The organism is Anaerocolumna aminovalerica, from assembly GCF_900115365.1.
Classification (GTDB): Bacteria; Bacillota; Clostridia; order Lachnospirales; family Lachnospiraceae; genus Anaerocolumna; species Anaerocolumna aminovalerica.
In genome coordinates, this window is record NZ_FOWD01000009.1 from 1 (window position 1) to 57,671 (window position 57,671).

The 57,671-nt window shown below is 33.8% G+C and carries 39 protein-coding genes (1 of these 39 running past the window's edge); 20 read left to right on the forward strand and 19 right to left on the reverse strand.

From position 1 onward, the window contains the following. A partial coding sequence (locus BM183_RS20680; protein ID WP_170847911.1) for a restriction endonuclease subunit S occupies positions 1 to 1,144 on the forward strand: 1,144 nt, incomplete at its 5' end. Positions 1,145 to 1,183: 39 nt separating this feature from the next. Here BM183_RS20680 and BM183_RS06795 read toward each other — a convergent pair. Continuing rightward, positions 1,184 to 2,110, reverse strand: a complete 927-nt coding sequence (locus BM183_RS06795; protein ID WP_091685542.1) for a site-specific integrase — start codon at positions 2,108 to 2,110, stop codon at positions 1,184 to 1,186. An 80-nt stretch (positions 2,111 to 2,190) separates the two neighbouring features. Continuing rightward, a complete protein-coding gene (locus BM183_RS06800; protein ID WP_207650135.1) occupies positions 2,191 to 3,144 on the reverse strand; it encodes a restriction endonuclease subunit S in 954 nt (317 codons plus the stop codon). Between the two features lie 441 nt (positions 3,145 to 3,585). Here BM183_RS06800 and BM183_RS06805 point away from each other — a divergent pair, with 441 nt between their 5' ends. The 15 genes from BM183_RS06805 (at position 3,586) to BM183_RS06870 (ending at position 31,590) form a co-directional block, all read left to right on the forward strand. Beyond that, a complete protein-coding gene (locus tag BM183_RS06805) occupies positions 3,586 to 6,756 on the forward strand; it encodes a type I restriction endonuclease subunit R (protein ID WP_091685669.1) in 3,171 nt (1,056 codons plus the stop codon). 291 nt (positions 6,757 to 7,047) lie between these two features. Beyond that, positions 7,048 to 7,269 (forward strand): MBL fold metallo-hydrolase, encoded by a 222-nt coding sequence (locus BM183_RS20950; RefSeq protein WP_242960897.1) that lies wholly within the window; start codon positions 7,048 to 7,050, stop codon positions 7,267 to 7,269. A gap of 24 nt (positions 7,270 to 7,293) precedes the next feature. Continuing rightward, a complete protein-coding gene (locus tag BM183_RS20955; protein ID WP_242960899.1) occupies positions 7,294 to 8,793 on the forward strand; it encodes an MBL fold metallo-hydrolase in 1,500 nt (499 codons plus the stop codon). After that, positions 8,769 to 9,539, forward strand: coding sequence for a hypothetical protein (locus tag BM183_RS20960; RefSeq protein WP_242960901.1), 771 nt, complete (start codon positions 8,769 to 8,771; stop codon positions 9,537 to 9,539). The genes BM183_RS20955 and BM183_RS20960 overlap by 25 nt, the downstream gene beginning before the upstream one ends. 488 nt (positions 9,540 to 10,027) lie before the next feature. After that, entirely contained in the window at positions 10,028 to 10,771 is a 744-nt protein-coding gene (locus BM183_RS06820) for a DeoR/GlpR family DNA-binding transcription regulator (RefSeq protein WP_091685545.1), read from the forward strand. A 13-nt stretch (positions 10,772 to 10,784) separates the two neighbouring features. After that, positions 10,785 to 12,083 carry a four-carbon acid sugar kinase family protein gene (locus BM183_RS06825; protein WP_091685547.1) on the forward strand — a complete coding sequence of 433 codons (1,299 nt, stop codon included), beginning with the start codon at positions 10,785 to 10,787 and terminating at the stop codon, positions 12,081 to 12,083. Between the two features lie 59 nt (positions 12,084 to 12,142). After that, positions 12,143 to 13,141 carry a 4-hydroxythreonine-4-phosphate dehydrogenase PdxA gene (gene pdxA, locus BM183_RS06830; protein ID WP_091685548.1) on the forward strand — a complete coding sequence of 333 codons (999 nt, stop codon included), beginning with the start codon at positions 12,143 to 12,145 and terminating at the stop codon, positions 13,139 to 13,141. Positions 13,142 to 13,201: 60 nt separating this feature from the next. Then, complete coding sequence (locus tag BM183_RS06835; protein ID WP_091685550.1) at positions 13,202 to 14,575, forward strand: GntP family permease; 1,374 nt, start codon at positions 13,202 to 13,204, stop codon at positions 14,573 to 14,575. A 292-nt stretch (positions 14,576 to 14,867) separates the two neighbouring features. Further along, positions 14,868 to 18,647, forward strand: a complete 3,780-nt coding sequence (locus BM183_RS21370) for a flagellin N-terminal helical domain-containing protein (RefSeq protein ID WP_091685551.1) — start codon at positions 14,868 to 14,870, stop codon at positions 18,645 to 18,647. Between the two features lie 5 nt (positions 18,648 to 18,652). Continuing rightward, positions 18,653 to 19,063 carry an alkaline phosphatase family protein gene (locus BM183_RS06845; RefSeq protein ID WP_330392357.1) on the forward strand — a complete coding sequence of 137 codons (411 nt, stop codon included), beginning with the start codon at positions 18,653 to 18,655 and terminating at the stop codon, positions 19,061 to 19,063. 273 nt (positions 19,064 to 19,336) lie between these two features. After that, entirely contained in the window at positions 19,337 to 20,590 is a 1,254-nt protein-coding gene (gene dgt, locus BM183_RS06850) for a dGTP triphosphohydrolase (protein ID WP_091685555.1), read from the forward strand. A 44-nt stretch (positions 20,591 to 20,634) separates the two neighbouring features. Beyond that, positions 20,635 to 21,219, forward strand: a complete 585-nt coding sequence (locus tag BM183_RS06855) for a hypothetical protein (RefSeq protein ID WP_091685556.1) — start codon at positions 20,635 to 20,637, stop codon at positions 21,217 to 21,219. A gap of 33 nt (positions 21,220 to 21,252) precedes the next feature. Then, complete coding sequence (locus BM183_RS06860; RefSeq protein WP_091685558.1) at positions 21,253 to 23,199, forward strand: bifunctional metallophosphatase/5'-nucleotidase; 1,947 nt, start codon at positions 21,253 to 21,255, stop codon at positions 23,197 to 23,199. Positions 23,200 to 24,316: 1,117 nt separating this feature from the next. Further along, positions 24,317 to 30,322 (forward strand): CehA/McbA family metallohydrolase, encoded by a 6,006-nt coding sequence (locus tag BM183_RS06865; protein WP_091685559.1) that lies wholly within the window; start codon positions 24,317 to 24,319, stop codon positions 30,320 to 30,322. A 110-nt stretch (positions 30,323 to 30,432) separates the two neighbouring features. Continuing rightward, positions 30,433 to 31,590, forward strand: a complete 1,158-nt coding sequence (locus tag BM183_RS06870; protein ID WP_091685562.1) for a YibE/F family protein — start codon at positions 30,433 to 30,435, stop codon at positions 31,588 to 31,590. Between the two features lie 509 nt (positions 31,591 to 32,099). On the opposite strand, the gene BM183_RS06875 is transcribed toward BM183_RS06870, so the two are convergent. The 9 genes from BM183_RS06875 to BM183_RS06915 form a co-directional block, all read right to left on the reverse strand. Next, on the reverse strand, positions 32,100 to 33,737 hold the full coding sequence (locus tag BM183_RS06875) for a type I restriction-modification system subunit M (RefSeq protein ID WP_091685563.1): 1,638 nt from the start codon (positions 33,735 to 33,737) through the stop codon (positions 32,100 to 32,102). 827 nt (positions 33,738 to 34,564) lie between these two features. Beyond that, complete coding sequence (locus tag BM183_RS06880) at positions 34,565 to 34,978, reverse strand: hypothetical protein (protein WP_242960902.1); 414 nt, start codon at positions 34,976 to 34,978, stop codon at positions 34,565 to 34,567. Between the two features lie 183 nt (positions 34,979 to 35,161). Beyond that, positions 35,162 to 36,262: an AAA family ATPase gene (locus BM183_RS06885; protein ID WP_170847912.1), complete on the reverse strand. Its 1,101-nt coding sequence runs from the start codon at positions 36,260 to 36,262 to the stop codon at positions 35,162 to 35,164. A 170-nt stretch (positions 36,263 to 36,432) separates the two neighbouring features. Next, on the reverse strand, positions 36,433 to 37,260 hold the full coding sequence (locus BM183_RS06890; protein WP_170847913.1) for an energy-coupling factor transporter transmembrane component T family protein: 828 nt from the start codon (positions 37,258 to 37,260) through the stop codon (positions 36,433 to 36,435). Then, positions 37,253 to 38,971 carry an ABC transporter ATP-binding protein gene (locus BM183_RS06895; RefSeq protein ID WP_091685566.1) on the reverse strand — a complete coding sequence of 573 codons (1,719 nt, stop codon included), beginning with the start codon at positions 38,969 to 38,971 and terminating at the stop codon, positions 37,253 to 37,255. Before BM183_RS06895 ends, BM183_RS06890 begins: the two co-directional genes overlap by 8 nt. A gap of 91 nt (positions 38,972 to 39,062) precedes the next feature. Further along, complete coding sequence (locus BM183_RS06900) at positions 39,063 to 39,620, reverse strand: ECF-type riboflavin transporter substrate-binding protein (protein ID WP_207650137.1); 558 nt, start codon at positions 39,618 to 39,620, stop codon at positions 39,063 to 39,065. Between the two features lie 13 nt (positions 39,621 to 39,633). Then, complete coding sequence (locus tag BM183_RS06905; RefSeq protein ID WP_330392351.1) at positions 39,634 to 40,644, reverse strand: SAM hydrolase/SAM-dependent halogenase family protein; 1,011 nt, start codon at positions 40,642 to 40,644, stop codon at positions 39,634 to 39,636. A gap of 46 nt (positions 40,645 to 40,690) precedes the next feature. After that, positions 40,691 to 42,574 carry a polysaccharide biosynthesis protein gene (locus tag BM183_RS06910; RefSeq protein WP_330392352.1) on the reverse strand — a complete coding sequence of 628 codons (1,884 nt, stop codon included), beginning with the start codon at positions 42,572 to 42,574 and terminating at the stop codon, positions 40,691 to 40,693. Positions 42,575 to 42,753: 179 nt separating this feature from the next. Then, positions 42,754 to 43,623, reverse strand: a complete 870-nt coding sequence (locus BM183_RS06915; protein ID WP_091685568.1) for an ROK family protein — start codon at positions 43,621 to 43,623, stop codon at positions 42,754 to 42,756. A 440-nt stretch (positions 43,624 to 44,063) separates the two neighbouring features. On the opposite strand from BM183_RS06915, the gene manA reads away from it, so the two are divergent. The 4 genes from manA to BM183_RS06935 all read left to right on the forward strand — a co-directional run bounded on the left by manA (position 44,064) and on the right by BM183_RS06935 (position 48,205). Continuing rightward, on the forward strand, positions 44,064 to 44,996 hold the full coding sequence (gene manA / locus BM183_RS06920) for a mannose-6-phosphate isomerase, class I (RefSeq protein WP_091685569.1): 933 nt from the start codon (positions 44,064 to 44,066) through the stop codon (positions 44,994 to 44,996). A 90-nt stretch (positions 44,997 to 45,086) separates the two neighbouring features. Further along, complete coding sequence (locus BM183_RS06925) at positions 45,087 to 46,157, forward strand: mannose-1-phosphate guanylyltransferase (RefSeq protein ID WP_091685571.1); 1,071 nt, start codon at positions 45,087 to 45,089, stop codon at positions 46,155 to 46,157. Positions 46,158 to 46,188: 31 nt separating this feature from the next. Then, the gene (gene gmd / locus BM183_RS06930) at positions 46,189 to 47,223 is read left to right on the forward strand and encodes a GDP-mannose 4,6-dehydratase (protein ID WP_091685573.1); all 1,035 of its coding nucleotides are present in this window, start codon (positions 46,189 to 46,191) and stop codon (positions 47,221 to 47,223) included. Positions 47,224 to 47,263: 40 nt separating this feature from the next. After that, the gene (locus BM183_RS06935; protein WP_091685575.1) at positions 47,264 to 48,205 is read left to right on the forward strand and encodes a GDP-mannose 4,6-dehydratase; all 942 of its coding nucleotides are present in this window, start codon (positions 47,264 to 47,266) and stop codon (positions 48,203 to 48,205) included. 261 nt (positions 48,206 to 48,466) lie between these two features. On the opposite strand, the gene BM183_RS06940 is transcribed toward BM183_RS06935, so the two are convergent. The 8 genes from BM183_RS06940 to BM183_RS06975 all read right to left on the reverse strand — a co-directional run. Then, positions 48,467 to 48,901 carry a GtrA family protein gene (locus tag BM183_RS06940; RefSeq protein WP_091685577.1) on the reverse strand — a complete coding sequence of 145 codons (435 nt, stop codon included), beginning with the start codon at positions 48,899 to 48,901 and terminating at the stop codon, positions 48,467 to 48,469. A 1-nt stretch (position 48,902) separates the two neighbouring features. Further along, positions 48,903 to 49,853, reverse strand: coding sequence for a glycosyltransferase family 2 protein (locus tag BM183_RS06945; RefSeq protein ID WP_091685578.1), 951 nt, complete (start codon positions 49,851 to 49,853; stop codon positions 48,903 to 48,905). Positions 49,854 to 49,906: 53 nt separating this feature from the next. Then, complete coding sequence (locus tag BM183_RS06950; protein ID WP_091685580.1) at positions 49,907 to 51,982, reverse strand: DUF6311 domain-containing protein; 2,076 nt, start codon at positions 51,980 to 51,982, stop codon at positions 49,907 to 49,909. 722 nt (positions 51,983 to 52,704) lie between these two features. After that, entirely contained in the window at positions 52,705 to 53,859 is a 1,155-nt protein-coding gene (locus tag BM183_RS06955) for a glycosyltransferase (RefSeq protein WP_170847914.1), read from the reverse strand. 10 nt (positions 53,860 to 53,869) lie between these two features. Further along, positions 53,870 to 54,913: a glycosyltransferase family 4 protein gene (locus BM183_RS06960; protein WP_170847915.1), complete on the reverse strand. Its 1,044-nt coding sequence runs from the start codon at positions 54,911 to 54,913 to the stop codon at positions 53,870 to 53,872. Further along, positions 54,910 to 56,001: a glycosyltransferase family 4 protein gene (locus tag BM183_RS06965; protein ID WP_091685583.1), complete on the reverse strand. Its 1,092-nt coding sequence runs from the start codon at positions 55,999 to 56,001 to the stop codon at positions 54,910 to 54,912. Before BM183_RS06965 ends, BM183_RS06960 begins: the two co-directional genes overlap by 4 nt. Continuing rightward, on the reverse strand, positions 56,001 to 57,542 hold the full coding sequence (locus tag BM183_RS06970) for a methyltransferase domain-containing protein (protein ID WP_170847916.1): 1,542 nt from the start codon (positions 57,540 to 57,542) through the stop codon (positions 56,001 to 56,003). The genes BM183_RS06965 and BM183_RS06970 overlap by 1 nt, the downstream gene beginning before the upstream one ends. Positions 57,543 to 57,553: 11 nt before the next feature. Then, a protein-coding gene (locus tag BM183_RS06975) for an ABC transporter ATP-binding protein (RefSeq protein ID WP_091685586.1) crosses the window boundary here: on the reverse strand, positions 57,554 to 57,671 show its 3' portion. It continues 1,151 nt past the right edge of the window; 118 of the gene's 1,269 nt are visible here — the last part of the coding sequence; its start codon lies off the right edge, out of view; it ends in the stop codon at positions 57,554 to 57,556.

Sequence of the window (57,671 nt, forward strand, 5' to 3'; positions counted from 1 at the left end):
TTGGGAACAGCGTAAGGTTAAAGATGTATGTTCTATATCTACTGGCAAAAGCAACACTCAAGACCGAATTGATGGTGGAATATACCCACTTTATGTGAGATCTCCAATCATTGAGCATAGTAACAAGTACCTCTATGATGAAGAGGCAGTTTTAACAGTTGGAGATGGTGTCGGAACAGGTAAAGTATTTCATTATGTAAATGGAAAATATGACTTACATCAGCGTGTTTACAGGATGTTTGACTTTACAAAAGATATTACTGGTAAATACTTTTACTATTATTTTTCTAATCATTTTTATAACCGAGTTATGTCAATGACTGCAAAAACTTCCGTAGATTCTGTTAGATTTGAGATGATATCTGGAATGGATATTTTATTGCCTAGTAAAAAAGAGCAAATGGTAATAACAAGCTTTTTCGATAGCTTAAACAACCTTATCACCCTTCACCAGCGAAAATTGGATAGGTTAAAACAGCTGAAGCAAGGTTATTTGCAGCAAATGTTTCCGAGAGATGGGGAAAGTGTGCCTAGATTGCGTTTCGCTAATTTTCATGGTAAATGGGAACAGCGTAAGTTGGGGGAATTGGTTGATACCGTAAAATCATATCCACTTTCCCGTGAAGCAGAAGTAGGTGAACCGACTGGGTATCGATATATTCATTATGGAGATATTCATAAGAAAGTTGCGGATTTGATAGAGTCTGACAAACAACTTCCCATTATTCAAGGTGGATATTATGAATTTCTTCAACAAGGCGATATAGTGGTAGCAGATGCTTCAGAAGATTATGTTGGGATTGCCGAACCAAGCATTCTACTAAAACAACCAACAGATAAAGTAGTAGCTGGTCTCCATACAATAGCAATGAGGCCCCAAGAAATTTGCTCTTTATTTTTGTATTATCTACTTCATACAGTAGAATTTAAGCAATTTGGAAGCAGAATAGGAACAGGTATGAAAGTGTTTGGGATTACAACTAAAAATCTATATAAATTCCCAACTTTTTTTCCCAAAAAAGAGGAGCAAGTTAAAATTGGTAACTTTTTTAAACAGCTTGACAATACTATTGTTCTTCATCAATCAAAGTTAGATAGACTAAAATCACTCAAAAAGGGCTATTTACAGAAAATGTTTATATAATACGAAAAAGGCACAAACTAAGTGCCTTTTTTGTATAAACTACATTAACGCAGACAAATGTCGCATAATCTTATCATTATCTTGATTTTCAAGTTCACGAATAATATGTAAATACGTTTCTTGTGTTGTGGACATACTGGAATGTCCTAATCTTCTAGCAACACTGGCAATGGAAACACCTGCAAAAAGAAGTAGAGAAGCGTGGGTATGACGTAAACCATGAATTGTAATATTTGAAATACCTGCTTTACTACAAAGGGATTGCAAACGGTTGTTTACTGTTGAGTTAAAAACTCGTCCTTTTACAAAAATCGGTTTTTCATTTGGTAAGTGTTTTATAAGCCCTGAGAAATGCATCGCCGTCTGCCAATCTAACTGAACTTTTCTTTCTGATGATTTATTTTTAGTTGGTTGAAATCCTCCTTTGGAAGATTTATAATCCCATGTTTTTTCAATTGTTATCTTTTGATTTGTAAAATCAAAATCATCAGGAGTAAGAGCCAAAGCCTCTGAAAAGCGCATACCGGTTTTTACTATTAAAAAAATGAACCAATCCCAATTAATCTCGTCAGTTAAATTCAATTGTTTGAGCAAAGCTTGCACTTCAAACTGATTTAAAAATTTTGGCTTTTTCTCTTTAGGCATTTTACCTTTAATAATCACTTTTCGAGTTGGATCTTGTTCAATCATTCCCTCCTCGATTGCATCAAGGATTGCTCCTTTTAACTGATGATGAAAATCCATAGTGGTCTGCTTTTCATGAGTGAGTGCATAGTCGTTTAGTAACTTTTGATATGTTTTCCGGGTTAAATCATGAACTTGTAAGTCAGGTGCTAACTCCATGATTCGTTGCTTGCTCATATAATATTTTTTTAAGGTAACAGATCGGATTGCGCCAACCTTATAAAGTTCAATCCATTCTCCAAAATATTCATGAAATAATTGTGATGTTTTTTTTCTTGCCATATAAAAAACCTCCTAATAATATTTAGCGAATATATCACGATTATCTATTATTAAGAATTTTTTATGATTTGAAAAGAGGTTTAGGTAAACATTTTTTGCAAATAAGACTTTTTGAGTAATTTTAACTTATCCAACTGTGTTTGTTGAAAGGTGATTATTTCATCCATTTGTTCGAAGAAAGATCCTATTTTTTGTTGTTCCTCAAAGCATGGGAATGAACAAGCAATCTTTTCAATGGAAGTCTTGGATAAGCTTGGAACACCAGTTGACTCGTCCATCCTTTTCCACCTTATATTTTGGGATAATGAAAATAAAAACTTTAAGTCGTTATTAGGTAGAGATGTCATATAAAATAAAGTATCAACAGTCCAAAATGGAGCTTTCAAATATTGGGGTTTATCTATTGTTCCTTTTCGACCAATTCCAATACCATCAACATCTGATAATTTATCATCTACAGATAACATATAGCCACCTGTTCCATAAACAGGAATATTTCCTTCATTTAGATGTTTATAATCTCTTCCTGAGTTGACTTTACAAATTGCCCCCAACTTACGCTGTTCCCATTTACCATGAAAATTAGCGAAACGCAATCTAGGCACACTTTCCCCATCTCTCGGAAACATTTGCTGCAAATAACCTTGCTTCAGCTGTTTTAACCTATCCAATTTTCGCTGGTGAAGGGTGATAAGGTTGTCGAGATGGTCTAAGTAAGCACCAATCTTTCTCTGCTCGTCAACACTTGGCAGTGATATTGAACACATGCATAATTTATCATAATAAAAATACAATCTCACCCCACCTTCCTGATATTGTTCTATAAGTTTTTGAAACGTATCAGACTTAAACCAGTACCAAAGAAATCTGTCATTAACTTCATCAGTAGTCTTAAAAACTTCGTAAAGTGAGCTAACAATCACGTTTTTAGCTAGATTTTGATAACCTATTGAACCAATATTTATTCTTGCAGGATTGTATGCAAAGGATTGTGGTGAAACAATATAGTACATACTTTTGTCTGCATCTCTCATAGTTCCACCATTTTCAAATTGCTCATTTTGAGGGATAAATCCATTTTCATTGGAAATAGAATAACTCTCATATGGCAGATTTTCTTTATTTTTTTCTCCCGCTAAATATGTTATATCTATAAACTTACGCTGTTCCCAAGTAATAATTTCTAAAATACATAATTTAACAGTTATCCTATTCCATCAAAGGAAATTTTGATACCTCATAAGTAATATACCTAAATCCGATTGAGGAAAAGGTGTGATTATGATAAAATACAGACAGAAGTTGTAGATAGTGTAAGAACCATTTTCAAAAATAGTCTTACTTCAAGTTATCTGATGGGGAAGCTCAGATTGTAAATGCGAAATATGGTATGTAAATTACCTAACAACTATAGCTGAAAATCATATACGGAGTTTGGATAAAAATAATAAGTGGGAGGCATTACATTGGCACGAATGAATTTTGAACAAGAGTCGGAAATGGAAAGGTTATTAATTAATCAGCTTACTACTGGAAATAGCGCATCAGGATATGCACAATGGGAATATAGAAAAGATTTAAATAGCGAAAATAAATTATGGGATAATTTTCGTGAGATTCTTACGGATAAAAACTTGAGTGTTTTAGATGGTAATCCGATTACGGATCAAGAATTTGAACAAATTAAAAATTTTATTTCGGGATTTAATACACCTTATGATGCTGGAAAGTGGCTTGCAGGTGAAAATGGTATATATAAAATTATCCTTACTAGAGAGGATGCTAGTCTTGGCAGAATTCCTTTGATTGTTGGAAGACGTGATGCAGTTGCAGGTGGTGATACGGTATATCAAGTAGTACATCAGGTGAAGCGGGATAAGGCAATATTTGAAGAACAAGATCGGAGGTTTGATGTAACTTTACTAATAAATGGATTGCCCATGATTCAAATTGAATTAAAGAGTCGAAGGCATGGCTATATGAAAGCATTTTACCAAATTGACAAATATATGAGAGAGGGCAAATACAGAGGAATATTCTCCACACTACAGATGTTTGTTATTAGTAATGGGAGTGAGTCCCGGTATATTGCTTCAAGTCATAAAATGAATTCTAAATTTTTGATAAAATGGGTGGACGAAAATAATAAGCCAGTAACGGAATACTTAGAGTTTGCTGAGGATGTATTATCTATTCCTGCTGCCCACAATATGGTACTTCAATATTCTGTGTTAGATAGTGATAAAAAGAGTGTGATTTTGCTTCGCCCATATCAAATCCATGCTATAGAAGCGGTGAGAGAAGCCAGTAAAAGGCAAGAATCCGGATATATATGGCATACAACAGGTTCGGGAAAGACGTTAACGTCTTATAAGGTTGCCAGGAATTTACTTCAAATCCCTGCAATTGAAAAAACTATATTTGTAGTGGACAGAACAGATTTAGATCAGCAGACAACAGAAGCATTTACGTCATATGCAGAAAATGATATTATTGATGTTGATGAAACAAATAATACAAATAACTTGATTGATAGGCTTTATTCACAGGATCAAACTATGATAGTGACTACAAAGCAAAAAATAAATACCATGTTAAATCGGTTTGAAACATGGAGAAAAGCAGATAGGAATATAAAGAAAATTGAACGCATAAGAAAGTTGAAAATAGCTTTTGTTGTTGATGAATGCCATCGTGCAGTATCGCCTCAACAAAAGAGAAAAATTGAGACTTTCTTTAAATCTTCTCTGTGGTATGGTTTTACAGGAACACCAATTTTCGGAGAAAACAAGAAAAAGACATTGGGAGATTTACCAGCTACTACTAAGGGACAATATGGAAAGGAACTACATAATTATACTGTGAAGGAAGCTATTGATGACAAGGCTGTTTTAGGCTTTCAAGTCGAATATAAGCACACATTAAGTGATGAAACGATAGATGATATTGTAAAGCAAGCCACAGGTAAGAATCCATGTGACTTAGAATCTGATGAAAAAGAAAAATTAATTCCTTCAAGTGTGTACGAAAATCAGGAACACATGATAGAGGTAATAAAATCAATTGTAAATAACTCTCGTAAAAAGTTGGGATTTGACAATGGAGTAGGACAAACCTATAATGCTATCCTTACTACATCTTCTATTAAACAAGCTCAAAAATACTATGAATTATTTAAAATGTTAAAGAATGGTGAACTTGTTGATAAGGATAGAGAGATCGTTCAAATTGATGAAAAAACTAAAAGGGTATTGCCAGATTTCCCTAAAGTAGCGGTAACATACACTGTTTCTGAAAATGAGGAAGATAGTTCGCTAAATCAAGATAAAATGAAAGAATCAATCAAAGATTATAATGCAGAATTCGGCACTAAATGGTCTATAGAGAATATTAAGGCATACAATGCAGATATTACTAAAAGAATGGCAAGAAAAGAGGATTACTATCAACTCCGCTCAAATCAGTTAGATATTGTTATTGTTAGAGATCGTATGCTTACCGGGTTTGACGCACCATGTTTATCTACAGTATTTATTGATAGACCACCGCAGCAGCTATATGATATTATTCAAACTTTTTCAAGAACTAATCGACTTTATGATAGGAAAAAGACCTATGGACAGATTGTAACATTCAGAACACCATCAATTTATAAAAAGGAAGTTGATGCTGCATTATTGCTATATTCAAATGGTGGAGAAGATTTCGTTTTAGCACCAACTTTTGAAGAAGCTAAGGAAGAATTTAAGAAGAGTATTGATAAATTAAGAAACCTTGCAGCAGAACCTAAAGATGCATTAAGCTTAAAAACAAAAGAAGAAAAGAAGAGCTTTGCAAAAGCGTTTCAAGAACTTGATAAATGGTTTTCTTCGATACAGGTTTATTCAGAATATAATAGTGAAATCCTGTCTGTAGAGTATCAAATTACCGAAAAAGAAATAGTAGAATATTACGGTCATTATATTAATATCCTTGAAGATTTAAAGGGTAATGGAGATGATGAGGATAATAGTGTCTTGGATATTGAATACGAATTAACATCAATTCGTACTGATGATGTGAATTATGAATACATTATATCTTTGATGCAATCCTTTATACCTCTTGCTAGTGAAGATATTTCGGTTAATAATGTATATAGCTTGCTATCAAAAGATGACACTATTATGTCAAAAGTTGCTGAAGAAGAGGTTTTTAATTATGTTGCACAACCGATAAAAGAAAAAAGTCGTGAGGAAATTGATAAATACATTAATGATTTAAGTGTTCGTAATCCTAAATTAGGCAGCGTCATGATGCAGTTGTGGTTTGAGATTCAAATGAATGCATCAAGGTTTGAGAATAAGAGTGTTCTAAGTGTTTTAAATGATATGATAGAGCAAACTATTGATGATACTATTAGAAAAGTGTCCGATAAATGGTTTGTGGGATATGAAGAGTTAAAGTTTTATCTGGAAAACTATAGGGAAAAACGCGATAAGCAGGTAGGAGAGACTCAGCTTACAAATTCTCAGAGTTACGAGGCATATAAAAGGAATTCGTCAAATCCTTTACCAAATAAAATAAAGTATAACAAAAAACTTCGCGAAGAAATCTATCCACAGATTTTACGTGATGTGATTTTGCCGCTGAGGAATCGCCGATAATATGGAAAGAATTGATGTAATCAGTTATGCAATGGAATTAAGAAGATTTGGTAAGAATAAAAAGAGAACTTGATATACTGCAAGACCTTTTACTGGGAGAGATTACATCGTTATTGCATTTACTGTATTTTTTTCAGTCATATCTTTAATTTTTACATTTTATGATGGAAGTAGATTTTATAATCCATTTATTTAGGTTGTTGGTACCCGTTGTTGGTACCCGTTGTTGGTACCAGGCACCATTTTTACCGGTGCCTGGCACCAACAACCGGCATTTTTAAGGAGGACAGTATGGACATACAATTTTTAGGTGGTGCATTAGAGATTGGCGGAAGTGCCATCCTATTGCACATAGATGGTAAGAATATGTTACTGGATGCTGGTATCAGGCAAGGCATGAGTAAAGATACTTTACCGAATTACAGGGTGATTCAAGAGAGTGGAGGATTGGATGCTATTATTATTAGCCATGCCCATCTAGATCATATCGGAAGCCTGCCTATCATTAGTTAGGAATATCCTAGTGCCAGAATCTAAATGAATCATATGACTATGGATTTAGTACGTGTGCAGCTTTATGATAGTTTAAAGATTATGAACAATCGGGAAGCGGAGATACCTTTGTATGCAGAGCAGGATGTTGTTAGTACTTTAAATCGAATATTTCCAATCGGGTATGAGGTTAAATTTCCCATATTCGAAGATATGTTCCTTACATTATATAATGCTGGACATATTGCAGGGGCCAGCTTTTGTTATATTCAGGGAAAAGAGGGTGCCTTGTTTTACTCTGGAGATTTTTCTGCATTTTCACAAAAAAGTATTGAAGGGGCTAAGTTACCGAAGCTAAGGCCGGACGTAGCTATTGTTGAGAGTACTTATGGAGACCGATTACATTCCAATCTTGAGATAGAAGAGAAAGCGTTAGTGGACTTTGTAAATGAAGCCATGGAGAATAACGGAAAGGTTCTTATCCCTGCATTTGCACTAGGAAGAGCACAAGAAGTTATATTGATTTTAAAAAGTGCTTTGAATAAGGGACAATTAAAGAATGTTAAAGTTTATGTAGATGGCTTGGTTCGTGATGTGAACCGGGTTTATAATAGAAATCCCATTTACCTAAAGAAATCTTTAGGTAAAAAAGTTTTAAAAGGATTGGAACCTTTCTACGATGATAATATTGTGGAAGTAAAACCAAATGACAACCGTGAAGAACTGTTAAAGGAGCAGCAGGTAGTATTTGTTGCAAGTTCAGGTATGCTCACCGGAGGACCTAGTGCTTATTATGCGGAAAAGATAGCACCCATGGAAAACGGCTATATTGCAATAACCGGTTATCAGGATGAGGAATCGCCGGGAAGGCAATTGTTGGACCTTCTGGAGGCGAAAGAAGACCGATATCTAAAGTTAAATGGAGTTGGTTTTCCTGTCAAGGGCCAGATAAAGAAGATTGGGCTTTCTGCCCATTCCGATAAAAGTGAAATCAAAGGATTAATTGATCGGTTATCTGCAAGAAATGTAATTCTGGTACATGGTAATAATGAAGTGGTTAGGAATCTTGGACAAGAGATGGCAGCCGATTATAAGGGAAGAATATTTACACCGGAATGTGGGGAACAAATTCATATAGAGATTCGCAATCCTAGAAAGCAGCTAAAGAAACACATTCCATATGTAATGAATCATAGTGAGGAACTATCTGAGAAGCTCATGTCTCATTTCTATGAATATATGACAGAACACTATGGTAATAGATTATTTACTCTGGAAGAACTTTACTATATCTGGCATGGGGTAAATTGCTATGAAGATGAGCAAATGAAAGGGTTTAAAGCACTCATCATGGAAAGTGTTTATTTTGAAAGCGATGCCAGAAGGCTGTTCTTGTGGAAAGCAAGGGATAAGCAAGACGTAGAAGAAGATTTAAAGGAAAAAGAGTTAAACCAACAGCAGTTAACGTTAATTATTGAGGAATTATTTAAAGAATTCCCTATAAGAAGATTAGTTTTAATATGGAACAAAAGAAAGTTCAATTAGTCTTTGATTTTCCTCATGCAATTGACTCTTCTATAGATGCAGTCATAAGCAGATTTTATGAGCAAACCGGTTGGAGCATAGGCATCAATGAAGCTATGAATAACAATGCAGCAGAATCTCTAATTATGAGTTATTTTAGTATGAATAATGTTTTAAAGATATCTTTCCACTCTATTATGAGACAGGCTCATGTTGTGCTAAATCAAGTGCCAGCATCTATTCATGATATTATAAAGGAATTTCATGAAAAAACCGGATGGGAGTTAATTGTTCCATCTCTAAACCTGGACGATGGGAAGATTGGTGTGAAAAATCAAGATTATTATAAGACTGTAGACCCATCTGAAGCCGTGGAACAAAATGATGCACTATATCTAATTGATTATGCATTCGAAGAGGAAATGCATAAACCATACAAGAAAAGTATTAAACAGATAGAAGGCAGGAAGTATATTGAACTTGTATTTATTAGCCCTTACGTTGGAAGAATGTATTCCGGGCAGATACAGGATCTAACCCGTCAGACTGGGTGGGATATGTCCATTTCAGATAAAGTGAATCAGAATGAACTTATTAACATAGTAAGAGCTTTGTGTCGTAAATATCAGATTGTGATTAAGAAGAATCCGTCCTATCATCCGGAGAGTATGAGTATCAGCATAGACATTGTAAGTGGGCTGGAAGGACTTATGGATGCCAGGGAGGAATTTAAGGTTATGACAGGATGTGAATTAAATGAAGTTTAGTATTCATGATTGCTGTAAGGTGCTTTAATTTAATTTCGGAATACCAAAAGCCAGGAAAGGATAAGGTAGATATTGAGTTTTTTTCCTTGTATAAAGATTTGGAAACAAAAAAGATTTTATGTGAATCTGCAAAAGATATTGTTAAATCAATAGATTGGAATAACTCAGCTCTGTTGCACAAAGGTTTATCCTGGATTACACAAAATTATTTGAGACTTAATTGCATAATATAAATTTAAGGACTACTTCATTTTGGAGTGGTCCTTTCTTAAATTTATGCTTTATAGGGCGATTAGGGATAGACAGTTACGTTTTGTTTACATTTGTTCGATTCTATTTTACCATCTAAAACAGCCTCTACAAAACGAACAATTATACCAGCTTTATTGACAATTTTCCATGATATTTATATAATATGAACGTAAACGAACATAATAGATAAATAGATAATGAAATTCTATTTTATTTACAATCAGAGGAGTGAAACAATGTTTGCAGAAGAGAGGCGAACCCAGATTATTAACATCATACGTGAGACAGGAACGGTCCAGGTGGAGCAGCTGGCAAAGAAATTGGATGTAAGTCTTATGACCATTCGGAGAGATTTGGAAAAACTCCGGCAGGAGGGTATCATTGAGAGATGTCATGGAGGTGCTATCTTAAAAAGAGAAGTAGCTTATACGAAGAAACGGACATTGCAGATGGAGGAAAAAGAAAAAATAGCGGATAAGTGCGCCCAGTATGTTAAGAGAGGCAACACAGTTTTTTTGGATGCAGGTACAACCACTTATGAGATTGCCAAGCGAATTCGTGATATCCCCTCTATTACGGTTATTACCAATGACTTAGAGATTGCCATGCTCCTTATGGAATCGGATGTGAATCTATTGGTGTGCGGGGGAAATGTTCAGAAATCTACAGGAAGTATGCTTGGAGACTTTGCCAATCAGATGGTAGAAGAATTAAGGACAGAGATTGCATTTATTGGCGCTGCCTCCATAGACGATGAGTATAATGTTTTAACTCCCACATCTAAAAAGGCTGTATTAAAACGCCTAATATGCAAATATGCCAACCGTTCCTATCTGGCAGTGGATCATACTAAGTTTGGAAAACAGGCACTAATTAAAGTCAATCATTTAGCAGATTACTCCGGAGTTATAACCAATAAAGTTTTTGGTGAAGAGGATGATATATTAAAGCAAAGAAAAATCAACATTATTCAGGTGTAAAGGAGGAGTTCCTATGGCACAATGTGTAGTTATAGCAGATGATTTAACCGGAGCCAATGCCACGGGTGTATTACTAAAAAAACTTAGATTTACAGCATATACCGTAATGAATGCAGAAAGGCTTGACTTGAAATTGCTGTCAGACACCGATTGTATTGTATATCCTACAGATAGCAGGGCAGTGGATGCAGAGATAGCTTATAACCGTGTTTATAATGTAGTCAAATTATTGAAGGATAATAATATAAAACTATATACCAAGCGTATTGACAGTACTTTAAGAGGAAACTTGGGAAGTGAAACAGATGCTTTTTTAGATGCATTATCCAATCAGTCCATGGCGATAGTTGTACCTTGTTTTCCACAAGCCAGTCGTATTGTGGCAGGCGGGTATATGCTTGTAAATACAGTTCCGCTGCACAAAACAGAAGTTGCCCTGGATCCCAAAACTCCTATTCACACCTCTTATGTACAAGATTTATTTAAAGAACAGTCCAAATATCCGGTTGCCTCTTTGCAGATTAATGACATTATGTTAGGAAAAGAACACATAGCAGAAAAGATTAAAGAATATAAACATTTGGGTGTTAGAATCCTAATCTTTGACTGCATATCAAATGAGGATTTAGATACTATTGCAGATGGAGTAATAAAAAGCAAAGTTCCATTTATAGCAGTTGATCCGGGCACCTTTACAGCAGCACTTTCAAGGAAGCTGATGAAACAAAAAGAGGGTAACAGTAAAGTACTAATTACCATAGGAAGTGTAAATGGAGTAGCCAAAATGCAGGTTGATGAATTGTTGCTTGCACAAAAAGTACTTCCAGTATTTGTGAATGTGAAAGAACTGGTGGAAGGAGAAGAGAGAAGAACAGCTGAAATGAACCGTGTAGTAGAAGAGGTTCTAAATAGCGGCAGGAATCAGGAAGTTTGTGCTGTGATAGGCAATGGTATTCTTCCGGAAAACCGTATTGACTTAACCGTATATGCCAGACGTTTTTATGTGGAAAAAGAAGATATCAGCAATTTGATTAATGATTCCTTTGCTGAAATCACCTATCAGATTCTCCTTAGGAATCAGGAATTTAAAGGTTTGTATTCCAGTGGTGGAGATATTACGGTTGCAATTAGCAAGAAATTTAATTCAGCCGGTATTCGTTTGCTGGGAGAGGTAGTACCTTTGGCAGCTTATGGGGAATTTATCGGCGGAGTATTTGAGGGATTAAAAGTGGTCACCAAAGGAGGAATGGCAGGAGATAAAAATGCATTGAATCAGTGTATTCATTATTTAAAAGAACAATTATATATGTAAGATTTCAAAAGGAGCGTATAAATATATTATTATTACAAGGAAAGGCAGGAAAATAACAGATGAGACCATTAATAGCAATTCCCATAGGAGATCCAGCAGGAATCGGTCCTGAAATTGTAGTTAAAGCAATTATTAATAAAGAGGTATTACAGGCAGCCCGATGTGTTGTCATCGGAGATAAGAACATAATAGAGGATGCCATTGGGTTTACTAAGGTACCATTAAAGGTAAATGTTATTGAACATCCAGAGGATGGCATATATGAAGAAGGTATCTTGAATTTAATTGATTTACACAATGTAGATATGACAGAATTCAGAATTGGTGAAATAAGGGGTATATGTGGAAAAGCTGCTTATGAGTATATTGCAAAAAGTATTGAACTTGCCAATGCAAGAGAAGTAGATGCAGTTTCCACCACACCCATTAATAAAGAATCTCTGAAGGCAGGAGGGATACCCTATATTGGTCATACGGAGATATTCGGAGCACTTACCGGTACAAAAGATCCTCTTACTATGTTTGAAGTACATGGAATGAGAGTGTTTTTCCTTAGCAGGCATGTATCATTAAGGCAGGCATGCAATATGGTTAAGAAAGAGAGAATTATAGATTATGTAATAAGATGCAAAGAGGTACTGGCTACCTTGGGGCTAAAAGAAGGTACTATGGCAGTGGCAGGTTTAAATCCACATAGTGGAGAACACGGATTGTTCGGTAATGAAGAAGTGGAAGAAGTTATGCCGGCAGTGGAAGAACTGCAAAGAAGGGGCTATGATGTGGCAGGTCCTATTGGAGCAGACTCGGTTTTCCATTTGGCATTACAAGGCCGTTATAACAGTGTTTTATCTATGTATCACGATCAGGGACATATTGCTACTAAAACATTGGATTTTGAAAAGACCATAGCTGTTACAGGGGGAATGCCTATTCTGCGAACATCCGTCGACCACGGCACAGCAATGGACATAGCAGGAAAAGGTATAGCAAGTGAAGTCAGTATGATAGAAGCTATTCTATTAGGTGCTAAATATTCACCTAATTTTACCGGTGCCTGACCCTGTGCAGCAGGTACCGGGCAGAATACAATAATTTAATATTATGGAAGGAGAGGTTTTATGGCAACAACAGTATCAGGTTCTCAGATGCTTATTGGATTAGGTATAGGTCTGCTCCTATTGATCTTCATGATTCTGAAAACTAAAATCCACGTATTCTTAGCACTCATTATCGCGGCAGTTATTGTTGGATTGGTTGGGGGACTACCGCCATCGGATACCATAAGCGCAATCACTTCAGGATTTGGCGGTACTTTGAGCAGTATTGGTATTATCATCGGTTTTGGCATTATGATGGGGAAAATGTTTGAAGTATCCGGCGCAGCGGAAAGAATGGCTCTTACCTTTCTAAAGATTTTTGGTAAAGGAAGAGAGGAATGGGCACTTTCCATTACAGGATTTTTGGTATCCATACCAATATTCTGCGACTCCGGTTTTGTTATTCTGTCACCACTTGCAAAAGCACTTTCCCGAAGAACGAAAAAATCTATGGTTACTTTATCCATAGCATTGGCAGGCGGTCTGGTTATTACACACTCCCTGATACCCCCAACACCCGGTCCTCTTGGTGTAGCAGGAACCTTTGGTGTTGATGTGGGTAAATTTATCTTACTTGGAATTGTAATAGCTATTCCTATGGCTTTCGTAGTAACTATTTACGGACGGTATCTTGGTAAAAAAATATACCAAATTCCCAGTGAAGACGGTGAGAAGTGGGAAAGACCGGCATATCAGAAGGCTGTTTTAGACAACACTACTGGTGAAACAAATCAGAATCTTCCCTCTACACTTCTATCCTTTGCACCCTTAATACTGCCTATTATATTAATACTATTTAATACAGTATTATCGGCAATGAAATTGACAGAAGGTTTCTATGCAGTATTAATATTTATTGGTCAACCTGTTATAGCAGTTGGTATTGGATTATTAATATCCATCTATACACTGACCAGAGGAAAGGATAGAAAAGACGTTATTCTTGAGCTTGAAGACAGTATGAAATCAGCAGGCATTATCATATTCGTAACCGGTGGCGGTGGAGCATTAGGGCAGGTTATTAAATCAGCAGGTGTTGGAGATTATATAGCCAAAGGAATCGCAGCTACTTCCATACCGGTTATATTACTACCTTTCATCATTGCAACTCTGGTTCGATTTGTACAAGGCTCTGGAACAGTAGCCATGATTACTGCGGCAGGCATTACGGCTCCTATTGTAGAAGCAGCAGGTGGTGATATGATGTTAGGTGCATTTGCAGCATGTATTGGTTCTTTATTCTTCTCTTACTTTAATGATAGTTTTTACTGGGTAGTAAACCGGCTCAGTGGAATCGTTGAAACGAAAGAACAGGTCCGCGTCTGGTCGGTAACTACAACCATTGCCTGGGCGGTAGGGTTTGTTGAATTGATTATATTGAATATATTTATTTAACAGAGAAGGTGTTATGTATCGAAGGGTATGGATGCATAACACCTTTCTTGATTATTATTAGTGCTTTCACAAAAGTGGTTCTGAATTCATTTTAATCCCCCAGTTTAATAAAAATAGAGCTCATTTTCGACAATTTTTGCAGAAGCAGTTTCTATGTTAATGTGCTATAAAGTAGCAAAAAAAGTTTTAATTAAAGTAGTAAAATATACCGTTTATGCCTACCATTACCAGATTTAATATGTTACAATGATTATATCTAGGTCTAATATACTATACAAAGGATGGGGTTATTTTGATTATTCAGCATAATATACAAAGCATGATGACCAATAGACAATTGGGGATTACTAATAATATAGGAATGAAATCAACAGAAAAGCTTTCAAGTGGATATAAAATAAATCGTGCAGCAGATAATGCAGCAGGATTAACCATATCAGAAAAGATGAGAGCGCAGATTAGAGGACTTGAACGTGCTACGGATAATGCTTTGGATGGTGTCAATTTCATCCAGGTTGCAGATGGAGCAATGGATGAAATTACTATAATGATTCAAAGAATGAGGGAACTTACGATTCAGGCATTAAATGATACCTATTCATTACAGGACAAAGCAATTATTGCACAAGAAATAGAAGAATGTCAGTCTATGATAGATAATATTTGTAAGCAGACAGAGTACAATACAATTAATGTATTTGAGAAGCATCAGGATACATATTATAGTATTGAAGGTAGTAAACAGTGGGACCCTGCACAGATACAGGTGATAGAAGAACCTGACAATGATTTGATTATTTATTTGCCTGACGAGTATGTGCCATCAACCTATCAAATTCGTGTGCCAAGTGGAGTATACACAACTCAGGAGCTAGTGGATGAAATTGATACTGCGTTTGAGAATATGGTTCCGGGGAATCCGGGATTTGTATTAGAGTATACGGAAGATGGATATTGTAACCTTAATTTTGAAGGCGGAAAAGACGTGAAAAGTGTTGAGGGCCATTTATCTGGTCTGATCTATGGAAGAAATAATGGAAGTGGATATGGAAGGCTGGTTGGAACTACACAGTTTGAAGCAGGATGGCCATTAAGTATCGTAAACGGTAAAAACGATACGATTACATTTTATACAGAAACTGCCCATGGGACAGATAGTAAAAAAGTTTCGTTAACAATTCCATCTGGCTCCTATACGAGAGAAGAATTGATTAATATAATAAATAATACACTATCAGCACAGAACCTAGAGGGAATAGTGGCTAAAGAATATGGTGAGAAATCGATTCAACTCTCAGCAGGATCTAATGTTGTAACCGGGCTAAAAGGCAATATGTTTGCTATTGATGAAGGTAAGCCATATACTTCGGTATTTTATGATAATGTAAAAAGTGGTAATTCAACCATGACACCTGCTTCCATCAGTGGAAAAGCTTATTATCGTGATTCTTCCAGTACCAGTAAAATAGTGATAGGCAGTGATAATAATACTTTACGATTCTCGGTAAACAACTTAGATTATCAGCAAATAACAATTGATGATGGTGAATACACAATAAGAGAACTTGCCGATCAGTTAAATGAGAAGCTAGGTGGTACAAGTTTAATTGCTTCTGCGGAAACTATTAATACCTATATTCCAGGGACAACCGGCTCAGGGACCTATGATTATTTAAAGTTAACGTCTACATTGGAGGGCAGTGCCAGTACACTTTTATTTGACAGAAGTAGTGCGCTATTTAGTAAAACCTATGAGGCACTTTTCTGTGATACAACGGTATCTTCGGTAGATGAACCCTATCTCTATAATGGAGTCACAGTAGACCCAAGTTTAACAGGTGCAAAATCCTTATCTGGAGGGATTAATCTTGCAAAAGGCGCTACATCTTTGAATTTAACTGTAAATGGAGATAATTATTCCTTAAACCTGAGTAAGACTTCCTATTCATCTTTAGATGAACTAATACTAGAAATCAATTCTCAAATTAGTAACGCTGGGATAGGAATTAAGGATAAGATTCAAGTACAAAATTATGGAAATCGAATTCAATTTGTTGCAATAGATGATAGCATAAATAGCATTCAATTTAATCCAGTCAATAAGGGTAGTGCCTATCAAGCATTGTTTCAAAATTCAGCGGATGAAATAAATTATTTCTACAAAACCGATAATGGGGTTGAGGACGGGGTAGAAGGTAGTACAAAACCTACCGTATTGAAACCAGCGTCTATTAATATGGGGCATACGTTAAGCAGCAGTATAACAATTAATGATAGCAATAATAGATTCAATATTACAGTAAATGATGTGACGAGATCTATACTTCTCACCAATGGGACTTATTCCCGTTCCCAGTTGGTTGCGGAGATAAATAAACAGTTTACCAATAATAATATTAAGGTGACAGCTTCACTAGAGAGCAATGGATCTCTAACCTTTACAACCATAGAAAAGGGGAACAGAGCGAAACTGAATATAAGCAGTGATTTTGGCGGTTCAGCTATGAAGGTTTTTGTTGGTTCCCATATACAAACCACCGATGCTACCTCAACGAACAGAAACATAACAGCTTCCTATATACAGGGAAAGAGCGTATCATTTCCACTAGCGTTAGATTCTACAAACAAAAATCTTAATTTTGTTTATAAGGTAAATGGAGCATCAATAGATCTAAATATTGAACTGCCGGAAGGAGAATATAGTGCTGCTACTCTAAAAACTGAATTACAATCTACTATTGATTCTCAGATTGGTACTAACCAATTAGTCGTCCAGGTAGATGCAAATGGTATTCTAATTAAGGCGGTTAATGCAGGTGACAAATACCGTTTGACTGGATTTACAGGTGGCTTTTATGAATATGTATTAAGCAAAAGAGAAGAAGTTACAAGCACACAAACTCCAGCATTACAACAAGGAACTCATTCATTTCATGAAGCTTATGTAGTGGGAAGACAAGATTTAAGGAATCAGGTAACAGAAGTTGTGAAAGATAGAAATGATAAATTCATGATGGACTTTACCTATGTTGATCCAAGTAATGCATCCAATACATTAGAATTAGAATTAAGCGTAATCATAGAGCCCGGAGTATATCAGGGGGATGAATTGGCGCAATACCTGGAAGATAAGCTGAATGCAGAACTAATCAATCATGGTATTGACAATGTGAGGATAGAATCAGCAATTGGAGGAATAAATACTGGTGTAGTAGGAGCAGTGGACGATAATGCCATTCATTTTACATTGAAAGAGGTAGAGGGTAAGGAAGCAAATAAAGGTAAGTATACATTAGATGGAATACGAGGAAATTCAGCTTATTCGATTTTTTATAAATCCATAGGCACTCCGGAAGCATCCTATATACAGGGATCCAAAAACATAGAAAAAGGAATTACATTTACGGAAGACTCTAATACATTTAAATTTACTACGGAAGGAATTAATTACAGCTATACTTTCCCTGCTGGTGAATATACAGCAGAAGAATTAATTGATATGTTTAATCAAAAGTTTGCAGATGGAGATGACAATGGTAATATTGTAAAACTTCATGCAACCCTAGCAGGCGGTAACATCAAGATACAACATGATATATTTGGAGAACGTGGCATTGAGAATATTCATGGAACTGCCAAAGGAATTATCTTTTATAATGAAGCAGGAAGAGAAGGCTTAGAGGATCTGTTCTTACAAGTATCAGGTAATGCCGGTGATGCTTTCAAGCTTACAAGATTTCATCTAAGTACTGCTGCTATGAAGATAAATTCCATAACAGTATCACAAAATAAATATGCAGAAAAAGCATTAAAACGTCTGGACTATGCGTTAAGCTATCTTTCAAATATTCGAAGTACATATGGTGCAAAACAAAATGCTCTGGGACATATAATCGGAGTGAATTCCACTACGGAAGAGAATACCCAAAGCGCGGAATCACGAATCAGAGATACAGACATGGCCAAAGAGATAGTCATTCTATCCAAACAAAATATTTTGATGCAATCAGCCCAGGCAATACTTACTCAAGCAAATCAATCGGCACAAAGCGTTTTGCGTTTACTCAAATAGTTTTTATATCCTGCGTTGATACAAAAACAGTATTGGAACTTACCATTGATGAAGTAAAAAATAGGAAGTCTGGTTTTATCTGTACCAATGTACAAGAAACAGATTTAGCAGGACATAGTCAGAATTCCAGATGGTATAAAGAATTATTGGAAATTGCGGATGAAAAGATTGGAGAAATCATAACACTGTTAAAGGAAGAAGACATATTAGTAGTTATGGCTGACCATGGAAATGACCCCAATATCGGACATAACAGGCATACAAGAGAAAATGTTCCATTGCTGATTTATAAAAAAGGAATCACAGGTGTATCACTTGGACTGAGAAGCTCGCTGTCAGATGTTGGAGCAACCGTATGTGAGTATTTCAACGTAAAGCAGCCACAAAATGGTAGTTCATTTTTGCGGTTTTTATAAATTCTGAAGGTAAAGCAGGAAAACTGACAATAAGGTTTTCCTGCTTTCTGCTTCTATGGTTAATTTGATTTAGATTATGGAAACCTTATTGAGGAGTATGATTTTTTTTCATATTTTTAAAATTAGTGTCTTACTTTATGATAAAATAGCGTTTAACATATAAGGATTTTATGCTTATTTTATGGTAAAATATAAACAGAAAGCAATTGTTATTAATTACGTTTTGATGTAACATAATGTTATATTATTCCAAGGGAGAGGGGGAAGGTATAAATGACAGGCTTTATTAATTCGTTGCCGCTGTATAAGGATAAGTTGGATGAAAATTATGCTGCTATCTTGGCACCTTTTGCAACTAAAGTACCTAAAGAAAATAGCAGAATCCATACGGAAGTTTATAGAGGTGGTGAAAATAGAACTGATTTTCAGCGCGACAGAGATCGAATCATTCACTCAAAAGCATTTAGAAGATTAATGTATAAAACCCAGGTTTTTGTAAATCATGAAGGGGATCATTTTAGGACAAGGCTTACTCATACATTAGAAGTTGCACAGCTTGCAAGAGGTATATGCAAATCACTGGCCTTAAATGAAGAACTTGCAGAAGCAATTTCTTTAGGTCATGATTTAGGACACACTCCATTTGGTCATGCTGTGGAGAGGTTTTTAGGAGATGAACTAACTAAGAGAGAGATGGGGAACTTTCTACACAATGAACAAAGCGTTCGGATTGTTGATTTATTAGAAAAACGATGTGAAGATTATGATGGATTGAATTTAACATATGAGGTTAGAGAAGGAATATTAAAGCACAATAAAGATAAATGTGAAATATATTCGAGTTTAAATCCTAATAAAGTTTGCTCTACACTTGAAGGACAAGTCGTAAGTTTAGTTGATACAATAGCCTATATATGTCATGATTTGCAAGATGCTATTAAATCAGGTCTGATTGAAAATTCATATTACAAAAATAATGAATTTAAGGATCACATTGATGAGTTAAGAGAAAGTATCGCAAAATTTATGAATATAGAAACAGACAGGATAGAAATTAACCGGTATAGTGAGACATTCTTTATTGGTGATTTAATACATAGATTAATAATGGATGTAACAGAATGTAGTGTTACTAATTTGAAAGAGGAGAAGGTATCCTCTTGCGAAGATGTTAAGAAGAAAGCAAATAATGACATTGTGTTAATAACATTCAAAAAAGAAACTAAAAAGTTTTTTGATCAGATAAAGAAGAGTATTTATAAATATGTTTATGGATTAAATACAATTCAGGCAATGGATGTAAAAGCTGTAAATTTAGTAAAAGACTTATTGTATGGATTTGAGAACAATCCCAAATTACTGCCCCCAGACTGGTATTTCCGGTATAAGAATATAGAAAAAGAAATTACATATGATGGAGCACCTGCAAATGAGCTGAGAGTTATTTGTGATTATATAGCAACCATGACGGATCGTTTTGCCTTGGATGAACATGATAAATTGTATAATCCAAGAATTAAAATTTAAATCTAATTAATAATTAAGAATTCTCCCAAATTAAGGAGGACATTATGAACAAATTACAAGGATTTTATTCTTTAGAAAAATCTAATCTTCCGGCTGTTCCGTGGAGAAAGTATTCGTCTGACACTATTTTCAGTGATAATATTTTATGGACAGTTCGAAGTGCTGTAAAAGAAGGCGAGGACTTGAACTTACCCCGTAAAGTAGGTGTCAGAGCTGAGATTGCAAAAGAATTCGCTAAGAATCTTTATTCAAGTCTAAAATCAGAAGACTTGATTATTTACTATCCATATTTTATAGCCCTTAAGAGCGGGGTTATAGATATATCACAGCACCGTACCGTTATTGAAGCGGTAAAAGATGATTTATGGAACTTAGTAACATATAACAAGAAAGATGTTACGATCATTTTTAATGATGACATAGAAATTATAGGAAATGAAAAGTTTTTTGAACAAAATGAGCTGTTAGAATTGATTGATTATTGTATAACTATTAGGAAGAAATTTCAGTCTGAAATTAGTAATCAAAAGTCAGTCTTGCTGGAATGGAGCTTTGCCTGTGAATCCGATCTATATAAAAATCCTATAGGTGATGCAAGGTTAGTTTTTTATGAGATTAGAACTGTATAATGGGCGGCAGCCCATAAAGAAGGGATGTGTTATATGAAAAAGCTTACAAAGCTATGTATACTCTGGAGTCTGATGACAAGTGTATTACTCCATACCCTGTATATACCTGCAGTTAATGCAGAAGAATCCTCCCAGACATTAACCATTCTATTCACACATGATCTTCATGATAATTTCCTCCCCGTAGAATCGGTTCAAAATGGAGATAAACAGTATGCAGGCGGTTATGCAAGATTATATAGTGCCATTCAGACGGTTCGGGCACAGGAGCAGAATGTTTTACTGGTGGATGCCGGAGATTACTCCATGGGGACTCCATTTCAGACGATATTTCAGACAGATTCACCAGAACTTCGATTAATGGGGCAGATGGGATATGATGTTGTAACTTTGGGCAATCATGAATTTGACTACCGGGCGGAAGGGCTGGCAGATAGCTTACAGACAGCAGTAAACAGCGGGGAACCATTGCCCCAGATGGTCCAGTCTAACATTACCTTTCCGGTGGACCATGATGGTAATCTTACGGATTCGTTAGAACATTTAAAACAGTCCATGGAAGACTATGGGGTAAAAGAATATACCCTTATAGAACGAAATGGAATTAAGGTAGGTATATTCGGAGTAATGGGGGCAGATTCAGCCTCAAAAGCACCAATGTCAGAAGTTCAATTTGAAGATGAAGTTATCCATGCCAAAAGGGTAGTAGATATATTAAAGCAAGAGGGTGCAGATATTATCCTTTGTTTATCTCATTCCGGTACATGGCCAGACACATCAAAATCAGAGGACGAAATACTTGCTAAAAAGGTTCCGGATATGGATGTAATTATCAGCGGACATACCCATTCTACGTTGGAACAGCCAATCATGGCAGGAGATACCATCATTGCTTCAGGGGGATGTTACGGAGAAAATTTAGGTAGAATTGATATCAGCAAACAGGATAATGTTTGGACATTATTAAACTATGAACTACAGCCAATTAATGAGACAATACCGGAGGATAAATACATAAACCAGCAGATTCAGAATTACAAAACGGTTGTAGAAGATAAATACTTTAGCTTATTTTGGAAGACTTACGATGAAGTAATTGCTAGATCACCTTTTAGTTTTCCAAGACTGGAAGATATGTATCCTGTTCATAATGAGTCTACCTTAGGGAACCTGATCAGTGATGGATTTATTTATACGGTAAAAGAGGCAGAAGGAGAAGCTTACGAACCAATTGCAGTAGCTATCGTTCCTATTGGTACCATTCGTGGCTCCATACCGGAGGGAGATATTACAACTGCTGAAGCATTTTCCATAAGTTCCTTAGGAATTGGTGCTGACAAACTTCCGGGATACCCACTGATCTCAGCGTATCTGACAGGTAAGGAGCTTAAAACCTTATGTGAAGTAGACGCATCAGTAGCTCCATTAATGGATGATGCCCAACTGTATATGTCTGGTATGAATTTTACTTTTAACCCTAACCGTCTCATTTTTAATAAAGTAACAGATACATCCCTGGTAAATGAACAGGGTGACTTAGAAGAGATTAATGATAAAAAACTTTACCGTATTGTTGCCGGATTGTACTCTGCCCAGATGCTATCTGTAGTAGGTGAGAAATCTTTCGGTCTTTTATCCATTGTACCGAAGACAAAAGAGGGAACTCCCATTACTGACTTTGAGAAGTATATTCTCCATGATGGGGATGGAAATGAAATCAAGGAGTGGTATGCGCTGGATCATTATCTCCAGTCTTTTGAGGAAGTGGATGGTGTATCTGTTATACCTGAATATTATAACCACACACAAGGGCGGAAAGTAGTAGATGATAATGGGAATCTATTTGCCATATTAAGCAATCCAAACCATATTTCTCTAGTAGTTTATGGGGTAGTATTAGTAGCTGCTGGGTTTGTAACTTTTATTGTTGTAAAGATTGTAAAGAGAAGACGAAAAAAATCTTTTGATTTTCTTGATTAGTAGGTTAGTTAAATAAAGTTAAAACCATGCAATAGTTAGAAAGCATTTGTAACGTGTATTAGTACATTATTTCTTACTTTAATGATAGCTTTTACTGGATGGTAACTTGGTTTAACGGATAGTTGAAACGAAACAGTAGGCCCGTGTCTGGTTGGTAACTACGACTATTGTCTGGGCAGTAGGATTTATAGATAGATTATATTTATATATTTTTGTTAATGAAGATAGGTGCTTTGTGTCAATTACTAATGATACATAGCACCTTTAATATTGCCATAATTCCAATCATTCTACTCTTTATATATTAATTAGCAAAAAAAATGTTAAAGTTCAAACATTTAGTATTGTTTTCATACAAAGCATTAAAATTACACTAATTTCTGCACAGAAATGAGGATATTGTAACAAATTTACAACATAATGATAAAATATAAACATTTTTTATATTAAAAAATGTTATATTTAGAACAAAAACGTTGCATTAATAGTGCATATGTGCTATAATCAAAACTAAATAATACTTGAATAGTGAGAAACATAACTTAATAAGTAATGTTTCGATGACATTTTTATTGTAAAAGATTTAGTCATTGCATTTATGATGCATGATGTAAAGAATTATAATACAGCTGATTGAGCTGATTATCCGAAATAAAAATGTCATCATTCAAAAAGGATGTGACGTTAGAAATCACATCCTTTTTCTTAGTAATTAATCCTTTTAAATCTAGTCACGTATCAATGTTACATCAAGTGCAGTTTATTCTCCAAATTGGTTGATAAATAACTGCCTAATTCCTAACTATTGAAATTATAGTCTGTTAATGCAGATTATAAATATAATTAATTTACATGGGGTGTCTATACGGCATTACTAATAATAAGGAGGAAGTTCATGAAGAAACAGGAGTTTCATTAACTAAGAAGTCCTGAGCCGAAAAAGCCTTTTTCGGAAGAATAGGATGTTAAGGTTATAAATTTTCCCCGCGTTATGTAAATACGTTGTATTGGGGCCAATGCGATTTTACCGCAAGCGGAGAGAAAATTTATAAGCAGTAAAACCTGTAATATAAATAGGTTCTGCATTAAGTAATTAGATAATAAAGGAGGAAAAATTATGAAGAAAATTGCAAAACGGTATTTGGCAATGATTTTAAGTATCATAATGGTATTTTCAGTAAGTCCTGTCAAAAGTTATGCAGATGAGATTGCTGGCACTTTTGTAAAAATAAATAGTGCGGCAGATCTTATCTCAGGTAAGTATGTAATGGTAGAAAGCTCCGGAAAAGCAGCAGGAGTTTTTGATGGAACTAACACGTTAACAGTAGCACAGCCTACAGTCGTTGATGACAAGATAACGAATCCGGATAGTGGCTTAGTATGGGATTTTACGGTTTCCGAAAGTGGTGTTACTTTAATGGATTCCAATGGAACAAAAATTAAGCCAACGGGCACTACAAATGTCATAGCAGTAGGTGATTTCCAGTGGACAGCTGAATTCATAGGCGGAACTTTTTCCTTTAGTGGATTGAATTATAGTATAGGGTATAATGCTACTATTAATTCAAATCAAGGTGGATTCAGAACTTATAAAACAGCAGGTAGTACTATTAAACCTTCTAACTTTACTCTTTATAAACTAGATGATGGTATACCATCTGGACCAGTAAAAGCAGCAAGACCGCAGGCAAGTAAGCCGTCCGGTTCAACCGTTGTTTCCGGAAGTGCTATTACACTTTCTTGTACAACACCGGGGGCTACTATTGAGTACCGTGTTACCAATGTATCACCTTCTGCAATTATGTTTTATTCAGAACCTATCATAATTAGCAGTGATACAACAATTGAAGCAATGGCAACGGCACCTGGTTATTTAGATAGTGATGTTGCAGTATTCAATTACATAATTGGAAAAGAACCGGAAACAAACCCGGATTTATTCGATCCAATTCCTGAAATTCCAGCTGGTGCAAAATCTGTATTTGAGGCCAGCCAGTTAGAGGCCGGTCAGACGATTACCGTGGTGGGACAACTTGTTTATAGGTTTGGAAACTATGATTCGGCAAATTCGGCAATTTTGGAGGATGTTATTAATGGGCAGATTTATGCATTGCAGATTTTTGATAGTCTGTCTGGTTTTGAAATTGGTGATGTTTTAAAACTAACCGGAAAAACGGATATATATGGGGCAGTTCCTCAATTAAGAGACCTTACAAAAAAGGAAAAGCTAGTATCAGCAGCAGATACACAGCTGATTCCTGCACAGGAATTTACATCATTTAATGATCTAAAGGCTGTTAAAGAATCTTTAATATCAGAATGGGTAATAATTAAGGATGTAACACTAGGTAATTATAACAATAATGGAAGCACAAAGGTTACGGACAGCAATGGTGGCAGTATGGATATATATCGTGCAGCAACCTTTCCATACGGAGTAACTGCAGGCGAAAAAGTTGATTTGTACGCTTGTGTATCAAAATATAATACCACCGACCAGCTTCGTGTGGGTTCATCCACTGATTATTTGGTAACAAATGATACAAAAGCTCCTACAATAACATTTCCTGTTTTTGATAGTGCAGAGTTAGAAAAAGATTATAGGATATCTGTAACTATTAAGGATAATGTAGCCGTTACTGAAGCAGAATTGACCTATACAGTGAATTCAGTATCTACAACGGTACCTTTGATACAGAATGCTTCTGATAAAACCCAATGGGAAGTAACTATTCCCGGAAGTACATTTACTTCAGGTGTTTCTAAATTCACAGTTAGTGTTACTGCTAAAGACAAGGCAGGTAATGAGGGAAAAAGTACTAAAATAGATATTGCTGTTATTGATGAACCTCAGGTTACGAAAGTTACACCTGCCCGCAATGAAAAAACGGGAGATGAAAAGAGACCGCTTATTAGCATAACTGCAACTAATCTTGGTACTGCTCCTACCGCAAAACTTACCTTAAAGGCAGGAGAGAGGATTGAATTAAATGCGGTTGCCATGACCCATGCTAATGGAACTTTTTCTTATAAATTAACCAAGGATTTGGCAGATGCACGTTACACTGCCTCTGTAGTGATTACCCGTGCAGATGGTAAATCCACAACCTATGAGTGGCCATTTACCGTAGGTACGCCGGAGTATAGCTTATATTTTGGACAATTACATAGTCACACAACTTATTCCGATGGTTCCGGTTCTTTAGATGATGCGCTTGATTATATTAATAAAATCAGCAAGAGTGATAATGTTGATTTTGCTGCTTTTACGGATCATTCTAACTATTTTGATACAAAAACAGAGGTGAATCCGGAAGCTTCACTTTATGATAAGAATTTAATGACGGCAGGAAGCCAAAAGTTATGGAATGAATATAAAGGTAAAATTGCTGATTTTAATGCTTCTTCAACAAACAGAGGAGTAATTGCTCTCGGGGGTTACGAAATGACTTGGTCAAGCGGACCGGGACATATTAACACCTGGAATACAGAAGGTATTGTCAGCCGTAATAACGAAACTTTGAACAATAAAACAAATGATGCCGGAATGAAAGCTTATTATGCTTTATTAAGCAAGGAAGAAGGAGCTGATTCCGTCAGCCAATTTAATCACCCTGGTAAAACATTTGGTACTTTTAGTGATTTTGCTTACTGGGATCCTATCATTGATTCACGTATTACTTTAGTTGAAGTTGGTAATGGAGAAGGTGCAATCGGTGCTGGGGGCTATTTCCCATCCTATCAGTACTATACTATGGCTTTAGATAAGGGATGGCATGTAGCACCAACCAATAACCAGGATAACCATAAAGGTAAATGGGGAAATGCAAACGATGCCCGTGATGTTATTATTACCGACAACTTTACGGAACAGGGTATCTATGATGCATTAAAGGATCGTAGAGTATATGCAACAGAAGATAAAAATCTGGAGATTACCTATACTGTAAATGATGAATTAATGGGAAGTATCATTGATGAAGTACCTGAAAGTCTGGATTTAAAGGTAACATTAAGTGATGCAGACGATATAATTCAAAAAGCAGAGGTAATTGTAAACAGCGGACGTGTTGTCCATACATGGGATGTAAACGCTCAGAGTAAGGAACTTAACGTTAACCTTAAACCAGACTATAGCTACTATTATATCAGAGTAACAGAGAAGGACGGAGATCTTGCAGTAACAGCGCCAGTATGGGTTGGAAAAACAAAACTTCTTGGAATTTCAAGTGTGGAAAGCAGTACTGCTACACCGGTTACCGGAGAAGAAATGACAGTTAAAACAATTCTATTTAACAGTGAGTCAGAAGATGTAGCTATTAAATCTCTGACTTATAAGTTAGATGGCGCTATAATTGAGAGGAAAGCAGATGCAGGTATCGTTGCAAAAGGAACGACTACGGAAGTAGCTTTCGAATTTACACCTGAAAAAGCAAAAATGCAAACTATAACCGTTGAGGTAGTTTTAGAATCAGGTGGCCTTGAGTATGAATTTACTAAAGATATTACTTTGGATGTAAGAGATGCGAATAAACTAGTATACATAGGAATTGACGGAAGCCACTTTAATGAATATGTGGCTGGAAATTATAAAGATTCTATGACTAACTTTAGTAAGCTTGCGGCAGAAAGTAATGTAAGATGTGTCATTCTGAATTCCAGTGATGAATTAATAGCTGCAGCTAATAATACAGATGGTAAGTATAAGATGATTATATTGACAGCACCAAGCCGTCGTGATGGTACTAAGTTAAGAGAACCATATGCTACTTATGCAGATGAAGAAATTGCAGCTATTAAGGGTTTCTCTGAAGCAGGTGGAAGCTTAGTATTCTGTGGCTGGTCAGACTTATACGAGAATTATAAAAAATTCCCAGCAGAAGATCATATGGCAGCGCAGCAGAATAAGGTACTTGAAGCACTAGGTGCATCTTTACGTATAAGTGACGATGGTACTTATGATGATGTATTAAATGCAGGTGGAAGTGAAGCAAATAAAGCTAGACTTTACTTTTCTACTTACAATTGGGATAATCCATTTACAAATGGTATCGTATACGATGAGAAACATCCAAACGATAACATATATTCACAACTTTATAGTCAGTATGGTGGTAGCACAATCTATGCAGTAGATATGGCTGGAAATCCTACATCTACATTATCGGACAATGTATCTCCTATTGTGTACGGACATGATACTACCTATTCAAAGGATTGCGATAATGACGGTTTTGGCGGAAGTTCCACACCAAAATACGAATATAAAGCAGGTGATAATCGACTTATGGTACTTGCCAGTGAGACTATTACCCATGCAAGTGGAAATCAGTCGCTGCTAATTGTAGCCGGTGCAGCCTTTTTAAGTAATTTTGAAATTCAGGCTACCATTGCAGATACTAATGCAGAATTAAATTACTCCAACTATACAATTTTAGAAAACTTAATCCAGTATGTAAATCCGACACAGCTTGATAAGATCGAAGATGTACAAAAAGAAGCAGAAGAAGGTGTTAAATTCACAGTAGAAGGTATCGTAACCTCCAATGCTTCCGGATATGATAAAGCTACAGCATTCTTCGACTGTATCTATCTGCAGGATGAAACGGCCGGTATTAATGCATTCCCAGTGGCTGGTGACTTTAGGATTGGTCAAAAGGTTCGTATTACGGGAACTACTTCTTCTTATCAGGGTGAAAGACAGTTAAATGTTATGAGTATATCCCTGGTGGATGATACTATTACAGAAGTAGAGCCAAAAGAAGTAACTGCCAAAGAGATTAATGACAGAACATACCTTGGAAGTCTTGTAAAGATTTCAGGTAAAGTAACAAAGGTTGAACTTGCAAACGGAGCTGTACAGACGATTCTTGTTCAGGATAAGGCAGGAAACATTGCTCGAATCTTTATTGACGGTTATATTACAACCGACAAGGAAATTAAGGAATTAGCAGTTGGAAACCTTATTACTGTAGTTGGTTTGTCTTCTTATGATGATACTTTTGATGGCCTTCATGCACGTATCCGTATTAGAGACCGTGCCGATATTATATGTAAGCGTAATGATTCATCAACACCAAATCCATCGAACCCAACACCGAATCCAACGCCGAATCCAACACCTACACCGACTCCCACACCAACACCTGGTGGTAAAGCTGTAATAACTGTTGATAAAGGAACAAGTTCAATTACAGGCGGAAAGGCAGTTATTAAAGTAAAAATCGGTGAAAAAGTTCTTAAGGAAAATGTGAAAGACGGTAATAATAACATAACTATCACATTAGGTAAGGAAGTATTAAAGGATATCGTAACAGATAGTAAAGTTAAAAAAGGTATCGTAATCGATCTGTTCATTCCTGCTGTTAAAGATGCAGCGATAGAGAATATTCTATTAAGTAAAGATGCAATGTTATTAGCACAGAAATCCGGACAGAAGCTTACTATCAATGTAGCAAGCGGTAAGGGTTATACAGTTGATATTTCCGCTTCTGAATTGAAGAAAGTTACAACAGGTTCAAAAGATCTGAATATAGCAGTTACTTTGAAGAAAGATACGAAAGCAGCTGCAAAATCAGTTGGAATCCTAACTGTAGGAACAGATGACACCTTAGCAGCAGGTATGATAGTTACAGTACCTGTAAAAGATACACTTTCCTTAGCAGCAGGTAAAAAGGTATATATTTACCATAAAAATGCTAAGACCGGTGCATTAGAAGAAGTACCAAACAATCCTATAACCGTAGCTGCAGATGGCACTATAAAATTTTCTACCCTAAGGGGAGGAGATTTTGTAATATCCACGGAGAAGGTTAAAGATGCAGTTAAGTTAATAGATAGGGTAAAAGTATCTGTTAACTCTTCTGTTGCAAAAGGCAAAAAAATCAATGTAAAAGTGACTCTTCCACAGGAATTAGCGCGGGTTACAGCATTTAAAAATGGTGATCCGGTTGGCCAGGAAGAAGCAAAGGTAATATATAAAGTAAGTAATAAGTCTATTGCAACCGTATCCAGTAACGGAACCATTACTGCTAAGAAGAAAGGAACCGTAAAGTTAACAGTTACAGTTACTTTAGAGAATGGACAAAAGAAGAACTTTAGCAAAACCATCCAAGTAAAATAAAATAGCAGGTTGTAAACAGATATAAGGCTTAATTAGAAGGGCTGCCACACTAATTTAGTGTGGCATTCCTTTGTTAGGTATTTGCTTTAGTAATCAGAGAGGAATACTGTATGAAAAAGAATCTTAAGGTGAAAATATTAACTGCAGTGATAATGCTGTTAGTATTTATAGGCGCAGCTATAATTTTAAACCGTCCGGATCCGGATGATGTGCTATCTTCTGCACAAAAGAGGATATTCGCCTTTGCAAAAGTTACAGCTATATTAGGGGATAATGCATCACCGGACACTTGGACAGAAGGAAGACGTATTGGAGCACAGGAATTAGAAGTGAGGATTCTTACAGGTAAGCATAAGGGAGCTGTGCTGGAAACAATCAACTACTTAAATGCATATTATAATGTGGATGCAAAGTTAGGAACACGGCTTATAGTCCGGCTGGACTATAATGATACAGGAGAACTATATGTAGTGTCCATTCCTAATTATGATCGAAGCAGCATATTAGTTATAGCTCTGATTGCCTTTGCTATACTTATGGTGTTGGTAGGTGGAAAGCAGGGAGCAAGAGCATTACTTGGACTATTGTTTACATTATTGAATCTTTGGTATATTTTAATTCCTTTGGTATTAAAAGGAGTTTCTCCAATATTAGCTACTATTTTAATTGCTGCATATACTAGTGCAGGTGCATTACTATTGTTGACCGGTTATACCAAAAAGACATTCTGTGCACTTGTAGGATGTGTTGGAGGGGTTATAGCCGCTGGAATCTTTGCTTGGATTATTACGATTTTGACACCTATGAACGGATTTAATATGTCAGAGGCAGAGGAACTGGTAATACGGGCTTCGGAATCGCCATTGAAAATCAGTGGTTTACTGGTAAGTGGTATACTACTTTCAGCACTTGGAGCGTTGATGGACACTTCCATGTCCATTGTATCTGCACTCCATGAGGTTTATGAGCAAAATCCTTCCATATCCAAAAAGCAAATCTTCCGTTCCGGTATGAATATCGGGCGGGATGCCATGGGAACCATGGCAAATACATTGATACTTGCATTTGTAGGATCGGCATTTAACCTATTGATTCTATTTCAGGTATATGAGTATCCCATGATTCAAATACTAAATAGTGATATGATGGCAATTGAAATTTTACAGGGAATTGCAGGATCAGTAGGTATTATTGCAACCACACCATTGGTTTCTGCTCTATGTGCCACAATATTTCGATTTAAGGGAAATAAAATATTGACACGGTAACTATGAAGGATGGAAGGTTATATAAATAATTTTACATCTTCCAAGGTTTTAAATGTAATTTCCTATAGATCTGGAATAATATGTATATGAAGCAACCCTTATTAACCAGCTTATATTAATAAGTAATCAACTTTATGATTTTTGGTTAGTTTGTAAGATAATAAAGAGAAGAATTGAAGCACATCTGCAAATGTTAGTCTATTTTTGCCTAACATTTAAGATACACTTCAGATATTCTTCTCTTTTTTTAATAGATTAAAGTAATAAAATATAAAAGGTATTATATAAAAGTAATAAAAATATATTGACAATATAACAACTAAAATATACAATATAACAAAGAGTTGATAATATTAATGCAAAAATATAACCAAAATAGTTGTTTAGTAAGAACTATCTTTGCTTTCAGCTAAATTAAATACATAAAAATATTTTTTTAAGGGAAGAGACACTTACGCTGTTCCCAATCGTCAGTAAACCCCTTAAATCTTATCTTTGGCACCCTATCATTATTCACTTTTCTCACCATCCTCTTCTATCTTTTCCATATCTTCCTCCATCAAATTGTTAATAGCACTTTTTAGTTCTGCTTTTGATTCATCATCATTCCCAACTAATTCTTGAAGCATTTCTATTAATGATTCTTGTGAGCTCTTTATCTCTTTTGTAATTTTTGCAATCTCTGCCGTAACTTCACCTAAATCTATTGGTTCTTCTTCCTCAAAAGTATCCACATAGCGAGGAATATTGAGATTGAAATCATTTTCCTTTATTTCATCAAAGGAAGCCAAATAGGCAAATTTATCAATAGTTATTCTTTTCATATACGCATCAAGTATCTTATCTAAATGCTCGTCATTCATTGTATTCTGTGCTTTACCCTTTTTAAATTCTTTTGAAGCATCAATAAATAGTACATCACGTTTTTCACGTTCTTTCTTCTTAAGGATGATTACAGTGGTAGGAATACTTGTATTGTAGAAGATTCCTGCTGGCATTCCAATAACAGTATCGATTGCACCATCTTCTAATAACTTCTGGCGAATCTTTCCTTCAGCATTTCCTCTAAACAATACGCCATGAGGTAAAACAATAGCCATTACACCAGTATTCTTAAGGTGGTAGAACCCGTGCAGCAAAAAGGCATAATCCGCTTTAGATTTTGGTGGAAGTGCCCCATACATACTAAATCTTGGGTCTGTCATAAATCCTTTGTCCGCACTCCAATTCGCTGAGTAGGGAGGATTCATGACAACTGCATCAAAATTTGTAGGTTCATCAACTGGCCAATCCTTGTCAAGAGTATCTCCATTATGAAGATTTTGATTTTCAACAGGTACGCCATGAAGTATCATATTCATTCGTGCAAGATTGTATGTTGATGTGTTTAACTCTTGTCCAAAATATATTACTGTATTGGCTTCGTTTGAACACTTCTTAGCATTTAACATAAGGGAGCCGGATCCCATAGCAGCATCATATATCGTAAATCCCGATACATCTTTTTTACCATTGAATACAATTTGGGTCATTAATTTTGACACTGGTTGTGGTGTATAGAACTCGCCAGCCTTTTTTCCTGTGTCACTTGCAAATTCACCTATCAGATATTCATATGCATCACCTAACATATCACCTTCATGAACGGTAATATTAATCTGTGACAACTCTTGCATTACATTAGATATCATTTGATTTCTTTTCGGTGGTGTATTTCCAAGTTTTGTTGAATAAATATCCAAATCCTGAAATAAGTCTTTAAATGTCTCATCTGATTGTTCAATATCTCTAAATCCTTGAGATAGTTCTTCTAATTGAAAGGTATTATCATTTATTTTATTAATCAAGGCAGTAAAAGTCAAATCTGGTTTTAAAACAAAGGATATTTGATGTTTCAATTCAGAAACTAAGTCATTTCTCATACTCTCATCTTCGTAATTTTTCCTATAAATTTCTAATGCTTCATCTAATGTGTTCGCTTTTTCATCTAATAAATCCACTAAGCTATAAAGTAATTTATCAGACAGATATTTATAAAAGATAAGTCCTAAAAGATAACTTTTATAATCTTCAGCTCCCATTGTTCCCCTCATTACATTTGCACTATTCCAAAGTGCTGTTTTTAAATCTTTTGTGCTTTCACTCATTTTAACCTCTCCTTTACATCTAATAACACACGACTTTAACCCGTTAGATTGCGCCCATGCTGGGTGCACCAATAATAGGGTGGAATTCAAAGAATTCCACCCTATTTTGAATAAGAGTCCAAAATTTACATATATAATGCTATTTCTTTAAATACTTATTAACATTTATAGTAAAATAGTGCCTTTAAAAATATTGATTTTCATCTCAGTAAGCATTGAATCTCTACTTTCAGAGACTTTAACGTTAGGCAAAGTCTTTTGCAAATTCATCCCCATAATTAGAGACTATATTATTTACATATCTTTGTTCAGTAAATTGGAATCACAAGCAATCATAATTGCTTTCCTTAATTTCATTAATATAATCTGCACCACATTCCAACATCATTTTATCAAATTCTTCAATTGACATTTCTTGAAAAAATTTTTCAATACTTTTTACTTCTTCTACTAAAGCTCTACCATTTACAATAATTAACACCCCTGTCTAAAAATTGTTTTATAGGTGTATGGCTAGTCAAACTCCCTCTAAATGTCTCAAAGTCCTTTAACCTCTCACTAAATGAACCATAATCAATCTTATCACTATAATCTTCAACTTTTTAATAATGTTTGTAATCCATCCTTTGGTATCTTATCATCCTTTAACCACGTTCTATTTCAGTTCCATGGTACATACTTAACTTTCCCCTTATGTTTATCTATTTAGTTATACATCATCAGTATATCTTAACAAATTAAATTATGCAATAACTTTCCAAAACTTTTCCAAAACTTAACGTATAAGTTAAGTTTTTTATTGTCACATTCTAACCCGATCAACCTGCTTACTCTTTTTCTTTTTTACCCCCCTGTACTCCAAGCTCTTTATACAATAAATGAAGCCCATCAGTCACTTCTCTACTAATTAATTCTATATCTAAAGCTTGTACAAATCCTCTTATCTCTTTTCCTTTAGTATATATTCTATTTGCTTTGCTAAAAAGAGCCTTTAACTTCTCATATCCATTTTTCCCATTGGGTTGTGTACCTGATTTTAATTTTAAAAATCGAATTATCCCTTCCTCATCAATTAAGAACCAATCTTCTATCGACTTTTCTGCTTTAATGTGTATGACTTTATCCGCTCCATCTTCCAACAGAAGCTTTTCTATCTCTATCCAATTTATTTTGGGTTTCTGGGCATAGCCGAATACATCAGTATCATAACATAAAGCAACTGTCACTTGATACCCTGTCAATTTAGGGAGTACCTCTTTCAAAAAGATTCTATTAACTTCTTTCTTAAATCCCCCGATGCCATTAATGCTTCTACAAATAATTTTATGATCGAGATTTCCCGACAAATGTTTTCCCTGATATGCCTTATTAATTCCTTATAAAATTCTACTTCTGTCTTTCCTTCGACAAATAGCGCCAAGCATTTACTCAACTCCGTCACTCTCCAGATATGTTTCTATATTACTTTCATCATCGGATAACATAGAGAAAATATAATCACCCATTGTCATACCAATTGTATCAGCATCATCCATAAGAAGTTTCTCTTTACTCTTTCTAAATCCATAAAATTCTGCAATCCCACCCTCTTTATGGCGTCCCACATAAATACTATCTAATTCCATGAAACTTACAACATAGGGAGAGTGACTTGTTATGATTACTTTGCAGTCGTCTAATAACTCTTCTATAATCTGTAAATACGTCCGAAACAAGAATGGATGAATTGAATTCTCAGGTTCTTCAATGGCAATTAATGAAATATTTCTTTCCTCCATGCTTGCCATCATTATCTTAGTCAATATCATAAAAACTCTTTTTGCTCCATCTGACATTGATTCAAAATCAATTAATTTGGACAGGTTTTTATCACGGACAAACAGTAAATAAATGCTATTAGACACTATAAATGGCATATCTTCAGGTACAACTACATCCCCCTCTTTATTAATCTGTATTTCCTTAACAATTACACTTTCAATATCCGGAAACAATTGTTTATATGCATCAAGTAGTAATTCAAATTTGCTGGGGTTCACCTGTTTTAACTTTGCTATAACTCTTGGTAAATTTTCTGAGTCAATGAAATTTTCTACTAAGCCTTTTCTGATGATTGGATTCGGAACATAGAACTGTTTTGCATCAAGATTATTCTCCATATATAGCCTTAAATCATTAAGTCTCTTGATTATCTCTATATAATATAATTGATCAAATGCTTTAAGTTTATTTGCTACTAATTCCAAATCTTCTATCTGGGTTGGAGTTGTACACCTGCCAGATTCTGAACTTTTATAAAAAGCTTCATTCCCTTGGCGGCTAATGAGTTGATTATATTTTTTCCCTATTTCATCAATCTTTACTCTTAAATATTCATTAACAACCTTTGCCGCATCACCATCATTTCTTATCCAGCTAAAGGAAAAACCATATACAATACGATACTTAATATCATCAATTGTGGTTGCCGTCTCAATCTCGAAACTAAAATCTAAAAAGATGCCAACATCCAGAGAAGCAAACAAAAATCTCTGGTCTGTTGGCAACTTTATTTTTAATCAGCCTTGAATGGTAACAATCTGTTTTAGAAACAGATAATGAGATATATCTATACTGGCACCATTAAGATTTTAACTTTACTATTCTTTCGTTGTTGGTGCCCGTTGTTGGTGCCAGGCACCAACCTAGCACCAGCCTACATAAATGGATTATAAAACCTACTTCCATCATAAAAAGTAAATACTAAAGATATAATAGAAAATACTACGGTAAATATAATCACCATGTAGTCCATCCTGGTAAAAGGTCTTGCCGTATACCAGGTTCTCTTTTTGCTCTTGCCAAATCCTCTTAATTCCATTGCATTACTGATTACATCAATCCTTTCCATACTGGAAAATATAAGCGGAAATAGGATTGCGCCCATGCTCTTGACTCTAGTGGGCAAAGATACATCTTTCGACATATCGATTCCCCTAGCTTCCTGGGATTGTTTTATCTCGTTAAAGTCTCTTTGAATGTCAGGTATATAGCGAAAAGCAAGAGATATGGAATATCCGATTTTATAATTCACTCCTAACCGGTTTAAGGAAGCTGCGAATTCACTTGGATTGGTGGTAACGATAAAAAGAAGGGCGGCAGGTATTACTGTAAAATATTTTAAAGCAACATTGCATTCATAAAAAATCTGTTCCTTGGTAAGGGTATATTTTCCAAATAGATGGAGTAAATCATGTCTGGTTCCATATATCTTCGTTCCTTCATAAGGGGAAAAGATAAATATGGCAAGGATATTAATAATTAAGAACAGACAAATTACCTTAAATACCATAGAAACCTGTTTATATTTTATCTTAGACATGTAAAATGCAATCATACTAATTATGAGCATTGCTAACAGAACTCTTGTATCGTAGGTAATCATACCCAACACAGACCAAAGTATAAAAAAAATCAGCTTAGTGGCACCGCAAAGTCTGTGTATCCAGGTATCGTCATGAGAATAGGTTAAGAACTTAGCCACGAGTACGCACCCCCTTATCATATTCAATAAAATGCTGTACAAATGCGGAACCATCCTGTTTCTCAATTCCACACTTCATGGACAGTTCATAAAGGGAAGTTTCTTTTAAACTGGCTGATTGAATAATGCTGCTATCTGTAAGAACTTTTGCTCCTGTGCTGTCAGAAATTAATGTTCCATCAGATATAACTACACATCTGGAGGTATATTCTAACATCAGATGCATATCATGAGTAATCATAATAATAGTAATTCCTACTTTCTCATTCATTTCTCTTAAGAATTCCATAATTTCTGTATAATGTCTGAAATCCTGTCCTGCCGTTGGTTCATCTAATATGATTATTTGCGGATTCAAAACTAATATGGAGGCAATGGTAACCCGCTTCTTCTGTCCAAAACTCAGTGCTGCAATGGGCCAATTTCTAAAAGGAAACAATCCACAGATTTTTAAGGTTTCCTCAACCCTTGGCCGAATTTCCTCTTCCGGAACTCCCCTGGCTGCAAGACCTAAGGCAACTTCATCATAAATCATGGGCTTGGAAATCATTTGATTTGGATTCTGCATAACTAAACCAATTTTCTCTGCCCGTTTTTTAATAGAATATCCAGCCAAATCATTTCCCTGGTATAGTATCTGTCCTTTATCTGGAGTTTGAAAACCGCATATCAGCTTTGATAAAGTGGACTTTCCGGCACCATTTCTTCCTACGATACTTAGCATATCTCCCTTATATACAGTGAAAGAAACCTTCTTTAGAACTTCTTCCCCTTTTTGATAAGAGAAGGAAATATCTTTTATCTCCAACAGTGCTTCTCTTTTTTCAGCTGCCAAAGGTTCTATCCTGGAAGAAAACCACTGGCTAATCTGTTCTTTATAAGGTGCTATATTCATGTTATCCAAATTGGAAGGAGAATCTTCCTCTCTTACGTGGCATCCTGCATACTTCATTGCTGTTATGTACAAAGGTTCCCTAATGCCCTCCTGCTGCAGCAGGTCCGTCGTCAGAAGCTTATCGGGATTTAAATCCGCTTTTATCCTGCCATCACAAACCAGTATGATTCGGTCCACGTTCTTATAAAGTACATCCTCTAAACGGTGCTCAATGATAACTATAGTTTTCTTTGTGCTCTTATGAATTTCATCAATTAACTCAATGGCATATTTACCAGTTGCAGGATCCAGATTAGCCAGAGGTTCATCAAAAAGCAGTATATTAACATCATTGGTCATAGCACCTGCCATAGATACTCTTTGCTTTTGCCCACCGGACAAATCCTGAGGGGAGTGAGAAAGCAAAGAATCCACACCTACTATTTTAGCGGCTTCCAGTACCTTTTCCTTCATCTGATTAAGGGGAACACAAGCATTCTCCAGTGAAAAAGCAATATCTTCACCTACCGTCAAACCTATAAATTGACCATCCGGATCCTGAAGTACAGTACCTACATCTTTTGACAACTCAAAGATACTGCTTTTACTGGCATCTTTTCCTCCTACCTTTAAGGTACCTGTGCTTTCACCTGTATACGAAAAAGGCACTAGCCCATTCATACAATGAGCTAGTGTTGATTTTCCCGAACCGGACGGACCTACAATCAGAACCTTTTCTCCTTCCATAATTGTCAGATTAATATTATGCAGCGTAGGCTCCTTTTGTGTCCTATATTTAAATGAATAGTCTGTAAATTCAATGACCGGCTTTTTCATCTGCTTGTCCTTTCAAAAATTAGTCCTGTATTATAATCCATCTCTTTTGAAATGATTAATCTTCTTGAAATGTTTCATCTTCTTAAAATGATTAATCTTCTTTCGATAAGCTGGAAGACCCTGCTTTTACTTTGGAATATGCATATGCCAGTAATGTTCCGATAACACCTACTGTAATTGAATTACTGATAAGGGAAGTGGCTCCCTGAACAAATACTTTATTGGCTGGTTCTGCATAAATTAATATATCCAGAATTGGTGCAACAACCACCCAAGCAATGGCATTGCTTATAACCTGAATTACATTGAATAAAAGAATTTGTTTCTTCTTAAATCCCCCTTGTTCAATAAGGAATTTTGAAACAAATAATCCTACAATTATTCCAAAGATAGCATCCGAAACTACCCAACTCCACCAAACACCCCCATACTGAAATGCATCAGCTATAGCATGTCCTAGAAATCCAACAGAACCACCTACAATAGGACCATAAATCGCTGAAAAGAATGCCAGTAAAGCCATTCTTGTCTGAATGGAAGTATTGGGAATAACCCCAAAGGGAATGGATACATAGGAAAGAACAATAAACAACGCCGTTCCTATACCGATTGCCACAACTTCACGAATACCAAACTTCATTTTACTCATAAAAGTACCCTCCTTATTCTGCGTATACCATACGCGGAGCTTTTTTAAATTTAATCTTCCAGCTAAGGCCAGTGCCTATGTTATAAGCATTGGCAAAAGACCCCTGATTGATTGCTACTGCCATATTCTGTAAGGAATTAATATATACTAGACTCTCTCCAAAACGGACATCAGCAAAGGATTTACCATATGTAATAAAGTTTTGATAGACAATTCTGGTATCATTTTGAATCAAGATATCCACTTTTTCTCCACGTTCTATTCCAAGCTTGGAGAAAGTATCATAACTTACATTGGTCCATAGACTACCAAAACGAATATCCAATACATCGATGGTTCCTGTAATCACATCATTTTTATATACAGGATTCACAATCGGCAATTCTATAATACTGTCTACGGGAATTTCTTCTCCAATTTTGCTAAATTCGATATGCTTTGCAGCCATTTTAGCTCCTACATACGCATATACATCTCTACCATGGAAGGTATAGGATAATTCAGAATGTGGCAAATGATTGGATGATTCATTGATTAATCTGGCTTCCTCAATACCCAACATTCGTTTTACGTGAGTCAATGTACCGTTATCCGGCGTTATAACATAATGCCCTGTTTTTGTTTTAACAGCTATACTTCGCCTGTCTGATCCAACACCCGGATCAACAACAGAAACAAATACCGTCTCCTTAGGCCAATACTCTACGGTTTGTATTAGACGATAGGAGGCTTCCCATATATTATACTGTGGAATATCATGAGTTAAATCAAAAATCTTCATATTCTGATCTTCTGAAAATGCCACACCATGCATGGCAGAAACTGCTCCATCTACTAAACCAAAGTCTGATTGAAAAACAATTGCTCTTTCCATAGTTATGCCCTTTCTGTGTTTTAGTATTATTTCTTTATTCCCATAGATAGTATCTTCATTACTATTTTCACGTTTATATTGTATAATATTATAAGCTTTTATTTCATGTATTTCAACTGTATTAGGGGTAAAATTGGTTATGGGTTCCATTCACAAATAAAGACCAGCTATAATTACTAGCCAGTCTTATAAAATTCTATCTTTTAGTATCTTCTTGAATGTCTGTATTTGTTATTACATATGTCGGAACGATTTTCTGTATCAGCTTTCTAATATCATCCGTCTCTTCTTTTGCTGCTTTATCTAATTCTTCTACAGCTTTCAAGAAAGCCTCATCATCCATCTCAATGGGTTTACCAATATGAATTAATTTATTCTCTGTATTCTGTAAACCTTCTTCATCCATGAGAAGTTCCTCATAAAGCTTTTCCCCAGGTCTAAGACCTGTATATTCTATGTCTATATCTCTTCCTGGTTCATATCCGGATAAACGTATTAGATTCTCTGCAAGTTCTGTGATTTTAACAGGTTCGCCCATCTCTAATACAAATATCTCTCCGCCTTTTGCATAAGCACCCGCCTGCAATACCAAAGAAACCGCTTCCGGAATGGTCATAAAATATCTAATAATATCCGGATGAGTAACTGTAACGGGCCCACCCCTAAGAATTTGTTCTTTAAACAGCGGAATAACACTTCCATTGCTTCCAAGAACATTTCCAAAACGAACCGCAACAAAATCAGTCTTGGAACGTTTGTTAAATTCTTGAATAATCATCTCACAAATTCGTTTAGAAGCTCCCATTACATTGGTAGGATTAACTGCTTTATCTGATGAAATAAGTATAAATTTCTCAACACCATAACGATCGGCAGCTTGTGCCATCTTATATGTACCACCCACATTATTCTTAATAGCTTCATTAGGGCTGTCCTCCATTAAAGGAACATGTTTGTGTGCAGCCGCATGATATATAATGTTAGGCCTATATCTGTCCATAATGCTATTAATACGTTTAGTATTACGAACAGATGCAATTAGAACTACCAAATCAATATCCGGGTAGTCATTCTTAATCTCTTGTTGTATAAAATAAGCATTATTCTCGTAAATGTCTACAATGATTAATTGATTCGGTTTATGTTTTGCAATCTGTCTACAGAGTTCACTACCTATGGAACCACCGCCACCAGTAACCATAATCACTTTGCCACTTACATAATTCATAATGCCTTCCATATCAATCTTAACAGGTTCTCTACCAAGTAAATCCTCTATTTCGACATTTCTAAGTCTTGTTACACTGACTTCTTCATTAATTAATTGATACATTCCTGGAAGGATTTTAAGGGCACAGCCTGTCTCCTTACAAATCTCAAGGATTTCTTTTATAGCTTGTCTATGTGCAGATGGTATGGCGATGAAAATGTCTGTGATCTCGTACTTTTCAGCTGCTTCGATTATTTTATTTCTATCGCCAACTACCTTAATGCCTTGTATGTAGTTTCCAAGCTTGTCTTTATCATCATCTATTGCACAAATTACTGTACCTTTTACATATTCGCTTCTAGTTATTTCTCTAATGATTGTACTAGCAGCATCTCCTGCTCCAATAATCATAATTCGACTTTGAACCGTTCCGGAAATATTACTTCTAGAGACCTTTCTTACATAACGATAGAAAAACCTACTAACACTAACTGTTCCCATCATAAATACTGTACTAAGTGGATAATAACTTCTTGGAACATGAATATGGCGAATAAAATGCATTCCGATGAGCTGTAATCCACCAGAAATTACGCAGGCAAATATGATATTCACTAATTCGTCGATGCCTGCATATTTCCATAAACTGTTGTATAATCGGAAAAGAGCAAATATTATGATAGTTATGGCAGTGTTCATAAGTGCATAAGACAAAACTGCATCCGCATAATTAGTAGGAACCTGTGCTAATCTAAAATCAAAGCGCACTAAAAGGGCTGTATATGCTGAAATGTTAATTAGAATAACATCTAAAATAATCAAAAACAGCCTACGTATAAATAATTTCTTATCTTTAATAAATTTTATCACGATAGTCACCTATATAAATCTTTTTTAAGATACAATTTCCTTTATAAAAATTCTCTGACATTATTTCTTCAATTTAATAAGTTAAATCAAAAGTATACTAACACAATTTTCAAATAGTTACAAGTAATTCCTTCTTAATACTAACAAGTACCATAATTGATTAATCATCTCTAAAAGAATTATAGTAGACTTTGTTTTGCTAACTGAATACACCCCATAATTCCTTGATTATCTTTTAACTTTGCAGGAACTATATATTCCTCTATATGTTCTATCTGATCTGTTTTTATATAACCGTTAAGTTGTTCCTTAACTTGTTCTCTAATTAGTGGAAATAATTGTTTTTGATGAATTACACCACCTCCCAAAACAATACGCTGAGGAGAAAGAGTTAAAATATAGTTCACTATAGCTTGACCAATATAATAAGCTTCCAAGTTCCATACTTCGGGAAATTCTCTAAGATCTTCTGCCTTTTTCCCCCATCGTTTTTCAATGGCTGTTCCGGAAGCTAATCCTTCTAAGCATGTTGTATGGTAAGGACATACGCCTTTAAAAGTATCTTTATGATGTTTATGTATTAATATATGACCCGCCTCAGGGTGAAGCATTCCATGTAGTAATTCACCATTTATATAAACACCAACTCCAATGCCAGTACCGACAGTAATATAAATACTATTACTCAAGCCTTTGGTACTTCCCCATGTTGCTTCTCCTAATGCTGAACAATTCACATCTGTATCAAAACCGATTGGTATAGATAAGGAATTTTTAATGCTTCCAACAATATTATAATTAGCCCATGCCACCTTAGGTGTTGAGGTAATATATCCATACATTTTTGATTCTTTATTCAAATCAATTGGACCAAAGGAACCAATTCCTAAAGCTAAAATATTCTTATTCATAAAATAATCAATAATTTTCGGAATAGTAATACCAGGTGTTTCAGTTGGTATAGATACCTGTTCTAATATTTCACCATTTTCATTCCCAATCGCTAAAACCATTTTAGTTCCACCAGCTTCTAATGCACCAAATAGCATTTATTCTACCTCCATAACATTTCCTAATAAGCTTAACATGACAATTATCTTGTTTTACGTAGTATCTATAATTTAGTATAAGTGCCAAATAGCATTAAGTCAATATTTAGTAAAACAAGTGCTATATCTTTACATCCATATATATAACCCGTTTTACTTCAATTAGTTTTTTCTTTAATTTGAAATATTTTACTATGTAATGACTCTCAAAGTTAGTCTTACAAATCTAATGATTCACCTTACTAAAGGTACGAGTTATGACAGTTTTATTCAGGTTAATATAAGTCTGATAAGAAAAGAGAATTAGGTTTTATATATAATAAAGAGTTACCAAAATTTTTAACCAGTATTATATATCCATTTCTATAAAAATGTGTTATTATATTAATTAGTAAATTTAAATATAGATTATTCACATCAATATTAAAATGGAGGCAACAGTGAAAGTTATACTATTTTTAGAGCCAGTATTTAAGGAAATGATTTGGGGTGGTGAACGCCTAAGAACTGACTTTGGATATGAGATTCCAAGTAATCATACGGGCGAATGCTGGGCCGTTAGTGCACATGCCAATGGAGATTGCACTATAAAGAAAGGAAGATATAAGGGAAACAGTTTAAGCTCTCTATGGGATAACCATCGGTATCTATTTGGCAATCTAGACGGAGATGTATTTCCCTTACTAATAAAAATCATTGATGCTAAAGAGGATTTAAGTATACAAGTACATCCAGATGATACCTATGCCAAAGAAAATGAAAACGGTTCTCTGGGCAAAACGGAATGTTGGTATATTCTAGACTGCAACACTGATGGACAAATTGCTATCGGTCATAATGCAAAAAGCAAAACGGAATTGAAAGCTATGATAAACAATCATAGCTGGAAGGAATTAATTCGTTTACTACCCATTAAAGAAGGTGATTTTTTTCAAATTGAACCTGGAACCGTACATGCTATAAAAGCCGGAACTTTAATACTTGAAACACAGCAAAATAGTGATATAACTTATCGATTATATGACTATGACCGTTTATTTAATGGTAAGGCAAGAGAATTACATATTGATAAATGTATAGATGTTATCAGTTATCCTCATAAGGATATTAAGAGTAAAAAAGATATCACTACATATGAACAGGGAATTGAAGAAAAGCTAATATCCTGTAGCTATTATACAGTAAGTAAAGTTATGGTAATTGGAAAACAAACGTTTTTGCAAAATGAGCCCTTTACTATCTTAAGTGTAATAGACGGTGAAGGTCAAATTGATGGAACTCCTATCGCTAAAGGTGATCATTTTATACTACCTGCAGGATATGGTCAATATACATTGTCAGGTAATATGAGTCTAATTAAATCAAACGTTTAAAGGGAAAGATTCTTTATTGCAAATACCCCCAAAATATAGTACTATTTAAGGTAATTCAAAAGAAAAAATCAATAAGGGAGATAAATACCTATGAAAATGACAGCACTTATCATGGCCGGTGGCCGTGGAGAACGCTTTTGGCCAAAAAGTAGGAAAACAATGCCAAAGCAGTTTTTATCACTTACGGGTGATGGTAAATCAATGATTCAACTAACAGTAGAACGAATTCTTCCAATTGTAAATATAGAAGATATTTTTATTTCTACCAATAAAGACTACAAATCACTTGTTTTAGAACAGCTTCCTAATATTCCAAAAGAAAATATCTTATGTGAACCATATAGTAGAAATACAGCACCTTGTATCGGTTTAGGAGCAATACATATATCTAAAAAATATGATGATGCTATTATGATGGTACTACCTTCTGATCATTTGATTAAGTATAGTAGTATGTTTATAAACACATTAAAAGACGCAAGTGAAATAGCACAAAAAAATAGTAATTTAATAACGATAGGTATAACACCAGATTATCCTGAAACTGGATATGGTTACATAAAGTTCAATCCTTCTATGTATGAAGGAAGATCTTTTCAAGTTGACCGTTTTGTTGAAAAACCTAATCTGGAATTCGCTAAAGAGTACATTGCCTCAGAAGAATACTTATGGAATAGCGGCATGTTCGTATGGAAAGTTTCTTCTATATTAAGTAAAATGAATGAATTTATGCCAGATACATATCAAGGACTTCTTAAAATACGTGAAGCCATTGGAACAGAAACAGAAGAAGTTGTACTTGAAAAAGAGTTCCGTGAATTTCAGTCTATCTCAATTGATTATGGCATTATGGAAAAATCCCAAAATATCTATACATTACCTGGAACTTTTGGATGGGATGATGTAGGTTCTTGGCTTGCGGTCGAGCGCATAAAAAAAACCAATGAGTATGGTAATGTTGTTGATGGTAATGTAATTACTATTGATTCTAAAGATTGTATTATAGAAGGTGGCAATAAGCTCATTGCTACTGTGGGTATTGAAAACCTTATAATAGTAGATACCGAAGATGCAACTCTTATATGTCAAAAAGACAGTGCTGGAGATATTAAAAAAGTTTTAGAGAATCTAAAAATATGTAATAGAAATGAATATATCTAATTATATAATATTAACAAAGGAGTATAAAATTATGAAAAATGCATTAATTACAGGAATTACAGGACAAGATGGATCTTATCTTGCAGAATTGTTATTAGAAAAAGGATATAATGTATATGGCATTATGAGAAGAAAAAGTGTTGTGGATTACGGTAATGTTGACCATATTAAGGACAAGATTAATTTTATCTATGCAGATATGACTGATGTTATATCACTAATTAATGCAATGATAATATCCCAAGCAGATGAAGTATATAATCTTGCGGCGCAATCCTTTGTAGCGACTAGTTGGGAACAACCAATCGCTACTGCTGATATTAACGCACTGGGTGTTACTAATATGTTAGAGGCAATTCGTACCGTAAAACCATCTGCTCACTTCTATCAAGCTTCCACAAGTGAAATGTTTGGTCTTGTACAAGAGATTCCACAGAAAGAAACTACTCCGTTCTATCCAAGAAGTCCATATGGAGTAGCTAAATTATATGGTCACTGGATAACTAAAAATTACCGTGAAAGTTATAATCTATATGCATGTAGTGGTATCTTATTCAATCATGAAAGTGAAAGACGTGGTAAAGAATTTGTTACAAGGAAAATTACGGATGCAGTAGTTAGAATTAAATTAGGAGTTCAAGATCATTTAGAATTAGGTAACATGGATTCTAAACGTGATTGGGGCCATTCCAAAGATTATGTAAAAGCTATGTGGTTAATGCTTCAGCAAGAAACTCCAGACGATTATGTAATAGCAACAAATGAGACTAGAACAGTTAGAGAATTTGTAGAAATTGCTTTTAATCACGTTGGAATTACTGTTGAATGGCAAGGGACAGGTGTAGATGAAATTGGAATTGATAAAACTACAGGAAAAACAATTGTAAAAATAAATCCTAAGTTCTTCCGCCCAGCTGAAGTAGATATCCTATTAGGAGATCCAACAAAAGCTGAAACTGTTCTTGGTTGGAAACGTGAAATACCATTTGCTAACCTTGTAGAAAGAATGGTTAAAAATGATATGGAATTAGTGACAAGAGAAATTAAAATCAGCAAATTAAATTAGAAATGATTCATAAAGGTTATTACAAAAACGGAGGGATCTCATGAAAGCATTAATAATTGGAGGTGCCGGTTTTGTAGGAAGTTATCTAATTGACCATCTGCTCAATGATTGCGGATGGTCAGTTGCTGTTACGAAACTAGAGCATGAAACGATTGAAGAAAGAGAAGATATATCCATCTTTAATCTTGATATACTAGACAAAAATGCAATAAATAAATTATTGGAATATGTAAGACCTGATTACATATTCCACTTAGCTGCACAAAGTTCCGTCTCTCTCTCATGGAAAAATCCATCTCTTACTATTGATGTTAACATTAAAGGCAGTGTGAATGTATTAGATGCAATACGAGAATTAGATTATAAACCACGTGTTCTTTTAATTGGCTCTGGTGAAGAATACGGTCACATTCTTCCTGATGAGACACCAATAGCAGAAACAAATCCAACCCGACCGGGTAATATTTATGCAGCAACAAAAGCTTGCCAAAACATGATTGGTAAAATATATGCGGATGCATATCAAATGGATGTTATAATGGTTAGAGCATTCAACCATATTGGTCCGAAACAAGCTCCAATGTTTGTAGTGGCTGACTTCTGTAAGCAGGTTGCAGAGATTGAAAAAGGATTGCGGGATCCGGTTATTAAAGTTGGTAACTTAAGTGCTAAAAGAGATTTTACTGACGTACGAGATGTTGTAAGAGCATATTCCCTTCTAATACAAAAAGGAGAAAAGGGTGAGACCTATAATGTTGGAAGTGGAAAAGCTGTTGCTATTGAAGATATTTTGAAGATGATATTAGAAATGTCAAAAGTAGAAATTAAAGTTGAAGTTGATCATGATAAATTGAGGCCAGTAGATGTAGCTATTATAGAAGCAGATGTATCAAAATTTATTTCTTGCACTAATTGGCAACCTGAGATAAACTTACTTAATACAATCCAATCAACTATTAATTACTGGAGATTAGCTTTATAAGAAGAAGTATTCTGGGATCTTATAATAAAGATTCTAGAATACTTTTATATAATAATCTATTAGTTTTAAACTTTTTTTAGAATTATAACCAGTAAAATAAAAGCTTTTTTATAGTTTTTGAAATCGATACTCATAATAGTTATGTATCCTAAAAAGGAATGATTCCAAGGTATAGATATGACATGTTCTAGGCGGAATATCAAAGACTAAATGACTCTTTCTCTATTTTCTAATTCTATTGTATTTATTCGTAAAAAGATATTAGCTAATTTTAACCGACTCATTTTCCGTTTTAAATACAATTAACTTACTAAATACATAATTTAGGACTAACACTACAAATTGAATTAATATCTTTGAAATAAAATCATTAAATTGAAGTAAATTTACAAAAATAAAAACTCCAATAACTTCTATTAGCATAGTTGAAATTCTTGCACTAATAAATTTTATAAACTCATAAAATTTCTCTTTTAAATTATTACAATTAGATTCAAATACAAATTTTGAATTAACTGTATAAGCAAATAAAATAGCTATTATTATAGAAATTATATTAGCTTTATTTACATTCATCTTAACAAAAGTACGAAATACAAAATAACTACAAAGATTTACAAGTGTAGTTAATCCACCAAAAATTATATACCTGATAATTCTATTATTATAAATATGTATTAGAAATTTTTTATTCATTCTATTCTTCACTTTCATCTATACTTTTTAAATTCTTTGTTTCTTTAATAATATAAATAGGTCTATTCTTGATTTCTGCAAATATTATCGCAATGTATTCACCTATAATACCAATTATTATGAACATTAAAGAAAACATAAAACACAGAACAACTATTATTGTTGCGTATCCGCTAGGTGCATTATAGACCAATTTAGTATATATAGTATAAATCATTAAAATAAATCCGATGATTGCTACAATTAAACCAGAAAAAATACCCAACTTTAAAGGTAAATCTGAAAAACTAAGTAGTGCATTAATTGAGAAATTAACAAGCTTTTTAATACTATATTTACTTTCACCAGCTCTTCTATCATTTGCTTCATATTCAATTACTATTTTATTAAAGCCTATAATTTGAACATAGCCTCTTAAAAATCTCATTCTTTCTCTGTATTCTTTTTTTAGTACATTAGCAGCATTACTAGCTATTGCAAAAAAATCAGATGCATTATTCTCAAATTTAACTGGAGACATCATATTTAGGATTTTATAGAACATTGTTGATGTGATGTTTTTTAATAATCCTGCATCTTGATTCTTTGTTCTAACCATACTAATTACTTCATACCCTTCATTGAACTTTTCAATTATTTTTGGTATAAGTTCTGGGGGATGCTGTAAATCTGCATCCATACATACCACTCCGTCACCAGAACTATAATCTATTCCTGCAATCATAGCTGCTTCATGTCCAAAATTTTTTGAGAAACTAATAACTTTAACTTTATTATCCTTATTAACAATTTCATTTAATAAAGCCAAGCTATTATCATGGCTTCCATCATTAACAAATATTATTTCAAAATCCCAACAACATTGTTCTAATACATTTTTTGTTTCTATGTAAAAATCATTAAGAACCTTTTCTTCATTGTATACTGAGACAATTACTGAAATTTTCTTCATGTCAGTATCATCCTTTCATCTAATTTGTTTAAAAATTTTTAAATATTACTTTACTATTTATTAGCATTTTTATTTTCTAAAATAATATTATTGATTATTATATCTTCTTCTTGATTATTCATAACTCTTATTTCTAAAGCTATAACATCTTGTTCCAAAGTAAATTCATAATTAATTAAATTACTATCTATATATATTTCATTGTGTTGAACAGTATTTTTTCCATTTTCATAACACACATCATAATTTGCTTTATCTAAATTTACACCCTTTATAGATACCATATATGTTCCTTTACTTAAAGATATATATGGTCCAAATGAAACTCCATTATTTCTTAATTTTCTCCCATTTTCTGTATCATCTCCATTTATTAAATATTCATTATCTTTTAATCCAATACTGTATTTACTATTTTTATTTAGTTTTTGAAAATTTTTATATTTACCTGTTTCACTAAGTTTATCTTCACACCCAACAATAATGTTATCAATTTTATAGAAGTTTATGTTTTCACTATCTATTAAGCTAAAAGGTACTGATTTGAATATATATAAAGCATTATTATTTATATTTCCATTAATTAAATCATTCCATTGCTTATATCTATACTCAGAAATTTTTTTTGAATCTCTTCTACCTATGTAAAAATCATTCATAACCATATTGTTATCAATTGCATATTCTCCCAAATCAAAAATTGTATCTATATCGAAGTAGGATGATAAAATTTCACTATTACCTTCACCTTCGATAGGTATAAAAATTATTTCATTATGATCTTTTGAAAGTTCTTCCCAAGCATCTGAATTTAACTTTGATGTATACTCTATTTTATTTGAAAACCTAAGATTTAGATTTTTAATCACAGGTGAAATATCAATTAATTGTAATATACAACAAATCACTAATATTACAGGCATATTTTTTGAATGATTATTTATAACATTTACTATTAATAAAATCATAAGAATATACATAATTGGCCACATAAATCTTCCTGAAGCTCTAAATATACTTAATACAGAGTTTATAAAACTAGGTAGTGGAATATTAACAATTATTTTATCATTAATTGTTATAGTAGGGCTAAGTGCAAAAATAAAAAATACAAACATGATACTTATACATAAAACTAAATCAATATTATTTTTTATCCAATTCTTAAAATTGATTTTCATATCAAATTTATCAATTATATCAACAATTGCAATTAATAATAAAATAATTACACCTATTCCTAGATATGCATATCCTTCATATTGACCACTTGTAGCTAAAGGTAATTGTAAGAGAAATTTAGAAGTTAATTGTGAATTAAATAAAGTATTAATATTAGCACTATATATACCTAATCCGCCTTGTATAATATCAGAATTTCCATAAAACGCTCCAAGTAGATACATTATTACCAATGCAATTGTAATAGATGATAGCATTACAATGATAGATTCTTTTATTCTCTTATTTTCAATATAATCTTTAATATAATAAAAGAACATAATTGCAACAATCATAGGAACAAAATACATATGAATGCTAACCGCTAAAGATAACAAGATAGACCAACTAATAATATTTTTTTTAAATGAATTAAAGTATTCTTTATATACGTAAATTGCTATTGCACACAATATAATCCAATGTCCTGCAAGGGCAGAGTGTGCAAACATTCTTTGCAAAACAACAGGAGAATAGATAAAGAATAATGAAGAAATAATTGGAATTATATTACTTTTGGTAAACTTTTTAATAATGATTGCAGAAATTCCTCCCTGTAACATAAATGAGACAGCTCCCCAAATTCCAAAATACTGGAACGTCTCAGGCAGTATTGGTGACATAACTTTAAAAATTACAGCAAATAGAGGTATTGAATCAGTATAGATGATAGAAAATTTGCTTGGATAAGCTAATCCTTCTATCAGTCCTATAGGAAAAGACCAATTAGATTCACGGTAATATCTCCACCCTAAATAGTGCTGAGAAATATCTCCTCCTCTCATTAGCCAATCATCGTACTGTACATTCAATACATTATAGCCATATATACCAATAAATGAAATCAATCCAAGAATTGCTCCACACGCAAATATAAATATTAGATTTTTTTTATCTATTTTTTCCATATATTTCCTCCACTAACATTTTGAACTTTGCTACCTAGCACCCAGTAATATTAAGCTATGGCACTTTGAAACATAATTCCACCTAGCAAATCTTTCTGACGAATTGCTCTGAACAAAATTATTAAACCAATATATCTTTTCTAGGGAGCATTCTCATCCCATCCAGTAAAAACACAAGTAATGGAAATTCCACTCAGGTGACATTTTATCACTTACTGTGCAGTATCATAAAATTAAAATCGTCTGAGTGATAAGTGGAAAATCCCCCTCTAGAGAGGATTCTATTTATATCATTTAATTTTCCGTCGAAAAGGATAATGAGTATTTTTATTATTATAGGTGGATCTTTCATCATGCTTAACGCTATGCGAATGGCTAGACTATCATATTAAGCTATCAGCGTTGTAATTAAAAATTTATTATTTCTTTTCACTTCATTATAATTACGAGAAAGAATTGCTATAGTATAATTTCTATCAGAAAGTATACTTTTACTGGAATTTGACACCATGTATGGGTTTCAACTATGATATCCCCTTGTGTTGAACGATTTCCTGACGAAAAACTGAGAAGCGGAGGCTCCAGCAATATATCCCGCTAGATCACTGATTTCATCGTGAAATTTCTTTATGAATACCTTATCGTCATGAAGATATTCATTTCTCAAAATCCAAATAATTATTTCTTTATACTAGTACCTTCTAATCTATATTTCATACTCTTCATAATAAAAAATCATAAATAGATTTAGCAACTTTTTCTGGTATACAAAAATCTTTTACATATTTTTTAGCATTATAAACAAGGACATCCAAATTGCTTTGAATTATTTCATCGAGTTTATCACATAGTTCATCTATTGAGATTTTAACTGGTACCTTAATTACTGAATTATTTGGTATTTCACTAAACCAACCTATATTAGTAACCACACACGGTATTCCAATATCCATACACTGAATTAGTGTAGCTGAAGACTCACCATTATAAGGATAACGTAGATTTAATATAATACTACACGAATTTATAGCTTTGAAAAAATCTTTATTATTTATAAATCCTGTTTTATGTATATAATCATCTAATAGATAATCAACGTAATTTCCTTCACCAATCATTACATAATGTATTTTTTCATTATGTGTATCGTTATATTTTTTTATAGCCAAACAAGCTAACTCATTTTGCTTTGTTTCAGCAATAAACCCAACTGAACCTATTATTTTTTCGTTTTTACCTATTCCTAATTTATTATGTAAGAACAATTTATCATCAAAGTTTTCAGTTTCACATTTAACTAGGTGGATTACCAAAGTATTAATTCCTGAATAATTTTTTTTAATTATATTGTTTGTGTACTCAGAATGAACAATCACTCCTTTAGCTTTCTCTATAACTTCTTTATTCATTGGCAATAAAGATGCTATTTGTTTATGTCGTAGTAAATCATTATTATCATAATTCTTAAGGCTGTTTTTTACAATTTGTATTCCATAGCATCCTTCAATTTCATAAATTTTTTGAAAAAGCATGTTTTTATTAGCATAATACCCTACAAATAAATAGTATAATATATAGTCATGTAAAATTACATAACCTGGATATTTTTGAATCATATCATACATATATCCATGATATTCAGGGTTGTTACCAAAATTATATATAATGTAATTGTATTCATCATATTTTATTTCTTTGTTATACTGTATCACTCTATATTTTTTATTTACTTCATTATTCTCAATTTTATAGTTATCAATAACTAAAGTAATTTCAAAATATACCGCTAAACCACTAATAAGAGCTTCACTGTATTCACTAATTCCACTTTTTTTAGGCCAAAAAGGACTAACATAAAGTAATGACGGCTTCTCCATTACATCCTCCTTATTGAAGTAGTTTGTCAATGACATAATCCCAATCAATATGCTTATTTTTCAAAGATTCGTACCCTTCTTTACCCATTTTTTTTGCTTTATTACGGTCAAAAAATAGTTCATCAATCTTTTCTGCTAGAATTTTGGCATCTTCATCAATTATATAACCATTCTCGCCGTCAATAACAAATTCTAATGGTCCTCCTGCATCTTTGTGAACAATGACTGGCTTTTTTGAAAAGAAGCTTTCTAATGTTATATATCCATAATCCTCATCATATGCCCCAAAATATACACCTAAACACTTTGCGTAATAATCTATTTTTTCTTCCTCTGAAATATAATCAACCATTTTTACTTTATCTTTTAAATTATATTTATTAATAAGATTACTTATATAGTCAAGTTCATTTTTACTTCCTGAACCAGCTATGACAATTTTAGCATCTGATTTAATATACCTAGCGGACTCCACTAGTAAGCGTTGTCGCTTCATCGGATCAATTCTACTTGCATAAAAAATATAGTTTCCATAAGCATCGCAATGCATTTTTTCATAATTCAAAGGAGGATGGTATAAAGTCTCACTCTCTATCCCATTATATTTCATTAATCGCTTTGATGTATTATTTGCAATAGTATATATCTTTTTTGCCTCTGCAATATATTTATTATCATGTTTAATAATCATATTTTTAACAAACTCACCGTTAGGCATGTTTTGCAGATCTCCATATTTAGTATTCCATAAATCATAGGCCTGTCTATGTTGGTGCATTAACCATAAAATTTTATTATCATGTTTTACATAATAAGCTGGAAATTTCATTGCAATTACTCGATCTATCTTTTCTCCATTTACTTCTGATAAATCCATAGTTCTACCCATGAACATACAATCTAAAAGCGTAGAAGAAGGATACCACTTAAATGGAATTGATATGATATCAGCTTTATGCCCTCTCTTTTTTAATTCCTCACACAACATATTAGTAAGAATTTCTGCTCCGCCTTTAATAAAGGGGACCTGTACTGTAGCAATGGCTATTTTCACACTTCCACCCCCATACTTTCTCTTAATATATTTTTAAATATTATTAAAATCTCCATATATGTAAACCTATCATTAAAGTTTTTAACACCATTATCACGTATGTATTTATTGTACTGTTCATTCTCATATAACACATGAATGGCAGCAGCATATTCCTTTACATTATCCCCTAAAACAATTTGGTTTTTCCCTATTGTTTCAGGAACTGCACTTGTTCTACGCGCAATGATAGGTAGCTGAAAATACTGTGCCTCAGGTATAGGTACGCAAAATCCTTCATGTTCACTAGCACAAATGAAAAAATCACTTCCTAGATAATATGATATAAGTGTTGCATCATTAATTTCACCTATAAACTCTACATATTGATTAAGACCATAATTATTAATTTTGTTGTTTATTAGCTGATTATATCCAGGCAAACCTTCATCAAATTTACCAATAATCCGAAGTTTAATATTAGTACCATAATTTATACAATAACTGTGTAATACATCTAGCAAAAATAAATGGCCTTTATTTGGTGCAACCCTACCTACAAATAGCAAATTAATATTTCTATCATATAAGAGTGCTTTTAATACTTCTTCATCTGGTATACCAGCTGCCCAATTTTCGATTTTATTAAAAGGTGGGCAAATAGCAATTCTGTTTTTATCTACATTTTTTATATCTTCAGCATTATAGTAGGAATCTACTAACCAAAACGCATTTTTTAGTTCTTCCGCAAATCTGATTGTTTGTTTACGACCCTTATCACATTGCTCATAATGGAATTCATTATATGGTTTAAAAAACTCTGGTGGAGTAATATTATGGTATCTTATAATAAGTTTACATTTACATTTTCTAAGTAGTTCTTCTCCATATTCCCAATTAACACTGTGATGATAGATAACTAAGTTATCTTTATCACATAGTACTTCTTCTAATTCGCTCTCATTTATATATTCTAATTTATCATTAAATCTATTTAGGGCAAAAGCTTTACAATCATGTTTTTCCCTCAAGATATTAAACATAACTTCTATATCATTACCTATAGCATCATGCTTTGTAATAGTTTGGTGCATTAATACAATTTTCATTATCTCTTCACCGCCAATACTGAATATGCTTGTTCCATATTAAATCTAAATATAATATCCTTTATAGGATCATCCTCACTGTATTCGTAAGGAATAAATTCTAATGGATATAATAATATCTTTTCCTCTACAGTTAATCCACTTTCATTAACTAGAAATGCTAAAAGTTCAGGTGGTATAGGCTTTTTATGGGTGGGATCCATGTTAAAATAATAGGTTGAAGTTAATATATTTTGAGGATTAGGAGTTTCAACAATAAGCACACCACCACTTTTCAGGACTCTCTTACATTCACTTAACAGTTCAATTAACTCGATCATATCTAAATGCTCTACCATGTGTAATGATGATAATATGTCCACTGAATTATCATCTAATCTTTTTAAATATGAAAATGCATCTATTTCCTCAATATTAATATTAGGTAAAATTTCTTTTACCTTTTTTACAACAGAAGAATTACTATCTACACCTTTAGCATGAAATCCATTATCATTTAGAAGTTCAACCCATTCACATTCTCCACATCCTAAATCAATTACAATTAACTCTTTCTTATTTCGATTTCTAAACCAATTATTTAACTTATCAATATAAATAATTGATCGTTTTTTAACTTCTTCGCGAGAATCTGGCATAACAACTTCATTATATCGGAGATAAAACCTATCAATAATATCTTTTTCATATTTTAATTTACTATTCTGCTTTTCTTCGAATATGACGCTTTCAAGTTTGAAATGCTCAATCTCTTTAGTCCTATCATTAATACTTTCTATATCTTGCTTAATAGAGTTAGTACTATTCCTAAATTGATTTAAATCTTTTTCAATATTCAAAGAACGAGTATTTAATAGTCTAATTTGATTATATATATCATCGAATCCTAGCTGGAAGTTTCTTAATCTCTTAGTTAATAAACAAATATTAACCAAGAATTGGATAATGAATCCTAATATAGGGATTTTGTAAATCCCTCTTTTTGCATATATAAATGCTTTCTTTTTCCAAATACCAACTACTTTAATATTTTTTGATTTTCCTTCATCTGATTTTATAAAAAAATTTATTAAATCTATTTTATCTGTACCTGATTTTCTTAAGAATTGAAGTGCATTATTTTTTCCTTCAATATCAGCTTCTCTGAATAAAACACTCCGATAAAGTGCATCAATAAATTCTTCATCTTCAAATTTGAGCAACTCGTTACCATCAATAATTTTTTTATTATAAAAACTATCTAGCTTTATTCTAAGCCTTGGTCTAATGTTTTTATCGTATATTGATAATTTTCTAAGCCTGTTATCTATTTTTTTTAGTAATTTTATTTTCTTTGATTCACTATTAGAAATTACTTGAACATAGTTCTTTTTTTCAATAAACTTATCACCAGTCACCATATTCTCAGCTTGTTCTGTAATATCATTTATAATTTTACTTATTGATATTTCTTCAAACTTATCTTCGATATCAAGATCAGACAGGACTTTAATAGATTTTCGAATCTCATCAATAACTTTATCTAAATCAATATTTTCCATAATAATCTCCCTTAATTGATATCCCATTCATGATCTAATCTAGTAACACCTATATCTGATTGTACTGAATAGACCCTAAAACTTTTTACGTCTTTTAGATAATCATAAGCAAAACCTTCTTTTGTATGA

Excerpts from the sequence above, each read along its gene's own strand:
- BM183_RS06970 (WP_170847916.1), bottom strand. The coding sequence starts at position 57,542 with ATGGAAAATATTGATTTAGATAAAGTTATTGATGAGATTCGAAAATCT.
- gmd (WP_091685573.1), top strand. The coding sequence starts at position 46,189 with ATGAAAAATGCATTAATTACAGGAATTACAGGACAAGATGGATCTTAT.
- BM183_RS06915 (WP_091685568.1), bottom strand. The coding sequence starts at position 43,623 with ATGCTATTTGGTGCATTAGAAGCTGGTGGAACTAAAATGGTTTTAGCG.
- BM183_RS06855 (WP_091685556.1), top strand. The coding sequence starts at position 20,635 with ATGAACAAATTACAAGGATTTTATTCTTTAGAAAAATCTAATCTTCCG.
- BM183_RS06955 (WP_170847914.1), bottom strand. The coding sequence starts at position 53,859 with ATGGAGAAGCCGTCATTACTTTATGTTAGTCCTTTTTGGCCTAAAAAA.
- BM183_RS06940 (WP_091685577.1), bottom strand. The coding sequence starts at position 48,901 with ATGAATAAAAAATTTCTAATACATATTTATAATAATAGAATTATCAGG.
- BM183_RS06945 (WP_091685578.1), bottom strand. The coding sequence starts at position 49,853 with ATGAAGAAAATTTCAGTAATTGTCTCAGTATACAATGAAGAAAAGGTT.
- BM183_RS06925 (WP_091685571.1), top strand. The coding sequence starts at position 45,087 with ATGAAAATGACAGCACTTATCATGGCCGGTGGCCGTGGAGAACGCTTT.
- BM183_RS20950 (WP_242960897.1), top strand. The coding sequence starts at position 7,048 with ATGGACATACAATTTTTAGGTGGTGCATTAGAGATTGGCGGAAGTGCC.
- BM183_RS06795 (WP_091685542.1), bottom strand. The coding sequence starts at position 2,110 with ATGGCAAGAAAAAAAACATCACAATTATTTCATGAATATTTTGGAGAA.
- BM183_RS20960 (WP_242960901.1), top strand. The coding sequence starts at position 8,769 with ATGGAACAAAAGAAAGTTCAATTAGTCTTTGATTTTCCTCATGCAATT.
- BM183_RS06825 (WP_091685547.1), top strand. The coding sequence starts at position 10,785 with ATGGCACAATGTGTAGTTATAGCAGATGATTTAACCGGAGCCAATGCC.
- BM183_RS06965 (WP_091685583.1), bottom strand. The coding sequence starts at position 56,001 with ATGAAAATTGTATTAATGCACCAAACTATTACAAAGCATGATGCTATA.
- BM183_RS06950 (WP_091685580.1), bottom strand. The coding sequence starts at position 51,982 with ATGGAAAAAATAGATAAAAAAAATCTAATATTTATATTTGCGTGTGGA.
- BM183_RS06800 (WP_207650135.1), bottom strand. The coding sequence starts at position 3,144 with ATGAGAGATGCAGACAAAAGTATGTACTATATTGTTTCACCACAATCC.
- dgt (WP_091685555.1), top strand. The coding sequence starts at position 19,337 with ATGACAGGCTTTATTAATTCGTTGCCGCTGTATAAGGATAAGTTGGAT.
- BM183_RS06900 (WP_207650137.1), bottom strand. The coding sequence starts at position 39,620 with ATGAGTAAAATGAAGTTTGGTATTCGTGAAGTTGTGGCAATCGGTATA.
- BM183_RS06865 (WP_091685559.1), top strand. The coding sequence starts at position 24,317 with ATGAAGAAAATTGCAAAACGGTATTTGGCAATGATTTTAAGTATCATA.
- BM183_RS06820 (WP_091685545.1), top strand. The coding sequence starts at position 10,028 with ATGTTTGCAGAAGAGAGGCGAACCCAGATTATTAACATCATACGTGAG.
- BM183_RS06860 (WP_091685558.1), top strand. The coding sequence starts at position 21,253 with ATGAAAAAGCTTACAAAGCTATGTATACTCTGGAGTCTGATGACAAGT.
- BM183_RS20955 (WP_242960899.1), top strand. The coding sequence starts at position 7,294 with ATGAATCATATGACTATGGATTTAGTACGTGTGCAGCTTTATGATAGT.
- BM183_RS06875 (WP_091685563.1), bottom strand. The coding sequence starts at position 33,737 with ATGAGTGAAAGCACAAAAGATTTAAAAACAGCACTTTGGAATAGTGCA.
- BM183_RS06895 (WP_091685566.1), bottom strand. The coding sequence starts at position 38,971 with ATGAAAAAGCCGGTCATTGAATTTACAGACTATTCATTTAAATATAGG.
- BM183_RS06905 (WP_330392351.1), bottom strand. The coding sequence starts at position 40,644 with ATGGAACCCATAACCAATTTTACCCCTAATACAGTTGAAATACATGAA.
- BM183_RS06935 (WP_091685575.1), top strand. The coding sequence starts at position 47,264 with ATGAAAGCATTAATAATTGGAGGTGCCGGTTTTGTAGGAAGTTATCTA.
- BM183_RS06805 (WP_091685669.1), top strand. The coding sequence starts at position 3,586 with ATGAATTTTGAACAAGAGTCGGAAATGGAAAGGTTATTAATTAATCAG.
- BM183_RS06835 (WP_091685550.1), top strand. The coding sequence starts at position 13,202 with ATGGCAACAACAGTATCAGGTTCTCAGATGCTTATTGGATTAGGTATA.
- BM183_RS06870 (WP_091685562.1), top strand. The coding sequence starts at position 30,433 with ATGAAAAAGAATCTTAAGGTGAAAATATTAACTGCAGTGATAATGCTG.
- pdxA (WP_091685548.1), top strand. The coding sequence starts at position 12,143 with ATGAGACCATTAATAGCAATTCCCATAGGAGATCCAGCAGGAATCGGT.